This is a genomic window from Massilia sp. 2TAF26, from assembly GCF_052115005.1.
In the GTDB taxonomy this organism is placed as follows: domain Bacteria; phylum Pseudomonadota; class Gammaproteobacteria; order Burkholderiales; family Burkholderiaceae_D; genus Telluria.
Genome location: NZ_JBFRFV010000003.1, coordinates 110,851 through 167,510, shown reverse-complemented (window position 1 = coordinate 167,510; position 56,660 = coordinate 110,851). Strand labels below are relative to the sequence as shown.

52 protein-coding genes (1 of these 52 running past the window's edge) are annotated in these 56,660 nt (G+C 65.9%); 20 read left to right on the top strand and 32 right to left on the bottom strand.

Annotated elements, in window-relative coordinates; translation table 11 throughout:
- Window positions 1-84: 84 nt before the first annotated feature.
- The 5 genes from glyQ (at window position 85) to AB4Z32_RS04395 (ending at window position 5,516) form a co-directional block, all read left to right on the top strand.
- Window positions 85-1,047, top strand: coding sequence for a glycine--tRNA ligase subunit alpha (gene glyQ, locus AB4Z32_RS04415; protein WP_441934700.1), 963 nt, complete (start codon window positions 85-87; stop codon window positions 1,045-1,047).
- A gap of 24 nt (window positions 1,048-1,071) precedes the next feature.
- Entirely contained in the window at window positions 1,072-3,183 is a 2,112-nt protein-coding gene (gene glyS, locus AB4Z32_RS04410; protein ID WP_441934699.1) for a glycine--tRNA ligase subunit beta, read from the top strand.
- A gap of 12 nt (window positions 3,184-3,195) precedes the next feature.
- Window positions 3,196-3,756, top strand: coding sequence for a D-glycero-beta-D-manno-heptose 1,7-bisphosphate 7-phosphatase (gene gmhB / locus AB4Z32_RS04405; protein ID WP_441934698.1), 561 nt, complete (start codon window positions 3,196-3,198; stop codon window positions 3,754-3,756).
- Between the two features lie 54 nt (window positions 3,757-3,810).
- Entirely contained in the window at window positions 3,811-4,542 is a 732-nt protein-coding gene (locus AB4Z32_RS04400) for a lysophospholipid acyltransferase family protein (protein WP_441934697.1), read from the top strand.
- Between the two features lie 65 nt (window positions 4,543-4,607).
- Entirely contained in the window at window positions 4,608-5,516 is a 909-nt protein-coding gene (locus AB4Z32_RS04395; RefSeq protein ID WP_441934696.1) for a M48 family metallopeptidase, read from the top strand.
- Window positions 5,517-5,535: 19 nt separating this feature from the next.
- Here the strand turns inward: AB4Z32_RS04395 and AB4Z32_RS04390 are convergent, their stop codons facing one another.
- The 6 genes from AB4Z32_RS04390 to AB4Z32_RS04365 form a co-directional block, all read right to left on the bottom strand.
- Window positions 5,536-6,021: a YcxB family protein gene (locus AB4Z32_RS04390; RefSeq protein WP_441934695.1), complete on the bottom strand. Its 486-nt coding sequence runs from the start codon at window positions 6,019-6,021 to the stop codon at window positions 5,536-5,538.
- A 118-nt stretch (window positions 6,022-6,139) separates the two neighbouring features.
- A complete protein-coding gene (gene waaA / locus AB4Z32_RS04385) occupies window positions 6,140-7,426 on the bottom strand; it encodes a lipid IV(A) 3-deoxy-D-manno-octulosonic acid transferase (protein WP_441934694.1) in 1,287 nt (428 codons plus the stop codon).
- Window positions 7,423-8,406 (bottom strand): lipopolysaccharide heptosyltransferase I, encoded by a 984-nt coding sequence (gene waaC, locus AB4Z32_RS04380; RefSeq protein WP_441934693.1) that lies wholly within the window; start codon window positions 8,404-8,406, stop codon window positions 7,423-7,425. Before waaC ends, waaA begins: the two co-directional genes overlap by 4 nt.
- A gap of 11 nt (window positions 8,407-8,417) precedes the next feature.
- Entirely contained in the window at window positions 8,418-9,800 is a 1,383-nt protein-coding gene (locus AB4Z32_RS04375; protein WP_441934692.1) for a phosphomannomutase/phosphoglucomutase, read from the bottom strand.
- Window positions 9,801-10,030: 230 nt separating this feature from the next.
- Window positions 10,031-10,360, bottom strand: a complete 330-nt coding sequence (locus AB4Z32_RS04370) for an H-NS histone family protein (RefSeq protein WP_441934840.1) — start codon at window positions 10,358-10,360, stop codon at window positions 10,031-10,033.
- Between the two features lie 86 nt (window positions 10,361-10,446).
- A complete protein-coding gene (locus AB4Z32_RS04365; RefSeq protein ID WP_441934691.1) occupies window positions 10,447-11,541 on the bottom strand; it encodes an MraY family glycosyltransferase in 1,095 nt (364 codons plus the stop codon).
- A 304-nt stretch (window positions 11,542-11,845) separates the two neighbouring features.
- On the opposite strand from AB4Z32_RS04365, the gene AB4Z32_RS04360 reads away from it, so the two are divergent.
- Window positions 11,846-12,697 carry a symmetrical bis(5'-nucleosyl)-tetraphosphatase gene (locus tag AB4Z32_RS04360; protein ID WP_441934839.1) on the top strand — a complete coding sequence of 284 codons (852 nt, stop codon included), beginning with the start codon at window positions 11,846-11,848 and terminating at the stop codon, window positions 12,695-12,697.
- Window positions 12,698-12,746: 49 nt separating this feature from the next.
- On the opposite strand, the gene AB4Z32_RS04355 is transcribed toward AB4Z32_RS04360, so the two are convergent.
- From AB4Z32_RS04355 to AB4Z32_RS04330, 6 genes are read right to left on the bottom strand one after another with little or no spacing between them, the layout of a single operon-like run.
- The gene (locus tag AB4Z32_RS04355) at window positions 12,747-13,493 is read right to left on the bottom strand and encodes a lysophospholipid acyltransferase family protein (RefSeq protein ID WP_441934690.1); all 747 of its coding nucleotides are present in this window, start codon (window positions 13,491-13,493) and stop codon (window positions 12,747-12,749) included.
- Between the two features lie 16 nt (window positions 13,494-13,509).
- Window positions 13,510-14,793, bottom strand: coding sequence for a dihydroorotase (locus AB4Z32_RS04350; RefSeq protein ID WP_441934689.1), 1,284 nt, complete (start codon window positions 14,791-14,793; stop codon window positions 13,510-13,512).
- A gap of 8 nt (window positions 14,794-14,801) precedes the next feature.
- Entirely contained in the window at window positions 14,802-15,767 is a 966-nt protein-coding gene (locus AB4Z32_RS04345) for an aspartate carbamoyltransferase catalytic subunit (protein ID WP_441934688.1), read from the bottom strand.
- Entirely contained in the window at window positions 15,760-16,284 is a 525-nt protein-coding gene (gene pyrR, locus AB4Z32_RS04340; RefSeq protein ID WP_441934687.1) for a bifunctional pyr operon transcriptional regulator/uracil phosphoribosyltransferase PyrR, read from the bottom strand. Before pyrR ends, AB4Z32_RS04345 begins: the two co-directional genes overlap by 8 nt.
- On the bottom strand, window positions 16,268-16,663 hold the full coding sequence (ruvX, locus tag AB4Z32_RS04335; protein ID WP_441934686.1) for a Holliday junction resolvase RuvX: 396 nt from the start codon (window positions 16,661-16,663) through the stop codon (window positions 16,268-16,270). The genes pyrR and ruvX overlap by 17 nt, the downstream gene beginning before the upstream one ends.
- 30 nt (window positions 16,664-16,693) lie before the next feature.
- The gene (locus AB4Z32_RS04330; protein WP_441934838.1) at window positions 16,694-17,308 is read right to left on the bottom strand and encodes a YqgE/AlgH family protein; all 615 of its coding nucleotides are present in this window, start codon (window positions 17,306-17,308) and stop codon (window positions 16,694-16,696) included.
- A gap of 223 nt (window positions 17,309-17,531) precedes the next feature.
- On the opposite strand from AB4Z32_RS04330, the gene AB4Z32_RS04325 reads away from it, so the two are divergent.
- Window positions 17,532-18,962: a cryptochrome/photolyase family protein gene (locus AB4Z32_RS04325; RefSeq protein ID WP_441934685.1), complete on the top strand. Its 1,431-nt coding sequence runs from the start codon at window positions 17,532-17,534 to the stop codon at window positions 18,960-18,962.
- Window positions 18,963-19,005: 43 nt separating this feature from the next.
- On the opposite strand, the gene AB4Z32_RS04320 is transcribed toward AB4Z32_RS04325, so the two are convergent.
- The 6 genes from AB4Z32_RS04320 to AB4Z32_RS04295 all read right to left on the bottom strand — a co-directional run bounded on the left by AB4Z32_RS04320 (window position 19,006) and on the right by AB4Z32_RS04295 (window position 28,371).
- Window positions 19,006-24,369, bottom strand: coding sequence for an Hpt domain-containing protein (locus AB4Z32_RS04320; protein WP_441934684.1), 5,364 nt, complete (start codon window positions 24,367-24,369; stop codon window positions 19,006-19,008).
- A 9-nt stretch (window positions 24,370-24,378) separates the two neighbouring features.
- The gene (locus tag AB4Z32_RS04315) at window positions 24,379-26,709 is read right to left on the bottom strand and encodes a methyl-accepting chemotaxis protein (protein ID WP_441934683.1); all 2,331 of its coding nucleotides are present in this window, start codon (window positions 26,707-26,709) and stop codon (window positions 24,379-24,381) included.
- Window positions 26,710-26,745: 36 nt separating this feature from the next.
- A complete protein-coding gene (locus tag AB4Z32_RS04310; protein WP_441934682.1) occupies window positions 26,746-27,264 on the bottom strand; it encodes a chemotaxis protein CheW in 519 nt (172 codons plus the stop codon).
- A 2-nt stretch (window positions 27,265-27,266) separates the two neighbouring features.
- Window positions 27,267-27,635 carry a response regulator gene (locus AB4Z32_RS04305; RefSeq protein ID WP_441934681.1) on the bottom strand — a complete coding sequence of 123 codons (369 nt, stop codon included), beginning with the start codon at window positions 27,633-27,635 and terminating at the stop codon, window positions 27,267-27,269.
- A 17-nt stretch (window positions 27,636-27,652) separates the two neighbouring features.
- The gene (locus AB4Z32_RS04300; RefSeq protein WP_441934680.1) at window positions 27,653-28,042 is read right to left on the bottom strand and encodes a response regulator; all 390 of its coding nucleotides are present in this window, start codon (window positions 28,040-28,042) and stop codon (window positions 27,653-27,655) included.
- Window positions 28,043-28,218: 176 nt separating this feature from the next.
- Complete coding sequence (locus AB4Z32_RS04295) at window positions 28,219-28,371, bottom strand: rubredoxin (protein ID WP_441934837.1); 153 nt, start codon at window positions 28,369-28,371, stop codon at window positions 28,219-28,221.
- 227 nt (window positions 28,372-28,598) lie between these two features.
- Between AB4Z32_RS04295 and thiD the strand changes: the two genes are divergently transcribed.
- The 5 genes from thiD (at window position 28,599) to AB4Z32_RS04270 (ending at window position 33,236) form a co-directional block, all read left to right on the top strand.
- The gene (gene thiD / locus AB4Z32_RS04290; RefSeq protein WP_441934679.1) at window positions 28,599-29,417 is read left to right on the top strand and encodes a bifunctional hydroxymethylpyrimidine kinase/phosphomethylpyrimidine kinase; all 819 of its coding nucleotides are present in this window, start codon (window positions 28,599-28,601) and stop codon (window positions 29,415-29,417) included.
- On the top strand, window positions 29,410-30,711 hold the full coding sequence (gene hemL / locus AB4Z32_RS04285; protein ID WP_441934678.1) for a glutamate-1-semialdehyde 2,1-aminomutase: 1,302 nt from the start codon (window positions 29,410-29,412) through the stop codon (window positions 30,709-30,711). The genes thiD and hemL overlap by 8 nt, the downstream gene beginning before the upstream one ends.
- Before the next feature lie 107 nt (window positions 30,712-30,818).
- Window positions 30,819-32,102, top strand: coding sequence for an NRAMP family divalent metal transporter (locus AB4Z32_RS04280; protein WP_441934677.1), 1,284 nt, complete (start codon window positions 30,819-30,821; stop codon window positions 32,100-32,102).
- 392 nt (window positions 32,103-32,494) lie between these two features.
- The gene (locus tag AB4Z32_RS04275; protein WP_441934676.1) at window positions 32,495-32,902 is read left to right on the top strand and encodes a hypothetical protein; all 408 of its coding nucleotides are present in this window, start codon (window positions 32,495-32,497) and stop codon (window positions 32,900-32,902) included.
- Window positions 32,903-33,074: 172 nt separating this feature from the next.
- Window positions 33,075-33,236, top strand: a complete 162-nt coding sequence (locus tag AB4Z32_RS04270; RefSeq protein WP_441934675.1) for a hypothetical protein — start codon at window positions 33,075-33,077, stop codon at window positions 33,234-33,236.
- A gap of 241 nt (window positions 33,237-33,477) precedes the next feature.
- Here the strand turns inward: AB4Z32_RS04270 and corA are convergent, their stop codons facing one another.
- The 8 genes from corA to mpl form a co-directional block, all read right to left on the bottom strand.
- Window positions 33,478-34,443, bottom strand: a complete 966-nt coding sequence (corA, locus tag AB4Z32_RS04265; RefSeq protein WP_441934674.1) for a magnesium/cobalt transporter CorA — start codon at window positions 34,441-34,443, stop codon at window positions 33,478-33,480.
- A 315-nt stretch (window positions 34,444-34,758) separates the two neighbouring features.
- Entirely contained in the window at window positions 34,759-35,511 is a 753-nt protein-coding gene (gene mtgA, locus AB4Z32_RS04260; RefSeq protein ID WP_441934836.1) for a monofunctional biosynthetic peptidoglycan transglycosylase, read from the bottom strand.
- The gene (gene aroE, locus AB4Z32_RS04255; protein WP_441934673.1) at window positions 35,511-36,335 is read right to left on the bottom strand and encodes a shikimate dehydrogenase; all 825 of its coding nucleotides are present in this window, start codon (window positions 36,333-36,335) and stop codon (window positions 35,511-35,513) included. Before aroE ends, mtgA begins: the two co-directional genes overlap by 1 nt.
- Before the next feature lie 6 nt (window positions 36,336-36,341).
- Complete coding sequence (locus tag AB4Z32_RS04250; protein ID WP_441934672.1) at window positions 36,342-37,226, bottom strand: TonB C-terminal domain-containing protein; 885 nt, start codon at window positions 37,224-37,226, stop codon at window positions 36,342-36,344.
- A gap of 232 nt (window positions 37,227-37,458) precedes the next feature.
- A complete protein-coding gene (locus AB4Z32_RS04245) occupies window positions 37,459-39,519 on the bottom strand; it encodes a ribonuclease catalytic domain-containing protein (protein ID WP_441934671.1) in 2,061 nt (686 codons plus the stop codon).
- Between the two features lies 1 nt (window position 39,520).
- Window positions 39,521-40,117, bottom strand: a complete 597-nt coding sequence (locus AB4Z32_RS04240; RefSeq protein WP_441934670.1) for a chorismate--pyruvate lyase family protein — start codon at window positions 40,115-40,117, stop codon at window positions 39,521-39,523.
- Window positions 40,114-40,704 (bottom strand): YqiA/YcfP family alpha/beta fold hydrolase, encoded by a 591-nt coding sequence (locus AB4Z32_RS04235; protein ID WP_441934669.1) that lies wholly within the window; start codon window positions 40,702-40,704, stop codon window positions 40,114-40,116. Before AB4Z32_RS04235 ends, AB4Z32_RS04240 begins: the two co-directional genes overlap by 4 nt.
- Window positions 40,701-42,086 (bottom strand): UDP-N-acetylmuramate:L-alanyl-gamma-D-glutamyl-meso-diaminopimelate ligase, encoded by a 1,386-nt coding sequence (mpl, locus tag AB4Z32_RS04230; protein WP_441934668.1) that lies wholly within the window; start codon window positions 42,084-42,086, stop codon window positions 40,701-40,703. The genes AB4Z32_RS04235 and mpl overlap by 4 nt, the downstream gene beginning before the upstream one ends.
- Before the next feature lie 88 nt (window positions 42,087-42,174).
- On the opposite strand from mpl, the gene AB4Z32_RS04225 reads away from it, so the two are divergent.
- From AB4Z32_RS04225 to AB4Z32_RS04190, 8 genes are all read left to right on the top strand, one after another.
- Window positions 42,175-42,807 carry a hypothetical protein gene (locus AB4Z32_RS04225; RefSeq protein WP_441934667.1) on the top strand — a complete coding sequence of 211 codons (633 nt, stop codon included), beginning with the start codon at window positions 42,175-42,177 and terminating at the stop codon, window positions 42,805-42,807.
- Window positions 42,800-43,357, top strand: a complete 558-nt coding sequence (locus AB4Z32_RS04220) for a TlpA family protein disulfide reductase (RefSeq protein WP_441934666.1) — start codon at window positions 42,800-42,802, stop codon at window positions 43,355-43,357. Before AB4Z32_RS04225 ends, AB4Z32_RS04220 begins: the two co-directional genes overlap by 8 nt.
- A 127-nt stretch (window positions 43,358-43,484) precedes the next feature.
- Entirely contained in the window at window positions 43,485-43,922 is a 438-nt protein-coding gene (gene aroQ, locus AB4Z32_RS04215; RefSeq protein WP_441934665.1) for a type II 3-dehydroquinate dehydratase, read from the top strand.
- Window positions 43,923-44,010: 88 nt separating this feature from the next.
- The gene (accB, locus tag AB4Z32_RS04210) at window positions 44,011-44,478 is read left to right on the top strand and encodes an acetyl-CoA carboxylase biotin carboxyl carrier protein (RefSeq protein WP_441934664.1); all 468 of its coding nucleotides are present in this window, start codon (window positions 44,011-44,013) and stop codon (window positions 44,476-44,478) included.
- Window positions 44,479-44,581: 103 nt separating this feature from the next.
- Complete coding sequence (accC, locus tag AB4Z32_RS04205) at window positions 44,582-45,982, top strand: acetyl-CoA carboxylase biotin carboxylase subunit (protein WP_441934663.1); 1,401 nt, start codon at window positions 44,582-44,584, stop codon at window positions 45,980-45,982.
- Entirely contained in the window at window positions 45,979-46,893 is a 915-nt protein-coding gene (prmA, locus tag AB4Z32_RS04200; protein WP_441934662.1) for a 50S ribosomal protein L11 methyltransferase, read from the top strand. The genes accC and prmA overlap by 4 nt, the downstream gene beginning before the upstream one ends.
- Window positions 46,894-46,898: 5 nt before the next feature.
- Window positions 46,899-48,464 (top strand): zinc-ribbon and DUF3426 domain-containing protein, encoded by a 1,566-nt coding sequence (locus tag AB4Z32_RS04195; protein ID WP_441934661.1) that lies wholly within the window; start codon window positions 46,899-46,901, stop codon window positions 48,462-48,464.
- An 18-nt stretch (window positions 48,465-48,482) separates the two neighbouring features.
- On the top strand, window positions 48,483-49,421 hold the full coding sequence (locus AB4Z32_RS04190) for a carbohydrate kinase family protein (protein ID WP_441934660.1): 939 nt from the start codon (window positions 48,483-48,485) through the stop codon (window positions 49,419-49,421).
- A gap of 16 nt (window positions 49,422-49,437) precedes the next feature.
- Here the strand turns inward: AB4Z32_RS04190 and AB4Z32_RS04185 are convergent, their stop codons facing one another.
- From AB4Z32_RS04185 to AB4Z32_RS04160, 6 genes are all read right to left on the bottom strand, one after another.
- On the bottom strand, window positions 49,438-49,962 hold the full coding sequence (locus tag AB4Z32_RS04185) for a YggT family protein (RefSeq protein ID WP_441934659.1): 525 nt from the start codon (window positions 49,960-49,962) through the stop codon (window positions 49,438-49,440).
- Window positions 49,963-50,038: 76 nt separating this feature from the next.
- Entirely contained in the window at window positions 50,039-51,496 is a 1,458-nt protein-coding gene (locus tag AB4Z32_RS04180) for a transcriptional regulator (protein ID WP_441934658.1), read from the bottom strand.
- Window positions 51,497-52,021: 525 nt separating this feature from the next.
- Window positions 52,022-53,668, bottom strand: a complete 1,647-nt coding sequence (locus AB4Z32_RS04175; protein ID WP_441934657.1) for a glycosyltransferase family 4 protein — start codon at window positions 53,666-53,668, stop codon at window positions 52,022-52,024.
- Window positions 53,665-54,930 (bottom strand): glycosyltransferase family 4 protein, encoded by a 1,266-nt coding sequence (locus AB4Z32_RS04170; protein WP_441934656.1) that lies wholly within the window; start codon window positions 54,928-54,930, stop codon window positions 53,665-53,667. Before AB4Z32_RS04170 ends, AB4Z32_RS04175 begins: the two co-directional genes overlap by 4 nt.
- Before the next feature lie 61 nt (window positions 54,931-54,991).
- Window positions 54,992-55,672 carry a polyphenol oxidase family protein gene (locus AB4Z32_RS04165; RefSeq protein WP_441934655.1) on the bottom strand — a complete coding sequence of 227 codons (681 nt, stop codon included), beginning with the start codon at window positions 55,670-55,672 and terminating at the stop codon, window positions 54,992-54,994.
- Window positions 55,673-55,790: 118 nt separating this feature from the next.
- Window positions 55,791-56,660, bottom strand: partial view of a ribonucleotide-diphosphate reductase subunit beta gene (locus AB4Z32_RS04160; RefSeq protein WP_441934654.1) — the 3' portion only. The gene runs 243 nt beyond the window's last position; the window shows 870 of its 1,113 coding nt (coding positions 244-1,113); its start codon lies beyond the right edge, outside the window — the gene reads right to left on this strand; its stop codon occupies window positions 55,791-55,793.

Genomic DNA, 56,660 nt, shown 5'->3' with positions numbered 1-56,660 from the left:
AACCCGCTAAAATTGGCCTTTTAGCAAACTCACCGCGGTCGCGGCCAGCGTGCCCGACGCCGATATTTAGCTCCACGCCCAAAAATGCTTACATTCCAACAAATCATTTTGACCTTGCAAACCTACTGGGACAAGCAAGGTTGCGCCCTGCTCCAGCCGTACGACATGGAAGTCGGCGCGGGCACCTTCCATACCGGCACCTTCCTGCGCGCGATCGGCCCCGAGCCCTGGCGCGCCGCCTACGTGCAGCCTTCGCGCCGCCCGAAGGATGGCCGCTACGGCGAGAACCCGAACCGCCTGCAGCACTATTACCAGTACCAGGTGGTGCTCAAGCCCGCGCCCGAAAACATCCTCGACCTCTACCTCGGCTCGCTGGCCGCGCTGGGCCTGGACCTCAAGAAGAACGACGTCCGCTTCGTCGAGGACGACTGGGAAAGCCCGACCCTGGGCGCCTGGGGCCTGGGCTGGGAAGTCTGGCTGAACGGCATGGAGGTGACCCAGTTCACCTACTTCCAGCAGGTCGGCGGCCTCGATTGCAAGCCGGTGCTGGGCGAGATCACCTACGGCATTGAACGCCTGGCGATGTACCTGCAGGGCGTCGAGAACGTGTACGACCTGGTCTGGACCGAGTGGGAAGAAAACGGGGCGGCCGGCGAACCGGTAACCAAGCGCCTGTCCTACGGCGACGTCTTCCACCAGAACGAAGTCGAACAGTCGACCTACAACTTCGAGCACTCGAATACCGAACTGCTGTTCCAGGCCTTCAATAACCACGAGAGCGAGGCCAAGCGCCTGATCGAACTGGAGCTGACCCTGCCGGCCTACGAGCAGATCATGAAGGCGTCGCACAGTTTCAACCTGCTGGACGCGCGCGGTGCGATTTCCGTCACCGAACGCGCCGCCTACATCGGCCGCGTGCGCACGCTGTCGCGCATGGTCGCCCAGGCCTATCACGACTCGCGCGAGAAGCTCGGTTTCCCGATGCTGGGGGCCGCCGAGGCGCGAACTGGAAAAGATGTGAATGCCGAAGACGTCAAAGTCGGCTAAGCCCAGAACAAAGAATAGAAGACCATGAACCAGACCCTACTCGCTCAGACCTTGCTGATTGAGCTGCAGACCGAAGAGCTGCCGCCGAAGGCCCTCGTCAAACTGGGCGCCGCTTTTGCGAACGGCATCGCCAATGGCCTGAAGGCCCGCGACTTCCTCGACGCCGGAAGCGTCGTCACCGCCTATGCCACCCCGCGCCGCCTGGCCGTGTCGATCACGAACGTGCGCCCGACCTCGCCGGACAAGGCGATCCGCGAAAAAGTGCTGCCGGTTGCGGTGGCCCTGGACAAGGACGGCAAGCCGACCGCGCCGCTGGCCAAGAAGCTGGCCGCGCTGGGCTTCCCCGACCTGAAGATCGAAGACCTGGAACGCGCCCAGGACGGCAAGGCCGAGAGCTTCTTCTACAGCCATACCGCCCCGGGCAGCAAGCTGGCCGACGGCCTGCAGCCGGTGCTGGAGGAAACCGTCGCCAAGCTGCCGATCCCGAAGGTGATGAGCTACCAGCGGCCAAGCGGCGATACCGTGCAGTTCGTGCGCCCGGTCCACTCCCTGCTGGCCCTGCACGGCGAGGCCGTGGTGCCGCTGTCGCTGCTCGGCCTGGCCAGCGGCCGCGCCACCCTCGGCCACCGCTTCCTGTCGGACGGCCAGCCCTTCGACATCGCACACGCCGACCAGTACGCCGCCGTGCTGAAGGACCAGGGCAAGGTGGTCGCCAGCCCGGAAGACCGCAAGGACACCATCCGCACCCAGCTGCTGGCCAAGGCCGGCGGCGACCAGGTGCTGATGCCGGAATCGCTGCTGGACGAAGTGGCGGCCCTGGTCGAATGGCCGGTGGTCTACGAATGCCGCTTCGAGGACGTGTTCCTGTCGGTGCCGCAGGAATGCCTGATCCTGACCATGCAGACCAACCAGAAGTACTTCGCGCTGACGGACAGCGCCGGCAAGCTGCGCTCGCGCTTCCTGATCGTGTCCAATATCGAGACCGATGACCCGAGCGCCATCGTCGGCGGCAACGAGCGCGTGGTACGCCCGCGCCTGTCGGACGCCAAGTTCTTCTTCGAGCAGGACAAGAAGAAGTCGCTGGAATCGCGCCTGCCGCTGCTGGCCAACGTGGTCTACCACAACAAGCTTGGCACCCAGGCCGAACGTACCCAGCGCGTCACCCGCCTGGCCGGCGCCATCGCGCGCCGCCTGGGCTACGACGTGCTACTGTCCGAGCGCGGCGCCCAGCTGGCCAAGGCCGACCTGCTGACCGACATGGTCGGCGAGTTCCCGGAACTGCAGGGCATCATGGGTACCTATTACGCCCGCAACGACGGCGAGAACGAGGAAGTGGCGCTGGCCGCCTCCGAACACTACCAGCCGCGCTTCTCGGGCGACGCCCTGCCGTCGACGAATACCGGCCTGGCCGTGGCGCTGGCGGACAAGCTGGAAACCCTGGTCGGCATCTGGTCGATCGGCCTGCAGCCGACCGGCGAGAAGGATCCCTTCGCGCTGCGCCGCCACGCCCTGGGCGTGATGCGCATGCTGGTGGAGAAGCGCCTGCCGCTGGGTATCTCCGAGCTGCTGAAGGACGCCACCGGCGTGTTCGACTACATGGCGTCCTTCAAGGACCCGAGCGTGGAAGTCGGTGCCTTCATGCTGGACCGCCTGCGCGGCATGCTGCGCGACCGCGGCTTCTCGCCGAACGAGGTGGAAGCGGTGCTGGCCCAGAACCCGGACCGCGTCGACGACGTGGTGCAGCGCCTGGAAGCCGTGCAGGCCTTCGCCGCGCTGCCGGAAAGCGCTTCGCTGGCGGCCGCCAACAAGCGCATCACCAACATCCTAAAGAAGAACGAGGAAGCGCTGGCGCAAGCGGGTTCGGTCGACCCCGCCCTGCTGCAGGACGAGGCCGAGAAGCAGCTGTACGCCAGCGTGCAGCGCGTGCAGCCGGAAGTCGATGCCGCCTTCGCGCGCGGCGACTTCAGCGGCACGCTCAAGACCCTGGCCCAGCTGCGCGACGACGTCGACGCCTTCTTCAACGACGTGATGGTGATGGCCGAAGACGTCAAGCTGCGCAACAACCGCCTGGCCCTGCTGGCGATCCTGCACGGCATGATGAACCGCGTGGCCGACATCTCCAAACTGGCGGCATAGGCAAGACGCACCATGAAGCTGATCATTCTCGACCGGGACGGAGTCATCAACCACGACTCCCCCGAGTTCATCAAGTCGCCGGCCGAGTGGATCCCGATCCCGGGATCGCTCGAGGCGATCGCACGCCTGAACCAGGCCGGCTACCGCGTGGTGGTGGCCTCGAACCAGTCCGGCATCGCGCGCGAACTGTTCGACATCACCGCCTTGAACGCCATCCACCAGAAGATGCACGCGGCGGCGCAGCTGGTCGGCGCCGACATCGACGCCATCTTCTTCTGCCCGCATGCGGCGATCGACAATTGCGACTGCCGCAAGCCGAAGGCCGGCATGTTCGAGGAGATCAGCAAGCGCTTCAAGCTCAGCCTGAAGGGCGTGCCGACCGTCGGCGACTCGCTGCGCGACCTGCAGGCCGGCTTCATCAGCGGCTGCTCTCCCTACCTGGTCCTGACCGGCAAGGGCGAGAAGACCTATGCCACCGGCGGCCTGCCGCCCGGCACCCAGGTCTTCCCGGACCTGGCGGCGATGGTCACCGCCTTCCTCAAGCAACCTGCCTCTAGCCCAGCAGCCGCCTGATCTGCTAAGCTGAGCTGAGCAACAACCATTGCCGATCCATCCGGAGACTGTTCCTTGCGTACTGCCATCCTGTTCCTGCGCTCCCTGTTGTTCACGATTGTCATGATCGTCGCCACCGTGGTCTGGGCCTGCGTCTGCTTCCTCGCCGCGCCCTTCAAGTACAACACGCGCTTCTGGGTGACCTCGCGCTGGAACGTCTTCGTCATCTGGCTCGCCAAGGTCCTGTGCGGCATCCGCTATGAATTCAAGGGCTACGACAACCTGCCGCAAGGCCCGGCGATCCTGCTGTCGAAGCACCAGTCGGCGTGGGAGACCATCTTCCTGCTGCCGAACATGACGCACCCGCTGGTGTTCGTCTTCAAGAAGGAAATCCTGTACATCCCCTTTTTCGGCTGGGCCATGGCGCTGCTGCGCATGATCCCGATCGACCGCAAGCGCGGCAAGCGCGCCTTCGCCGACGTGATCCGGCACGGCAAGCGCCGCCTGGCCGACGGCCAGTGGATCATCATGTTCCCGGAAGGGACCCGCATCCCGGTCGGCCAGAAAGGCCAGTACAAGAGCGGCGGCACGCGCCTGGCGATCGCCACCGGCGCCGTGGTCGTGCCGATCGCGCACAATTCGGGCGAATGCTGGCCCAAGAACTCGTTCATCAAGCGTCCGGGCCTGATCACGGTCTCGATTGGCAAGCCGATATCGCCGGAAAACCACACTCCCGACAGTCTGATGCAAGAGGTCGAAAATTGGATAGAATCGGAAATGCGCGTCATTTCGCCCCACGCCTACTGAGGTACCTGGACGAACTGGGCGAGCAGACCACAGCACCATCCAGAGTACCAACGCTGCAGCCCTCCATGACCTCCCCGAAGATCGACGCGACACAGCTCGAGCTGTTTGCGCAAGAATTTTTTGCGGCGCTCAAACCCGTCGCATCGCCACCGGCGGCGCCCAAGCCGCCGGTCCCGCTGTTCAAGGCGCCGCCCGCGCCGACCCGCACCCTGCCGATTCCGCCGGTTGGTCCGAACGACGGACCGCTGCGCAAGATCCAGCTCGGCTCCCACACCGTCCACTACGTGCTGCGCCGCTCGGCGCGGCGCTCCCACGGCTTCATGATCAGCGACGACGGCCTGCACGTGACCTCGCCGCGGCGTGCACCGATGGACGACGTCGAACGCGCCATCCGCGCCAAGCAGAACTGGATCCTCACCAAGCTGTTCGAACGCAGCGAGCGGCGCAGCATGCGCGGGAAGCAGCCGCCGGTCGAATGGGTCGACGGCGCCTGCCTTCCCTACCTGGGCTTTGATGTCGTGCTGCGCCTGGAGCCGGCCGCACGCAGCCACTGCGTGTTCGATGCGGATTTGCGCGAGCTGCGCCTCGGTGTGACGCCGGGACTGGAAGAATGGCAGATCCGCGAACGGGTCAAGCTGTGGTTCCAGGACGAAGCCAGGAAGCTGTTCCGCGAACGCCTGGACCTGTATGCGCCGCGCGTCGGCGTGAGGTATAGCGCGTTCGCGCTGTCCTCGGCCGGCACGCGCTGGGGCTCGTGCACGGTGGCCGGCAACATCCGCCTGAACTGGAAGCTGATCCACTATCCGCTGGCGCTGCTGGATTACGTGGTGGTGCACGAACTGGCCCACCTGCGCGAGATGAACCACAGCCCGGCATTCTGGGCCGTGGTGGGCGACGTCTTCCCGGATTACGAGGGCGCCAAGGCGGGCCTCAGGAAGCGGTCGATCGAGATGCCGGTGCTGTTCCCGGAGTGAGCCGGGCTGTATGCCCGACTTACACCGACCCGCGCAACTGCAACTCACCCGCCGCGCGCGCCGCGGCGATTCCCTTCATCGCATCGACCTCTTTCGAGCTCAGGCAGCGGAAGGGAATCGGCAGCGTGCCGCGCTTGAGCACCATCATGAAGCCGTTCGTGTAAGTACGGATGCGCGCCACGTCGTCCCAGCCGATCAGCGTCACACCGGTATCGCTGGTGCGCACGATGCCGTGCTGGTCGATGGTGAACTCGTAGGTGCGGCGGCCGCGGCGCAGCAGCACGAAGTGGGTGGCGGCCGCCAGCGTGCTCTTGATGCGCAGGTAGAGGCCCATCGGCCGGCGGATGCGGCGGCGGCGGATCAGGTAGCCGCCGTGTTCCCACATGAAGCGTACATACTCCATCAGCGAGTAGCGGACCCAGAAATGCAGGCTGTAACGCGCTGCGGGTGGATGCACTACCGGAATCGGCGCCGGCGGCATTGCGTCGGCTCCAAGATCCCTCATTTCAGGCGCGTCCATGAGCGCGGCGCCGCCATCCACGTTGCCGCCCGCTCGCGCACGATTAGACCACAACATGTGCATCCCCTTTCGTTTACCAAGCTAAAGAGAATGGTAACAAAAGCTATGCAATAAGTTGTCGCAAGAGTTCAACAGTGCGCGCGGTCGCGCCACGATGGCGTCCAGCGAATGCCAGCGCCTGCTCGCCCATGCGCGCACGGGCGGCGCCGTCGCCCAGCAGGCGGGCGGCTTCGCTCATCAGCGCGCCGGCATCGGGCACACGCAGGGCCGCGCCGGCCCCGACGGCCTCATCCGTGGCCTGCAGGAAGTTGAAGGTGTGTTCGCCGACCAACACCGGTTTGCCGACGGCGCAGGCTTCGATCAGGTTCTGGCCGCCCAGCGGCATCAGGCTGCCGCCGATGAAGGCGCAGTCGCAGGCCGCGTAATAGGCGAACATCTCGCCCATCGAATCGCCCAGCAGCACGTCGGCATCGACGCGCTCGGGCAAGGCCGACCTGCGCGCCAGGCTCAGGCCGCGTTCCTCTACCATGCGCGCGACCTCGTCGAAGCGCTGCGGATGGCGCGGCACCAGCAGGAGCAGCATGCCCGGCGGCTTATTGGCCAGGTCAGCGGCCAGCGCGCGCCAGGCGTCGAGGATGAGCGCCTCCTCGCCTTCGCGGGTCGAGGCGCACAGCAGCACCGGACGCTCGACGAAGCGCGAACGCAGCATGGCGCCGGCCTGCAGCGCGCTTTCCGGCGGCACCACGTCGAACTTGATGCTGCCGGTGACGGCGACCTCGGGCGCGCCCAGCGAGGCGATGCGGGCCGCATCCGCCTCGGTCTGGGCCGCGGCCAGGGTGATGCCGCGCGCCGCTTCCATCATCAGTCCGCCAAACTGCTTCCCGCGCCGCAGCGAGCGCTCCGACAGGCGGGCGTTCACCAGCGCCACCGGCACCTCGTAGCGATCGCAGACGGCAACCAGGTTCGGCCACACTTCCGTCTCCATCAGGATGCAGATCGAGGGCTCGAAATGGCGCAGGAAGCGCCCGACCATGAAGCCGGTATCGTAGGGCAGGAAGGACTGGACCACGCGATCGCCGTGTTTGCCGAACAGCGCCTTGCCGGTGGCGCGCCCGGTCGGCGTCATGTGGGTCAACAGGATGCGGCAGGCCGGCCATTCGCGCAGCAGGGCTTCGACCAGCGGCTCGGCGGCACGGGTTTCGCCGACCGACACCGCATGCACCATAATGGTGCGTTTCAGCTGCCGGTCGGGCCCCGGCTTGGGGCCGTAGAAGCCGAGGCGTTCGCCCAGGTGCTGGCGGTAGCCGGGCTCCCGGCGTCCGCGCCACCACAGGCGGCCCAGCACCAGCGGCAGCGCCAGCCACCACAGCAGGGAATACAGCAGTCTCATCGCGCTTGCTCCAGCAGGCGCCGCGCGGCGGCGATGACCTCGTCGCTGGAGGGCGGCTGGCCGGTATCGCCGAGATTCACGATGCGCGGCGACCAGTTGCCCTCGGTCTTCCAGCGCGGCGAATCGCAGTAGATCTCGACCGTCGGCCGGACGAAAGCGGCGGCGATGTGGGTCAGGCCGGTATCGACGCCGACCGCCAGCGCCGCGTGGCGGGCCAGCTCGACCGCGTCCATCATCGACAGCTTCGGCAGCACGCGCGCATTCGGCAGCGCGGCGGCCAGGCGCTCGGCTTCTTCCTTCTCCTTCGGCGAGCCCCAGGGCAGCAGAATCGTCATGGGCGCCAGCGCCTGGCCCAGCGCGATCCAGTTGGCAGGCGCCCACTTCTTGGCATCGCGCGCGGTGCCATGGAAGAACACGGCGTAATCCGCGGCCGGCATCCAGTCCGGACGCCGGCTTGGGTCGGGCGCGGGCAGGCCGAAGTCGGGCGGGGTGTCGGCCGCATAGCCGAGGCTTGCTGCGGCGATTTCGCGGCCGCGCTGGACCGCATGGGTGCGCAGCGCCACCGGGATGCTGCGGGTATGGAAGATGCGCGAGGCGCCCTCGTAGCCGGAATCCTCGGTGCCGTTCGCCATGCCGATCTTCTGGCCGCCGCGGCCCACGCGCGCGGCCGCCATCACGAGGCCGGTCTTGATCAGGCCTTGGGTATCGAACACGTAGTCGTACTGTTCCGCGCGCAGGTCGCGGAAGAAGGCGCGCACTTCGGCGCGCACGGCCTTGTCCTTCAAGCCCTTTTTCCAGCGCCGCAGCGCGAACGGGATCACCTTGCGCACATGCGGGTTCAGGCGCACCAGGCTGACATAGCCCTCTTCCACCACCCAGTCGATCTGGGCGTCCGGATGGTGGCGCAGGATGTCGGCCACCATCGGCAGGTTGTGCAGGACGTCGCCGAGGGACGACACCCGCACCAGCAGGATCTTCAACTTGGACTCGCTCAGAACGGCAGTTTGGCGTCGGGCTTGGCGGCCAGGATCACGCGCGCGAATTCCTTCTGGATGCGCGCCAGGGCTTCCGGGGTTTCGCCTTCGAAGCGCAGCACCACCACCGGGGTCGTGTTCGAGCCGCGCGCCAGGCCGAAGCCGTCGGCATACTCGACGCGCAGGCCGTCGATGTCGACCACCTGCTGCGCGCCCGGGAATTGCGCCTCCTTGCGCAGCTTCTCGATCAGCGCGAAATTCTCGCCTTCCTGCAGGTGCAGGTGCAGTTCCGGCGTGCTGCTGGCCTTCGGCAGCGCGTTCAGCACGGCGGACGGATCGGCCGAGCGGGTCAGGATCTCGAGCAGGCGCGCGCCGGTATAGAGGCCGTCGTCGAAGCCGAACCAGCGGTCCTTCCAGAAGATGTGGCCGCTCATCTCGCCGCCCAGCGGGGCGCCGGTTTCCTTCAGCTTGGCCTTGACCAGCGAGTGGCCGGTCTTCCACATCAGCGGGCGGCCGCCGTGCTGGGCGATCCAGGGGCCGAGGTGGCGCGTGCACTTGACGTCGTAGAGGATCTCGGCGCCCGGGTTGCGCGACAGGACGTCGGCCGAGAACAGCATCATCTGGCGGTCCGGGAAGATGATCTGGCCATCCTTGGTCACCACGCCGAGGCGGTCGCCGTCGCCGTCGAAGGCCAGGCCGATCTCGGCGTCGCCGTCGCGCACCGCGGCGATCAGGTCTTCCAGGTTTTCCGGATGCGCCGGGTCCGGATGGTGGTTCGGGAAGTGGCCGTCGACCTCGCAGAACAGTTCCGTCACCTCGCAGCCCATCGCGCGATAAAGCTCGCCGACGAAGGCGCCGGCCACGCCGTTGCCGGCATCGACCGCGATCTTGATCGGACGGGCGATCTTGACGTCGCCGGCGATGCGCTGGATGTATTCATCCTTGATATCGTGGGTGGCATAGGCACCCTGGCTTGGTGCCGGCTTGAAATCGCCGCGCTCGATGGACTGGTAGAGGGCCTGGATGGCGTCGCCGTAGATGGCTTCGCCGGCCAGCACCATCTTGAAGCCGTTGTAATCCGGCGGGTTGTGGCTGCCGGTGACCATGATGCCGCTGTGCGCGTCCAGCACATTGGTGGCGAAGTACACCATCGGCGTGGCGACCATGCCGAGGTCGATCACGTCGACGCCCGCTTCGCGCAGGCCCTCGGCCAATGCCGCCGCCAATGCGGGGCCGGACAGGCGGCCGTCGCGGCCGATCACGACCTTGCGCTCTCCCTTGGCCAGCGCTGCCGCGCCGAAGGCCTGCCCGATCTTCCTTGCGATGCCTGCGTCGAGCGTGCTATCGAGCACGCCGCGGATGTCGTATGCCTTGAAGATCGTTTTCGAGAGAGGGACCATTGCCTATACCTTGATGGAAAAAGAGCTTCATTGTAATGGCAAGCACGAGGCTTGGGAACGATGCGTCCCTGGCGTGCGGCGGCAAATCGGAAGTGTAACGCGGGGAGTGTAAAGCGGGAGATGTAATGCGGGAGGTGTAATGCGGGGATACGGCAGAAATGATCGGCAATCGGAATCGATGCCGGAAATCCGCCGCCGCTGATCAGGCGGCGGCGAGCGCGGGATTCGGATCAGACGCGCAGTTTGTCCAGCGATTTACCGCCTTCGACCCATTCCTTCACCCATTTCGGCTGACGGCCACGGCCGGTCCACTGCTGGGATTCATTGTCCGGATTACGATAACGAACGGCGACCGAGCCCGTACCCGATTTGGCGCCGGCCTTGGCGCCGCGGCCACCAGTGGCGATCAGGTCTTTCAGGGGAACGCCAACGCTTTGCGCGATCGCAATGATCTGTTCGCGAGCTTTTTGTACTTCCTGCTGTTCACGCTGTTTCATTTCCTGCTTGATCTGCTCCTGCAGGTTACGCAAATCGCCCAAGGACATATTAGACAGATCCATCATCGTTCCTTTATCAATGTTAAGTTGAAACAGATTTTATCGAAATCTCACCAATTGTCGCAATATACACCATTTGCAATAATCTGTTAGTTCTTTTTGTTCCAAATCAGCCAGCGCGGGGACTTGAATCGAACAATACGCGCGTACAACCAAACGTAACTGATAATGAACAACAAACAGAAGAATATCAGGGCGCCTGTATTCCGCCAGAACACGGTTGCCGGAATAACCGCAGTCAATGAAAACAGCCACAGGTAAGGAGAAGTACGGGCGTTTCTTTTCATGAGTGCGCGCGCTTCCTTGCGACCGACCGTCCATTGAACGATGCGCCGGAAAATCAGGCTATGCAGGTGAATACCGTCTGGCATTGCGGGAGATTTTCCCCGTACAAACATGCGCCTATAGGCAGAAAACAGGGTTTCGAAAGCCGGATAAATCAACAGTAACGCCGCATACCAGGTCGACACCGAGGGATTGCGCATCACCAGCAGCAGGGCCAGTTCGCCCAGCATGAAACCGATGAAGTAGGCGCCGCCGTCACCGAGGAAGATCAGGCCGACCGGATAATTCCAGATGAGGAAACCCGCGGTCGCGCCGGCCACCGTCAGCGCCGCCACCACGATGAACATGTCGCCCACCTGCATGGCGACATACGCCAGCGATACCAGCATGAATATCGTGACCACGCTGGCCAAGCCATTGAAGCCGTCGATGATATTCACCGCATTCGCGATCCCGGCCACCGCCAGCACCGTCAGCGGCAGCACGATCCATGGCGAGAGCAGACTCCAGCTCATGAACGGCATATCCAGCCGCGCGATTTTCGCGTCCAGTACCAGATATCCGAACAGGGCCGCGATCATGGTTAATACCAGTCGCCGCGACGGCCTCACCTTGCCGGTATAGTCTTCGACGATTCCGCCGGCGAAGGCGATCGAGGAGCACACCAGCAGCGCCAGCAGCCAATAACCGAGGGAGGGCTGGCGCCATACCGAAATGCCCGCACTGATGGCAACCGCCAGGAAAATCGGCAGGCCGCCGATCCTCGCCACGTCGTGCAAATGGACCTTCTGGACACCGCTGAAATTGTTGTCGAGCGCAGGTCCATGCAATTTCGAATGCTTGATGACCAGCAGGGTCAGCAGTGCAGAGGAGACAAAGCTCACAAGGAATGAAAACATTTATTATTCTTCAAATGCAATAGCCGACCAGGCAATCCGCATGCAAGCCGCGCACCGGGCCCGAATATTGTGCTGGCTTCCGCTTCCTTACACCTATTCGATGCAGGCTGCGGCAAAACGCCATTGTACTGGATTAAGCGAAGCGTCCCGGAACCGAGCAGTTTACGCGCGCATGTCCTGTTCCGATTGACGGAGATCGGTATTTTCCCCGGCACCGCCAGGCAGCGGTCGACTAGTTACATTTAGAAATGAACTCATGACGGCCCTGCATCAATTCGTCCAAATACATTAGTATGGCTTCATGATGAAAACTTATGTGATTGGCGACCTGCAGGGTTGCGCCCATGAAGCCGGCCTGCTGCTGGAACGTATTGCCGCCGATGCGCACTCGATGGAGGAAGCGCGCGTTCTTTTCGTCGGCGACCTGATCAACCGCGGTCCGGAATCGCTGACTGCGCTGCGGCGCATGAAGACGCTGTCCGAAGCCAGCGGCGGCCGGGTCGAAGCCCTGCTCGGCAACCACGACCTGCACCTGCTGGCGGTGGCGGCCGGAGTCCAGAAGACCAGCCGCTCGGATACCCTGGACGAGATCCTGGCCGCGCCCGACCGCGACGAACTGATCGCCTGGCTGCGCCGGCGCCCACTGGCGATGTTCGTCGATGCGCATTTGCTGGTCCACGCCGGCGTGCCGCCGCAATGGACTGCGGAGCAGACCATGCGGCTGGCGGCCGAGGTCGAGGCGGTGCTGCGCGGCGACGGCTGGACCGACTTCCTGGCGCAAATGTATGGCAACGAACCGGACCGCTGGGACGAGGCGCTGACCGGCATCGACCGCCTGCGCTGCATCGTCAACGCCCTCACCCGCATGCGCCTGTGCGACCCAAGCGGCCGCATGGACTTCCAGCACAAGGAAAGCGACAAGGGACCGGACGGTTCGGACCTGCTGCCCTGGTTCGACGTGCCGGGCCGCCGCACCGCCGACGTCACCGTGGTGTTCGGCCACTGGTCGGCGCTGGGCCTGGTGCTGCGTCCGAATCTGGTGGGCCTGGACAGCGGTTGCGTGTGGGGTGGGAAGCTGACTGCGGTGTGCCTGGATGACCGGACTTTGCTGCAGGTGGATTGTCCCGCGTATCGGGAGCATAGCGGTAAAAAATGAAGCCTTCGCTGGCTCCTGCACGTCACCCCCGCGAAAGGGGAATGACGTTCTATTTCTCGACTACCGCCACCCCAAGCGAACCCGCAATCGCATCATGCGCCGCCCGCGCAAGCTCGCGCCGGTGCGCCCCCTGCGTCTCGATCGGCGCCAGGCAAGCCACCCGCGCCCGCACCGGCTCGCCGCCCAGGATGCGGAAGATACTGTCCACGAACGTGGTCTCACCGGTGTAGTCCACGGCGGGATGCCAGTCACCGCGGGCGTCGAGGTAGGACAGCGCCACCGGCTGCACCGGGACCCGGGCGTCGATCGCCGCTTCGAACAGGTTGGCGTGGAAAGGCAGCAGGCTGCCCTGGCTGGCCGTGGTCCCTTCCGGGAAGAAGGCCACCCTCTGGTGCTGGGCCAGCGCGTCCACCAGTCCCTTGAAGATGTGGCGCAGGTCGCGCCGGTTGCCGCGCGCGATGAACACGGTGCCGGCCTGCGCGACCAGCCAGCCGACCACCGGCCAGGCGCGGATCTCGGCCTTGGCCACGAAGCGGCAGGGGTGCAGGGAATTGATGACGAAGATGTCGAGCCAGGAGATGTGGTTCGACACGATCAGCGCGTGCTGCAGCGGCATGCCCTCTCCGCCCCGCTCGAGCTCCACCCGGCAGATGCCCAGCAGGCGCGCCGACCAGTGCCGTACCAGGCGCTCGCGCAGCGGCGCGCCGGCCCAGGGGAACACCAGCGCGCAGGTAACCAGGCCTTGCAACAGATGGAGTACGATGCGCGCGAGGCGCCACGCGAGCCGGATCTTCACACCGTGGGGGCGCTGCTCAACGCTCCCAGGCAAGGTGGCCGGCGACGACGGTCGCCTTTACCTGGCCGGAGAGCTCGTAGCCGAGGAAAGGCGTGTGCTTGCCCTGGCTGGCCAGCGCCGACGGCGCAACCAGCCAGCGCGCCTGCGGATCGAACAGCACCACGTCGGCGCTGGCGCCGACCGACAGCGTGCCCGCCGACAGGCCGGCCGTGCGCGCCGGATCGGCGGTGATCTTGCGGATCGCCCGGGGCAGCGCATCGGCCTGGCCGTGCTGGTCTTCGGCCCACTTCAGCATCAGCGACAGCAGCAGTTCCAGGCCGGTGGCGCCGGGCGAGGCTTCGGCGAAGGGCAGCAGCTTCTCGTCGTCGTCGACCGGGGTGTGGTCGGAGCAGACGGCATCGATGGTGCCGTCCAGCAGTGCGGCGCGGATCGCCTCGCGGTCGCGCTGGCTGCGCAGCGGCGGGGTCAGGCGCGCGTTCGGGTCGAAGAAGCCGATGTCGGCATCGGTCATGTGCAGGTGGTGCACGCCGACGTCGCAGGTGACCGGCAGGCCTTCCCGCTTGGCCGCGCGGATCAGGTCCAGCGCCGCGGCGGACGAGATGCGGCACAGGTGCACGCGTGCGCCGGTCGCGCGCATCAGTTCGAAGATGGTGTGCAGGGCGATGGTCTCGGACATCACCGGCACGCCGGACAGGCCCATGCGCGAGGCCAGCGGGCCGGCGTGGGCGATGCCGCCGCGGCCGATGTGCGGGTCCTGCGGACGCAGCCAGACCGTGTAGTCGAAGGTCTTGGCGTACTGCAGGGCGCGCAGCAGCACCGTGGTGTCCTCGATCGGCTCCTCGGCCTGGGCAAAGCCGATGCAGCCGGCCTCGGTCAGCTCGGCCATCTCGGTCAGGGCCTTGCCCTTCAGGCCGACGGTCAGCGCGCCGAGCGGATGCACATTGGCCTGGTTCAGGATGCGCGCGCGGTGCTTGAGCATCTCGACCAGGCCTGGCTCGTCGAGCACCGGGTCGGTGTCCGGCGGGCAGACCAGGGTGGTCACGCCGCCCTGCACCGCCGCCTGCATTTCCGATTCCAGCGTCGCCTTGTATTCGTAGCCCGGCTCGCGCAGGCGCGCGGACAGGTCCACCAGGCCGGGCGCCACCACCAGGCCGCCGGCGTCGATGGTGCGCTCGGCGGCAAAGCCTTCCGGCGCGCTGCCCACGGCGGCGATCTTGCCGTCAGCGATGAAAAGGTCCTGTACGGCGTCGATGCCGTTTGCCGGGTCGATCACCCGGCCGTTCTTGATATGTAGTTTCATGCCCGAGTTCATCCGTGAGTACCTGCCAGAATGCTCATCACCGCCATGCGCGTGGCGATGCCGAACGTCACCTGCGGCAGGATCACCGCCTGCGCGCCGTCCGCCACCCTGGAATCGATCTCGACGCCGCGGTTGATGGGGCCCGGGTGCATCACGATCGCGTCCGGCTTGGCCAGCGCCAGGCGTTCCGGGGTCAGGCCGTAGCTCTTGAAGTATTCGCCGGCCGAAGGCAGCAGCGCGCCCGACATGCGTTCATTCTGCAGGCGCAGCATGATGATCACGTCGACGTCCTTCAGGCCTTCTTCGATGTTCGTGAAGACGCGCACGCCCATCTGTTCCAGGCCGCCCGGCAGCAGGGTGTGCGGACCGATGGCGCGCACTTCCGGCACGCCCAGCGTGGTCAGCGCGTGGATGTCCGAACGCGCCACCCGGCTGTGCAGGATGTCGCCGACGATCGCCACCCGCAGGTTGGTGAAGTCCTTTTTATAGTGGCGGATGGTGTACATGTCGAGCAGGCCCTGGGTCGGGTGCGCATGGCGCCCGTCGCCGGCGTTCACCACGTGCACGTGGTTCTGCCTGGTGTCGTTCAGGTGCTTGGCGATCAGGTAGGGCGCGCCGGACTGCGAGTGGCGCACCACGAACATGTCGGCATGCATGGCCGCCAGGTTGTCGATGGTGTCGAGCAGGGACTCGCCCTTGCTGGTCGAGGAAGCCGCGATGTTCAGGTTGATGACGTCGGCCGACAGGCGCTTCGAGGCGATCTCGAAGGTGGTGCGGGTGCGGGTCGAGTTCTCGAAGAACAGGTTGAACACGCTCTTGCCGCGCATGAGAGGCACCTTCTTGACCTCGCGGTCGGAGATGCTCACGAAGCTCGATGCGGTATCGAGGATGTGGTTGATGATGGACTTGGGCAGGCCTTCGATGGTGAGAAGGTGCTGCAGCTCGCCGTTCTTGTTGAGTTGCGGGTTATGCATTGTCGTCTTCGATCGTGAGCGAGAGTTGGCCGGCGGCGTCGCGCGACAGGGACAGCGACTGGCCGGCTTGGAGCGTGGCGTGGGAGCCGACGAAATCGGCGGCGACCGGCAACTCGCGGCCACCACGGTCGGCCAGCGCCGCCAGCATGATGCGCTGCGGGCGGCCGTAGTCGAACAGCACGTTGATCGCGGCGCGCACCGTGCGGCCGGTGTACAGGACGTCGTCGACCAGCACGATGGCCGCGCCGTCGACATTGAAGTCGATGCGGGTCGGCTTCACGTCCGGGTGCAGGCCCTTCTTCGCATAGTCGTCGCGGTAGAACGAGACGTCGATGAAGCCCAGGCGGTTTTGCAGGCCGAGGTCGGCGGCGAGCCGTTCGGCCAGCCAGGCGCCGCCCGAATGGATGCCGACGATGGCGGCATCGGGCAGGCCGGCAAGCCCGGCGCGCAGCTGCTCGAGCAGGGTCCGGTACAGGGCCTCCGCATCGAAGTCCGGAGTTTCAATAGTTGTTGGCATGGTCGTCAAAGTATTGTTGCAAAATGATGGCGGCGGCCTTGGCGTCGATGATCTCGCCGCGCTTGGCGGGGATCACGGCCGACGAGTAGCGTTCGTCGACCAGCTCGACGGGCAGCTTGAAACGGCCGTGCAGCTGGTTGGCGAAGCGGCGCGAACGCTGGGTCATCTCGTGCTCGGCGCCGTCGGGATGGCGCGGCTCGCCGACGACGAGAAGCGCCGGCTTCCATTGCTCGATGAGTTCGCCGATGACCTTGAAACGGGTTGCGTTGTCGATGGCCTTGATGACGGACAAGGGCTGTGCCTGTCCAGTCAGCGTGTTGCCCATCGCGATGCCGATGCGCTTCACGCCGAAGTCGAATCCGAAAACGATCTCTACCATTACAGGGACACGATCCCCTTCCGGATCCCTTTATGCATGGCCGGCTTCCGATGCGAGCATCAGCGGGTCGATGCCCAGCAGCTTGATCGCGGCGACATAGCGCTCCTCGATCGGCAGGTCGAACAGCACGCGGGCGTCGGCGCCCACGGTGAGCCAGCCGTTGCGGGCGATTTCCTCTTCCAGCTGGCCCGGGCTCCAGCCGGCATAGCCGATCGAGACCAGCATGCGCTGCGGCCCGGTGCCGTTGGCGACGGCTTCCAGTACGTCGATCGAGGTGGTGAAGGCGACATCGTCGGTGACGCTGAGCGAGGACGAATAACGGCCGCCCGGCGAATGCAGCACGAAGCCGCGGTCGTCCTGCACCGGGCCGCCGAACATGATGGGTTCGTCGACCACGTTGGGGCGCAGGGTGTCGGTGACCTTGAGGTCGATGCGGTCGAACAGCACGTCCATGGTCATGTCGGTCGGCTTGTTGATGACGACGCCGAGGACACCCTTGTCGTTGTGTTCGCAGATATAGACGACCGTGCCGCCGAAGATCGGGTCATTCATCGACGGCATGGCGATCAGGAAATGATTAGCCAGGTTCAGCTCGGACTGGACCGAAACCGGTTGCATCAGGCGCTCGGGAGCCTCCTGCGGCATTCCGGGCATGATTAGAGGCTTGCCGACCTTACTTTTCTTCATACTCATACTCTCTGTTGGCTCACTCTCTCCGACCGCTGGTGGTCCACACGCTAAGCTTGGGTTTTTCGCTAGTTTACACCCATTTGCTTACGCGGCCATGAAGGCACGTTCGGACGCCCCTCCAGGTCGAAAGAATGGTAGACAGTAAAATTGCCCTTTACCTTGACTCCGCACACAAAAGATGACTCTAAGAAACTCTCTGGTCTGGTTCCGGCGTGACCTGCGGGTCGAGGACCATGCTGCGCTGCACCATGCGCTGAGATCGTCGGATCGTGTGTTCTGTGCCTTCGTGTTCGACACCGACATCCTGGCCGGCCTGCCGCGCGACGACCGCCGCGTGCAGTTCATCCATGCCAGCCTGAGCGAACTCGACGCCCGCCTGCGTGCATGGGGAGCTTACCTGATCGTGCGACAGGGGCGCGCCGCAGACGAGATCGTCCGCCTGGCTGCCGAGCTGGACGTGGAGTCGGTATTCGCCAACCGCGACCACGAACCGCAGGCGCTGGCGCGCGACGGCGAGGTCCAGCAACGCCTGCGCGAAGCCGGCCGCAGCCTGCAGACCTTCAAGGACCAGGTGATCTTCGAGCAGGACGAGGTGCTGACCCAGGCCGGCGGCCCCTTCTCGGTCTTCACGCCGTACAAGAATGCCTGGCTAAAACGGCTGGCCGCCCATCCGGAAGCGGCCGATGCCTGGGAGACCGCGCCCTGGGCCGGCACACTGGCGCCCGCACCCGCAGGACATGCCCTGCCCACTCTGGGCGAGCTCGGCTTCACGCCGCATGCCGATCCCGTCGTCCCGACCGGCATCTCCGGCGCGCAAGCGCTGCTGGACGCCTTCCTGCAACGCATCGACGGCTACCACACCGACCGCGACTTTCCCGCCCTCGACAGCACCTCGCGCCTGTCGGTGCACCTGCGCTTCGGCACGCTGTCGGTCCGCGCCCTGGTGCGCCTGCTGCGGGAACGGAGCGGCATTGGTGCCGGTACCTGGCTGTCGGAGCTGATCTGGCGCGAATTCTACATGGCGATCCTGCAGCGCCATCCGCGCGTGGTGACGCACTCCTTCAAGGCGGCTTTCGACAGCTTGCGCTGGGAAGAAGGTCTTGAAGCCGACGCCGCCTTCGCCGCCTGGTGCGAGGGCCGCACCGGCTATCCGCTGGTGGATGCGGCGATGGCGCAGCTGAACCGCAGCGGCTTCATGCACAACCGCCTGCGCATGGTGACGGCCAGCTTCCTGACCAAGGACCTCGGCATTTCATGGGTACACGGCGAGCGCTATTTCGCGCAGCACCTGAACGACTACGAGCTGGCGTCCAACAACGGCGGCTGGCAGTGGGCGGCATCGACCGGCTGCGATGCCCAGCCCTGGTTCCGCATCTTCAATCCGGTCACGCAGTCGAAGCGCTTCGATCCGGACGGCGCCTTCATCCGCCGCTGGCTGCCCCAGCTGGCCGGACTCGACAGGACGGCGATCCACGCGCCCTGGCTGGCCAGGCCGGCGCTGCTGGAGCGCGCCGGCCTGGTGCTGGGACGGGATTATCCGCATCCCATCGTCGACCACGAACAGGCGCGCGAACGCACGCTGGCGCGCTTCGGCGTGCTGAAGACCTAGGGTGGGCACGCCGTGCCCACGATGAGCAGGCGTCGCGCCAACCCTACGCCAGCAGGCCCTCGATCGCGGCCAGCAGCGCGTCTTCCTGGAAGGGCTTGCCGAAGTAGGCATTCACGCCCAGGCCGAGCGCATAGTTGCGGTGCTTGTCGGCCGTGCGCGAGGTGATCATGATGATCGGGATGCCTTGCGTGGCGTCGTTGCCGCGCACGTTGCGGGTCAGGTCGAAGCCGTCCATGCGCGGCATCTCGATATCGACCAGCATCAGGTCCGGGCGGGTGTCAGGTGCCTGCATCTGTTCGAGCGCCTCGACGCCATCCTTGGCCAGCAGCACGCGGTAGCCTTCGCGCTCCAGCAGGCGCTGGGTCACGCGGCGCACGGTCAGCGAATCGTCGACCACCATGATGGTGGCGCGGTGCGCCGGCAGCGCGGCCGTCTCCGGCTGCGCGTGGGCATGGTCCTGGCCGTGGTCGGGCAGCAGCAGCGGGTTCAGGATCAGCACGATCTCGCCCGAGCCCAGCACGGTGGCGCCGGCGATGCCCGGCATGCGCGCCAGCTGCGGACCGACGTTCTTGATCACCACCTCGCGGTTGCCCAGCACTTCGTCGACCTGCAGCGCCAGGCGGTGGGCGCCGGCGCCCAGCACCAGCACCGGCACGGAACGCTGTGCGGCGGCGCCGCCCGGCTCGTTCAGCAGCTCCGGCAGGTAGCGCAGCGGCACCGCCTCGCCCTGCACCTGGATGGCGCCGGCCGCGCGCGCGGCATGCAGCTCGGCCTCGCGCACCTGCGCTACCATCCCGACCAGGTTGGCCGGCAGCGCATAGGTCCTGGGACCGCTGGCCACCAGCACGACCTGGTTGACGGCCAGGGTCAGCGGCAGGTGGATGGTGAAGGCGGCGCCCTTTCCGGCCTCGCTGTCGACCTCGACCCGGCCGCCCAGGGCGCGCGCTTCGGAGCGCACCACATCCATGCCGACCCCGCGGCCGGCCAGCTCCGTCAGCGTGTCCGCGGTCGAGAAGCCCGGTTCGAAGATCAGGTCCGCCACCTCGAGGTCGGACAGCGCCTCGCCGGCGCCGAGCAGGCCGCTGGATTCGGCCTTGGCGCGGATGCGCGCCAGGTCCAGGCCGGCGCCGTCGTCGGCGAAGCGGATTTGCACCTCGTTGCCCTGCTGGCTGACCTGCACCAGCAGCTCGCCGGTTTCTTCCTTGCCACCGTCGACGCGGCGCGCGCGCGGCTCGATGCCGTGCACGATGGCGTTGCGCAGCAGGTGTTCGAAGGGCGCCGCCATCCTTTCCAGCACGCTGCGGTCGATCTCGACCGCGCCGCCGCGGATATCCAGGTTGACGCGCTTGTCGGTCTCCTTGGCGGTCTGGCGCGCGACCCGGAACAGGCGCTCGGACAGGCTGGCGAAGGGCACCATCCGCACCCGCATCAGGTCGCGCTGCAGCTCGCGCGTCAGGCGCGACTGCGCGCCCAGGTCGTCGACGGCGGCGTCCACCGTGCGGCTCAGGCCTTCATGGAAGGAGGCCACGTCGTTGACGCTCTCGGCCATCATGCGGGTCAGTTCCTGCAGGCGCGTGAAGCGGTCGAATTCGAGCGGATCGAATTCGCGCTCGCCGGCGATCGACAGGCGCGACGCGATCTGCGATTCGGCCTGCATCTCGACCTCGCGCAACTGGCGGCGCAGGCGTCCCAGGTTGTCCGAAAAATCGGCCAGCGCCGACTTCAGCGAGCCGACCTGGGTCTCCAGCTTGGAACGCGTGATCGACACTTCGCCGGCCTGGTTGACCAGGCGGTCAAGGATGTCGGCGCGCACCCGCACCAGCGGCGCGCGCACGTCGTCCTGGCGGCGGTTCTGGGACGGCGCGGCGGCCGGCGCCTGCGGGGCTGCCGTTGCTTCGGCGGACTCCACAGGCTCCGCCGCCGGCTGCTGCAGCTGTTCGAACAACAGCACGGCCTGGTCGTAGTTGGCCAGCAGTTCGTCGAAGGCCGCCGGGCTGGTGGTGCCGGCGTGCAGCATGTTCTCGACCTGGGTTTCCAGCGCATGCGTGTGCTGGCCCAGGCGCATCGCGCCGGCCATGCGGGCGCTGCCCTTCACCGTGTGCAGGGCGCGCAGCAGGCCGTGCGCCACCGCGTTGGCGGCCGGGTCCTGCTGCCACTGGCGCAGGTCCTTGCCGATCTGCGGTAGCAGGTCGGCCGCCTCTTCCATGAAGACCGGCAGCAGGTCGGGGTCGAGCTCGTCGGTGAAGACGGGCTCGGTAGCCAGCACCGGTTCCGGCGCGGCCTCCTCGGCGTCGGCATCGAGCGCGATGGCTTCCGGTTCGGCGGCCGGGAATTCGTCGTCGAGGACGGCGCTGTCGAATGCCGGTTCGGTTTCGGGCTGCGGCTCGGGCTCGGGCGCAGGCGCCACGGCCTGCTCCAGGCTGGGCGCGGCAAACGGGTCGTCGAAATAGCTGTCGAACAGGTCGTCGACGGCGGCCACGACAGGGTCGACCGGCGGCTGCTCGGCCGCCTGCGGCACGGGCGCCGGCATGTCGGACTGCGGCACCGGCAGCGGACCGGCCGGCAGCGGCGGATCGGCCAGGATGCTGTCGTAGGTGGCGGCGAACAGCGCGTCCAGGCGCTGCGCCAGCTCCTCGTCGGCGCCGTCGAACACGCTGTCGGCCTTCCTGCGTCCGAGCTCGTCGCGCATGAGCTCCAGGCGCGCCAGCAGTTCCGGCTGCGGCGGCGCCAGCTCGCCGAGCGAGAACACCTGGCGCATGATGCGCACGCGCTCCACGGTTTCCTCGATCAGCTGGAACTGCTCTTCGCCCAGCGGCGGCGTCGCCACCTGCAGCGCCTCTTCCAGCGCGAAGGCGATCTCTCGCAGCGCATGGAAGCCGACCGTGGCCGAGGTGCCGCCCAGCGTGTGCGCGGCCTTCAGGGCCTGCGCCGACACCGCGCGCAGCGGCTCTTCGCGCCATTCGGCGAAGTCGCGCGCCAGCGTAGCGATCAATTCCTCGGTCTCGCCCAGGTAGATGTTATACAGCGGCAGCGGGATCTCGAGTCCGGCGATGCGCTTGATGTTCTCTTCGGCCAGCGGGAAGGCGAGCACGTTCTGCGGCAGCGCGGCTTCTTCGGCATGGGACGCGCCCGGAGTCGCCTCCACGGCCGGCTCGGCGGCAGGCTGCTCCGGCTGTTCCAGCGCGAAGGTCCCGCCCTCCTGCACCCGCGCCGCGGCCTCGGCCAGCGCTTCGCCGCTGCGCGCCGGCTGTGCACCCGCGGCCAGCTCGGCCACCCAGGCGGACAGCTCGGCATGCGCGTGGTCCAGCAGCCCCAAGAGATCCGGCGTGGCGGCGCGCGATTCGGCCAGCCACAGGTTCATGACTTTTTCGATGGCGGCGGCGGCATGCGCGAACTGCTCCAGGCCCACCATGCGGCCGCTGCCCTTCAGCGTGTGGAAGGAGCGGCGCAGGCGGGTCAGGGTTTCCTGACTGTCCGGACTGGCGTGCGCGGCCGGCAGCGTCCCGGCCACCACGGCCAGCACTTCCTGGGCTTCGCCGATGAAGATGTCCAGCAGCTCGGCCTCGATGGCCGCATCGGCCTGCACGGTGCCGGGGGCCGCCAGCGCGGGCGCGGCGGGAGCCGGCATGCCGGCCGCAGCGGCGGCGGGAACCGGCGCGCCCTGCTTCGCCATCGCATCGAAGGGCTGTTCGCGGAACAGCTGCTCGCCGGCGTCGAAGCGGAAGCGCTGGCGCGCGCCCTCGGGATTCTGGGCCAGCGCGTCGATGAAGAAGCCGAGCGCGCCCACGTTCTGGGCCAGGTTTTCCAGGACCTGCTTGCGGGCCGCGTCATCGATGCCGCCGGCGGCCAGCTCGCGCACGCGTTCGCGTACGTGGCCAATGGTCTGGGTGGCCTGGTCCTGGTCGAGGATGGACAAGGCGCCGGCCAGCTGGTGCAGCAGCGGGTCGGCCTGGTCCAATGCGTCCAAGCGGGCCGGGTCTTCGTAGTATTCGTCGATCAGCTTCTCGACCTGGCGCAGGCCGGTGCGGATCTCGCCCGCCAGCACGGCCACGGTCTGGCCCTGCTGCAGCTCGCGCGCCAGTTCGCCCTGCCAGACCGGCGCTTCGGGCGGGGTTTCGCCCTGTGCCAGCGCCAGCAGGCGCTGGCCGACGGCTTCGGCATGCTGGTCGAAATCCTCGGGCAGCTGGCGCACCTGGTCGAGTCCGTGCTCGACGAACAGCATCGCCGTCGCCATCTCCATGCTGAACTGGTCGCTGCGCCCGCCGCTCATGGCCTGGCGCGCGGCCTGGCCCAGTTCGCGCAGCAGCTGCGCCAGCGGCGGAGCGCCCAACTTCTCGCTGGCGCCGGCCAGTCTGGACAGGGCGGCGTCGAAGCCGGCTTCCTGCCCGGGCGCGCCCTCGCCGGCGATGCGGTCCCAGCCTTCCTTGGTCTGGGCCAGCGCCTCTTTCGCATCCTTCAGCGCTTCGCGGTCGATGCGGCCGTAGCGGCGTTCCAGGTAATCATGCGGCACCTGGCCTTCCAGGCCGTAGGCATCGCGCAGCCGGCGAGCATCCTCGGTGGGCTCGGCCGCCTGGGCGATGAAGAACAGGGCGTCGCGCAGCATCGCTTCCGGCAGGCTGGTGTGGCCTTGCACCAGGCGCCGCAGCTGCAGGTTGATCTGGCCGAGCAGCTGCTTCAGATAGATGTCGGCAGTCAGCTGCCCGCGGGCGGCCAGGTCGGCGACGCTCTGCATCGCCAGCCAGAAGGCATGGGGACGCGCTTCGCGCTGGGCGCCTGCGATCGGCGCCAGGGCCTCGCGCATTTCGCCTGCGGCATCCAGGCTGCCGCTCTTCAGGAAAGGCAGCAGCGCCTTCTCGAAACGCGCGCGGCAGGCCGCCAGGTCGGGCGCCTCGTCACCACCGCCTGGCAACGGCAGGGCCGCGCCCGGATCCAGCGCCAGCATCTCGCCCGGATGCACGCGCTCGGCGCCCAGCAGTTCCTGCAGCGCGCGGTAATAGGGGAACAGGCGCACCGGCTGCTGACGGATCATGCCGGCGCCGGCCAGCAGCTCTTCCAGGTACTCCACCAGCGCCTGGTAGGCCTGCGCCACCACCGCCGCGTGTTCGTCGTTCACCGCCAGCGACCCGTCCTTGAAGCGGTCGAGCGCCTTCTCGGTGGCGCCGGTGATGCGGTCGACGCCCTCGACGTCCACCATCTGCAGCGCGCCGTGGGCCTGGTGCAGGTGGGTCTTGGCGTGCAGCAGCAGGGTCGGCTGGGCTTCCGCGCTGCGTCCCGCCGCATCCTGCAGCGCCTTGGCCGAACGCTCGAGGGCGTCGCGGATCTCGCCGATCACCCAGGACAGGGGATCGGTATCGAACGGGGCCATGGACGTGGACTGGATCGAAGGCAGGGACGAAGAGTGGGTCATGGATTGTTCTTAAGCGGCGGAGACGCGGAAGCGCGACACCGAGTTTTTCAGCTCCTGCGCGAGCATGGCCAGTTCGCGGATCGACTGCGCGGTCTGCTGCGTGCCGTCCTGCGCCTGACCGGTGATCGCCAGGATGTGCTGCATATTGTGCGCCACCCCGTTCGCGGACGTCGCCTGCATGCCGGTCGCGGTCGAAATCCCCTGGATCAGCTCAGCCAGGCGGTTCGACACGCGCGAGATGTCGGCCAGCGCGGCGCCGGCGGCGTCCGACAGGCGCGCGCCCTCGACCACGCCCTGGGTCGACTTCTCCATCGCCGCCACGGCGTCGTGGGTGTCGGTCTGGATGGTGCGCACCAGCGCGCCGATCTGCTTGGCCGCCTCGCCGGAGCGTTCCGCCAGCCGCTGCACCTCTTCGGCCACGACCGAGAAGCCGCGTCCCGCCTCGCCGGCCGACGCCGCCTGGATCGCCGCGTTCAGCGCCAGCACGTTGGTCTGTTCCGTGATGTCCGAGATCAGCTCGGTGATCTCGCCGATCTCCTGCGAGGATTCGCCCAGGCGCTTGATGCGCTTCGAGGTTTCCTGGATCTGCTCGCGGATCTCGCCCATGCCCTTGATCGCGTTCTGCACCGCGGTCGCGCCCTGCTCCGCCGCGGCCACCGACTGGCGCGCCACCTCGGCAGATTCGTTGGCCGACTGCGACACGCCGGTGATCTCGCCCGCCATCCTCAGCATGGTCGACGAAGTGTCCTGGATCTCGCGGGCCTGCTGGCCGGCCGCGACCAGCAGGTCGCTCGAGATCTTCTGCGCCTGGTTCGACGCCTGCGTCACTTTTCCGGCGGTGTCGATGACGCGCACCACCAGGCCGYGCAATTCCTCGACCGTGTAGTTGACCGAGTCGGCAATCGCGCCGGTGATGTCTTCGGACACGGTGGCGTAGACGGTCAGGTCGCCGTCCGCCACTTCCTGCAGTTCGTTCATCAGGCGCAGGATCGCGGCCTGGTTCTGGTCGTTGGTGGCCTTCGCCTCCTCTTCCTTGGCCTGGGCCAGCAGGCGCATCGCTTCCGCTTCCTGGCGGCGGGCGTCGGCACCGCGGGTGCGGTTGCGCGAGTCCTGCAGCATCACGCGCGAGATGCTGCCGGCCATCGCCAGCGTGAAGATGGAGGCCGCCACCAGCAGCCAGAACCAGGGGCCCTTGACCCCTTCGCCGATACGGAAATCGCCCTGCAGCGCGGTCAGCTGGGCGCGCAGGTCTTCGTTGTCGCGGAAGATGGTCTGTTCGGCGGCCTTGGCGGCGGTCAGGTCGGACAGGTTGTTCAGGAACGAAGCCACCACCTTCTGGCAGATCTCGAATTTGGACTGGACTTCCTCCAGTTTCGCGCGCAGGTCGTCCTCGCGCAGCGGCGCCAGTCCGAGCTGCGCGTTCCCGTGCAGCAGGCCGTCGACGGTGGCGCGGAAGGTGGCGGTGTCGCGGCCCATCTGGAACGCGGTTTCCGGGCTGATGCCGCCCGAGGTCAGGAATTCGCTGGCGCTGCGCGACAGGCGCTGGGTCAGCATCATCAGGCGGCCGAGCGCGGCCAGTTCGCGCGGGCTGCCGCCCTTCGCGGTGCGCTGGGTCAGGATCTCTTCGGTCAGCGCCAGCATTTCCGGCGACAGGATGTTGAGCTGCTTGAGGCTCTTGTCGAAGCCGACCAGCTCGGGCTTCATCTTGAGGATGCTGGCGGCGGCGGCATCCGAACCCTTCCACTTGGCGCGCACCTTGTCCAGCTGGTCCAGGGTATCGCCGGACGCGGCCGGAATCTCGTGGCCGTTGTAGTCGCCGCCCTTGGCCAGCAGGACCAGCTGGCGACCCAGGGCCAGCTGGCTGTCCTGCAGCTGGGCGAAGGCGTCCGGGTGGCCCTGCATCGCGTTCGGCGCCGCCTTGCCGACGCGCTGCGAGTGCATCAGCGCTTCGCTGGCGATCTGGGTCTGGCTGGACGCCACTGCGCCGCTGCCGGCGTTGCGCCACAGCGAGAAGATGGTGACCAGGATGCCGATCGCGAAGGCCACCAGCAGGATGCGCAGCTGGCGCGGCAGCGACAGGTGGCCGATCAGCGGCAGGCGCAGGTCCTCGTCGTCGCCCCCGGCGGCGGCGGCGGCGGCGGCGCGCTGCTTGCGGCCGGCCAGGTTGCCGAGCCGTTCCGCGGCCTCGTCGGCCGAACCGGAGGACGGCGCAGGATCGGCGATGCCCGCGGCCGGCATCACGCCGGCGCCGAACTGGGTGTCGGGCGAAGCCAGCACGGTGGCGCCGTCGTCCTTGTCCTTGGGGAGAAAATTCACCGAGAGTTTAGATGCGAATCCCATTCCAGCTCCAGTCCTGAACCTGTTGTCGTTATTTGTTTAAAGGCCAACCTGCAGGAAGCGTTCGTCCTGCGCCAGCGCGGCCAGCGCCAGGGGCGTCCAGGCATTGCCGTCGGCGTCGACGAGGCGGCCGTCCTGCGGGGTCATGTCGGCCGCCTGGCGCAGACCGTGCACGCGCGCCGCCAGGAAGCCGCAGGGCAGGCCGAGGCCAGGGGCGAAGGTGACCAGGCGCGTCGCCGGGCCGATGGCGGCGCCTTCCTGGGCGCCGCGCTGTGGTCCAAGAAAGCGCGCCAGGTCGACCACGCCGACCAGGCTGCCGCGGATGTTGGCCAGCCCCAGGTACCAGGGCTGGGTCAGCGGCACCGTGGTAAGCGCCGGCACCGGCACGATCTCGCCGGCTTCGAGCAGGTCGAGCAGGTAGCGCTCGCCGCCGATCTCGACGCCCAGTTCGTGCGTGCGCTGGCCGCTGCCGGTGCGCGCGACCTGCACGCGCTCTAGCAGCTCTTCCTGGTACTGGCGCAGGCGGGCGCGCCGGGCGGCGGGATCGAGGCCGGCCATGGTCAGGCGCCGAGGGCGGCGATCCTGGCCAGCAGCGCTTGCGCGTCGACCGGCTTGACGAAGTAATCCTTCGCGCCCTGGCGCATGCCCCAGATGCGGTCGGTTTCCTGGTTCTTGCTGCTGCAGATGATGATCGGCACCGAGGCCAGCTCGGGATCGCGCGTGATCGAACGCGTGATCTGGAAGCCGTTCGCGCCCGGCATGACGACGTCCATCAGGATCAGCTCAGGACGGTCGGCGCGGATCTTGGCCAGCGCCTCCTCGCCGTTCTCGGCGGTGGTGACGGTGAAGCCGTTGCGCACCAGGATGTCGGTCAGGTAGTAGCGTTCGGTCGGGGAATCGTCGACGATCAGAATCTTTTGTATGGCCACGATGGGCTCCGGAGTATTCATGCCGCCGTGGCCGTGTGATCACGCACGGCCGCCAGCAGGCTGTCTTTGGAAAACGGTTTGGTGAGGTAGGCGATCGAGCCGACCATCGCGCCGCGCGCGCGGTCGAACAGGCCATCCTTGGAGGACAGCATCACCACCGGGGTCGCATGGAATTTCGCGCTCTTCTTGATCAGGGCGCAGGTCTGGTAGCCGTCCAGGCGCGGCATCAGGATGTCGCAGAACACCAGCGCCGGCTGATGGTCGTTGATCTTGGCCAGCGCATCGAAGCCGTCTTCCGCCAGCACCACCTGATACCCTGCCTGGGTCAGGAAGATCTCGGCGGAGCGGCGGATCGTGTTGCTGTCGTCGATCACCATGATCTTCAGGCCTGTCGCTTGCGTCGTCATATTAGTTTCACTTCAGCATGAACCCGCACGATAGCATAGGGCGCTGGCCTTGTGCGCGAAGTGTTGCTATACGTCAACTAGCTGAAAACCAAGGTGATGATTGTTTGACAAGAAGCTTGGCAAGAAGGCATCGCCGAAGGCGGAAATGCCCCGATTTTGCTGGCTAAAACGACAACTCAGATGGCGGTCATTTCGAAATCGTCCTTGCGCGCGCCGCATTCCGGGCAAGTCCAGTTCATCGGCACGTCGGCCCAGCGCGTGCCGGGCGGGATGCCGTCTTCCGGGCTGCCTGTGGCTTCGTCGTAGACCCACCCACAAATCAGGCACATCCAGGTTTGGTAAGCCTGCGTTTCATTACTCACGTCGAATCCTTCTTTATAAAATTAGGTAAAGCATCAGGGACCTCCAGAACCGTAGCGAGCGGAAGCTGGAGCATCCGAGAAGCGCAGCCGTACTTGGGTACGGCGAGCATCGCAGGACGGTCCAGCGACGCGCAGTAGGTTATGGAGGTTCCCATCTAGTAAAATGGGAAGCTAGGTATCTTAATCTAACGCTTGTGCAAAACCAACCGTCTACACTCATCCTCACCTTCGGGCCGGCCGATCCGGTCGGCGCGATGGGCATCCAGTCCGACGTGGCCGTCTTCGCCATGCACGGCTGCCATGGCCTGTCGGTGGTGACCGGGCTACTGGTGGCCGACTCCGCGCGCGTCGACGACATCCATCCGGTCGAATCCAGCAGCGTGGTCGAACAGGCCCGCATGCTGCTCGAGGACATGCCGATCGCGGCGATCAAGGTCGGCACCATGGCCAGCCTGGAGCAGATCGCGGCGATCGCGGAAATCGTCTCCGACTATGCCCAGGTGCCGCTGATCCTCGATCCCTTCACTTCCGGCCTGCCGGACTGCGGCGTGCGCGACGACGACATCATGACCCTGATCCACCAGCTGCTGGTGCCGCAGGCGCACGTGCTGGTGATGTCCCAGCCCGAGCTGGCGCGCTTCGCCGACTGCTGGCGCGACCCGGGTTCGATCGCCACCGTGGCCGAGGACGCGGCCGAGCTGACCGGCTTCGGCTGCGGCCACGTGCTGGTCACCGGCATCGGCGGCGGCGACGGCGTCCGCGCCGACAACCTGTACGACCCCGACGGCCTGGCCGTCAGCCTGTCCTGGAACCAGCACCTGCCCGGTCCCTTCGTCGGCGCCGGCAATACGCTGTCGGCCGCGCTGGCGGCGCGCATGGCGCAGGGCATGGACGCGATCGAGGCCCTGACCTACGCCCAGGACTACACTTTCGGCACCCTGCAGCATGCCTGCCGCTTCGGCATGGGCAGGCTCATTCCCAACAAGCTGTACAAGAAGAACAACCATGACTGAACATACCGAACACACCTCCAGGAACGACACCCTGTTCGCCCGCGCCCAGCAGACCACGCCGGGCGGCGTGAACTCCCCGGTCCGTGCCTTCCGCTCGGTCGGCGGCACCCCGCGCTTCATCACCCGCGCCGAAGGCCCGTATTTCTGGGACGCGGACGGCAAGCGCTACATCGACTACATCGGCTCCTGGGGCCCGGCGATCGTCGGCCACGCCCATCCGCAAGTGGTCAAGGCGGTGCAGGACGCTTGCGCCCGCGGCCTGTCCTTCGGCGCCCCGACCGAAGGCGAGATCGAGATCGCCGAAGAGATCTGCCGCCTGGTGCCTTCGATCGAGCAGGTGCGCCTGGTCTCCTCCGGCACCGAAGCGACCATGAGCGCGCTGCGCCTGGCGCGCGGCGCCACCGGCCGCGACAAGATCGTCAAGTTCGAAGGCTGCTACCACGGCCACGCCGATTCCCTGCTGGTGAAGGCCGGTTCCGGCCTGCTCACCTTCGGCAACCCAACCTCGGCCGGCGTGCCGGAAGACTTCGTCAAGCACACCCTGGTCCTCGACTACAACAACATCCCGCAGCTGGAAGACGCCTTCGAATCGATGGGCGACACCATCGCCTGCGTGATCGTGGAAGCCGTGGCCGGCAACATGAACCTGATCCGCGCGACGCCGGAATTCCTGCGCCGCATGCGCGAGCTGTGCACCGAGTACGGCGCGATCCTGATCTTCGACGAAGTGATGTCGGGCTTCCGCGTCGGCCTCGGCGGCGCCCAGGCCCTGTACGGCATCACCCCGGACCTGACCGCGCTGGGCAAGGTGATCGGCGGCGGCCTGCCGGTGGCGGCCTTCGGCGGGCGCGCCGAGCTGATGCACAATATGGCGCCGATCGGCCCGGTCTACCAGGCCGGCACCCTGTCCGGCAACCCGGTCGCGGTGGCGGCCGGCATGACCACCCTGAAGCTGGTGCAGGAACCGGGCTTCTACGAGAAGCTGTCCGCGCAGACCACCCGCCTGGTCGACGGCCTGAGCAAGGCGGCGAAGGAAGCCGGCGTGGCCTTCTGCGCCGATGCTGTCGGCGGCATGTTCGGCATGTACTTCTCGCACCACGTCCCGTCGAGCTACGGCCAGATGATGGCCGGCGACAAGGAGCGCTTCAACCGCTTCTTCCACGGCATGCTGGACGAAGGCGTCTACTTCGCGCCCGCGATGTTCGAAGCCGGCTTCGTCTCCGCGGCCCACGACGACGCCGTGATCGACGAGACCATCGAAGCGGCGCGCCGCGTGTTCGCGCGCATCGCTTAGTCGATCGCTTAGTTGATCACTTAAGCCTGACTTATTTTCACGGCGGACGCCCCTTGCGGGTTTCCCGCCGTGCTACACTCCGCGCCGACCCATCCTCGTCGGCCGCCATGAAGTCCAAGCCCAAGCTCTTCCGCCGTCTCACCGACAACGCCACCCTCAAATCCCTCGGCCCCGGCCTCATCACCGGCGCAGCGGACGACGATCCATCCGGCATCGCCACCTATTCCCAGGCCGGCGCGCAATTCGGCTTCAATACCCTGTGGACCCTGGTGCTGACCTATCCCTTCATGGTCGGCATCCAGCTGGTGTCGGCGCGCATCGGCCGCGTCACCGGACGCGGGCTGGCCGCCAACATCCGCCGCGCCTATCCGCCCTGGCTGCTGTACGTGGTGGTGCTGCTCCTGCTGGTGGCGAACGTGATCAACATCGCCGCCGACATCGCCGCCATGGGCGAAGCCCTGCGTCTGGTGACGGGCGTCGGCTCGCAGCACATGTATTCGCTGGGCTTCGGCATCCTGTGCCTGCTTTTACAGGTTTTCCTGCCCTACAGCACCTATGTGCGCTACCTGAAATGGCTGACGCTCGGCCTGCTGGCTTACGTTGCCACCGCCTTCGCCGTGCACATGCCCTGGACCGAGGTGCTGGCGCGGACCGTGTGGCCGCACTTCAGCTTCACCAAGGACTCGGTGGCCCTGGTCGTCGCCGTGTTCGGCACCACGATCAGCCCCTACCTGTTCTTCTGGCAGGCCTCGCAGGAAGTCGAGGAGATCCGCAACGATCGCAACACCCGTGCCCTGCGCACCCGGCCGAAGGATGCCAAGGCCCAGCTCAGGCGCATCCGGGCCGATACCCTGATCGGCATGGGCTTCTCGAACTTGGTCGCCTTCTTCATCATCCTGACCACGGCGGTGACCCTGGGCGCGCACGGCATCACCGATATTCAATCGTCCTCCCAGGCCGCCGAAGCCCTGCGCCCGGTGGCGGGAGAATTCGCCTTCCTGCTGTTCGCGCTGGGGATCATCGGCACCGGCATGCTGGCGGTGCCGGTACTGGCCGGCTCGGCCGCCTATGCCGTCACCGAGAGCTTCCGCTGGCGGAATGGCCTGGACCTGAAGGTGGTCGAGGCGCGCGAGTTCTACGGCATCATCGCGCTGGCGACGCTGGGCGGCGTGCTGCTCGACTTCGCCCCGATCGATCCGATCGCGGCCCTGGTGCTGTCGGCTCAGATCAACGGCGTGATCGCGGTGCCGATCATGACCGTCATGATGATGCTGGCGCATAACCGCAAGATCATGGGCAGCTATACGCTGAGCACCCGCCACACCGTGATCGGCTGGTTCGGCGTGGCCATCATGCTGGTGGCGGTGGTGGCGATGTTCGCTACGATGTGAGTTAGCTGCATTCCTCCATCAGCTGGACCTCGGCCCAGCGGCCGGCATGGACGTCGTCGATGCGGCCGTCCAGGGTCTCGAAGCGGATGGCGTTGGGGCCGGCGTGATGCGTAAGCGTCTGTTCGATCTCGATGTAGGCGCAGTCCGGGCTGACGCCACGATGACGCGGGCGCCGTCGCGGACCGGGCGGCCGCGGCCAGGGTCAGGGTCAGGCATGCCAGTGCGAAACTCGATTTCCTGCTGAGTTGCATTTTCATCCTTTCGGTGAAGGACCGCGCGCCATCCCCCACGTATGGGGCTGCACTTTGGCGCCATCCCTGCCTACGATGCTTGTACTGGGGGATCGGTTCGCGATCCAGATTCCAAAACTATATCGTACGGGAAAAATTATCATGCAAACCTCTGTCACCTCTTCCGCACCGCGCTTTTCGGACGCCGGCGTCATCTGGCTGAAGCTGGCGGTGGTCTACCTCATCATCGGCATTTCGATGGGCATCGCCATGGGCGCCAGCCAGAACTTCACTCTCCGCCCGGTGCACGCCCACATCAACCTGCTGGGCTGGACCACGATGGCGCTGGCAGGCCTGATCTACAGCGTGTTTCCGAAGGCCGGCGAGAGCCGCCTGGCGCGCCTGCACTTCTGGTTGCTGAACCTGGCGCTGCCGGTGATGATGTCGGCGCTGGCCCTGCTGCTGTTCGGCCAGGTCGGCGTGGCGCCCGTGCTGGCGCTGGCGGAGATCGTCGCCGCGCTGGGGATCGTGGCCTTCGCGGTCAATATGTTCATCAACCTGAAGCATTGAGGCCGGCGGCGCGGCCATACTGTCCCGCTGCAGACGGCAGATCGGGACAAATGAAAAACAAAGGGTTCATCGGGATGTTGGCAGTATTGGCGGCGCCGCGCCCCGGCTCTACTTCTTCGACAACTGGAACGGCTGTCCGCAGAAAGGCGCGTCCTGCCAAACCAAGGCCTACGTGGTTCCTGGTGATCGCCTCCTGCTCGGCAAGACGCATGGGGAATGGACCTGCGCCTGGTACCAGGGCAAGTCGCACGAGACCGTCGGTTGGGTGCGCAAGCGCGACCTGGCGATCCAGGCGGCTGCCGAACCGGCGCCGGCCGACTGGACGGGCCGCTGAAAGATCTACAGGGAACGCGGCCAGATCGACATCGACCGCAAGGGCACGGCCTGGTACGTGGACGGGATGGCATTCTGGGGCAGCGGCGCCTCGACCAATTCAGGCCAGCTGGGAGGGGAGCTGCTCATCCAGGGACGCCGACCTGGCACGCATCGGCGACTTCCTCATCGTGCACGACAACCAACGCTGCGGTGGCCTCAACGTTCGCTTCGACGGCGTCTACGCCCGTGTGCGATGAGTCTTATTTCAGCCAGCCGCGGTGGCGGAAATACAGGAAAGGCGCGATCGCGCTGATCAGCATCAGGCTGAGCGACCAGCCATAGCCGAACTTCCAGTCCAGCTCGGGCAGGAACTTGAAGTTCATGCCGTAGATGCTGGCGATCAGGGTCGGCGGCAGGAAGGCCACCGAGGCCACCGAGAAGATCTTGATGATCTTGTTCTGGTTGATGTTGATGAAGCCGACGGTGGCGTCCATCAGGAAGTTGATCTTGTCGAAGAGGAAGGAAGTGTGGCCGTCCAGCGATTCGATGTCGCGCAGGATCTGGCGCGCTTCCTCGAACTGTTCCGAATTGAGGAGCCGGCCGCGCATCAGAAAGCTGACCGCGCGCCGGGTGTCCATCATGTTGCGGCGGATGCGGCCGTTCAAGTCTTCCTCGTGGGCGATCGCATTCAGCGCGGAGGCCGCGTCCTGGTCGGTGAATTCCTTCTGCAGCACGCGCTGGCTGACCTCTTCCAGGCTCTCGTAGATGCCCTCGAGCGCGTCGGCCGAGTACTCGGCGTCGGTCGCGTACAGGTCGAGCAGCACGTCCATGTAATCCTCGATCGAACCGGGACGCGAACGCGCGCGCAGGCGCACCAGGCGGAACACCGGCAGGTCATCGTTGTGCACCGAAAACAGGATCTTCTTGGCCAGGATGAAGGCCACGGTGACGATGCGCGAGGGACCATCCTCTTCCTCGCGCAGGAAGTCGGTGCGCAGATGCAGGTCGCCGTTTTCCGCCTCGTAATAGCGGGCCGAGGCTTCGATGTCGGAAACTTCGTCCTCGCCCGGCAGGATCACGCCATACATGGCCTTGACCACGGCACGCTCTTCGTCGGTGGGATCGGTCAGATCGACCCAGACGGGCGTTACTTTCTCCAGATCGGCGCGCGACGCAATCGCTACCTGATTCAGTCGGCCATTTTGTAGGACAAATACATTGATCATGCGCTGCTTTCTCGGCCGGATTCGGAAACAGCGCAAGTGTACCCGTAAGCCCTGAGCCCGGCCACCCCGTAGGCAACAAATTTGCTTTACGACACCATCAATTCGGGGTCAGAGCACATTCCGCCAAAAATTCGGGGTCAGAGCACATTTTGAGGAAATGACGCCTCGGAACAATTGCAGCAAGAGCACAACGTTTTTGCCCCAATAGCCCCGGATAGGCAGCCAATGCGCGTCCGTGTAGCCAAGCGGCGAAATGTGCTCTGACCCCGAATTAAGCGAATAATGTGCTCTGACCCCAAATTTTTGGGCGGGATTTCAGGGGAGGTCGGCGGCGTTCATTCGGCGCTGGATGACGCCGGTTCGGCGCGACAGGTAGTTGGTCTGGCGGTGGGCGTCGTAGTAGCGGGGGTTCGGCAGCATTACCGCCAGGCGCGCGGCCTGGGTTGGGTCGAGGCGGGCGGCGGAGGTCTTGTAATAGTGGCGGGCGGCGGCTTCGGCGCCGAACACGCCGCGGCCGAATTCGACCACGTTCAGGTAGATTTCGAGGATGCGCTGCTTGCTCATCACCGCCTCCAGCATATAGGCGATGACCAGCTCCTGGCCCTTGCGCAGGTAGTTGCGCGAGCCGGACAGGAAGAGGTTCTTCGCCAGCTGCTGGGTGATTGTGGAACCGCCGCCGATCACCTTGTGGCGCTTGTTGTTGCGCTGCCAGGCTTTTTCCAGCGCTTCCCAGTCGACGCCGTCGTGTTCGGTGAAATTGGCGTCTTCCGAGGCGATCACCGCGCGCTTCAGGTTGTCCGAGATGCGCTCGTACGGCACCCAGACCTGTTCCAGCCTGGCGTTCGGGTTCTTTTCGCGCAGGCTTGATAGCTGCTGGCGCATCATGCTGGTCGACGATGGATTGAACTGGGTCCACCAGAGAATCATCACAAAGAAGTACAGCTGGATCAGCAGCACCAGCAGCAGCGGTCCCAGGACGATCCATTTCAGCCAGCGCCGGCGGCTCTTGCCGCTGGCCGTGCTGGCAGTCTTGCCACCGGCGGCAAGACCCGCCCTGAGCGCTTTCATCATAGCTGTCGCCGCATCTGTTCCAGGATGGTGGAGGTCTGCGGCCGCACGCCACGCCAGATGGCGAAGGCTTCGGCGGCCTGCTCGACCAGCATGCCCAGGCCGTCGCGGGTCGCGGCGCCATGGCTGGCGGCGAATTCCATGAACGGGCTCGGCATTTTCCCGTACATCATATCCAATGCCAGCGTGTCCTGGCAAAACGCCAGCGCCGGCACCGGCGGCATCGCGCTCGACAGGCTGGCGGAGGTGGCGTTGATGACGACGTCGAAGGCGGCGTCGATGTCCTCGAAGCCGCAAGCGGATACCTGGCCCGGATGCGCAGTGTGCGCCGCAAACTGCGCGACCAGGGCGTCGGCGGTGGCGCGGGTGCGGTTGGCGATCACGATCATCGCGGGGCCATGCTGCAGGATCGGCAGCACCACGCCGCGCGCCGCGCCGCCCGCGCCCAGCAGCAGCACGCGCTTGGCCCCAAGGGGCACGCCGGCATTGCGGACGATGTCGGCGACCAGGCCGGGGCCGTCGGTATTGTCGCCGACGATCTCGCCGTTCTCGAAGCGCAGGGTGTTGACGGCGCCGGCCAGGCGCGCGCGCTCTTCCAGCCGGGTGGCGAGGGCCGCCGCTTCCAGCTTGAAGGGCACGGTGACGTTGGCGCCGCGGTAGCCGCGCGCGATCAGCTCCTGCACGGTGTCTTTGAAGCCGTCCAGCGGCGCCAGGCAGCGCTCGTAGACGATGTCCTGGCCGGTTTCAAGCGCGAAGGCGGCGTGGATGTCCGGCGACTTGCTGTGGGCGATCGGATTGCCGATCACGCAGTATTTATCGCTCATATAAGCTCATGCTCCTTTTTCTTCACGCAGTTCGGCCTGCAGCTTGCCTTCCCGGGTGAAGGTGAAGGTCGTGATGACGATCCACAGGTCGTCCTTGTCGCTGGAGCGCATATTGGCCGGGAATTTGCCGAACGGGGCCGCACGCCGCACGATGCCCAGCGCGGCCTGGTCCAGCGCGCGGTTGCCGGACGAACGCTCGATGCGCGGTCCGCCTTCCTTTTCATAGATGCTGCCGTCCTGGAACACCGGGATGTACATCACCAGCTCGCCGTACAGCTTGCGGCCGTTCTGCTGCGGGAAGCTGAGGGTACCGACCTCCTCCACCCGCTTCTGCAGGGCCTTGTAATAAATGGCGTAACCGACCCCGCGGGTGCTCGGGCTGATGAAGGTCTTCTTCGGACGCTTGTTCTGGTCGACGATGCGCTGGGTGATCTCGGCCGTCTGGCGCGCGATGGCGCGGCTGGTCTCGAGCATGTCGGCACCGTTGCGCGACGGATCGGGCTTGTCCTGCTGGGCGATCGGGGGGGCGGCGAACGCGGACGGGTGGGTCTGGGTCAGGAGTTTCTGGCGCTGTTCCAGGTCGGCGATGCGGCGCTGCAGGGTCTTGATGCTGTCGCCATCCTCGATCTTGCGCAGGTCCGGCAGCGGCGACTGGGCGCGGCCGGCATCGGCATTGCCGCCACCGTCGAGGTTGGCCTGGGCCAGCGCCTCGGCCTTGACCGGCGCGCGCTCGTGCCTGGCATTGACGAGGATGACTTCCAGCCCCGGATCGGTCGGCTGCAGCCGGAACGCGTCCGGCGCGGCGAAGCGGATCGCCAGCAGGGAGGCGTGCGCCAGCACCGAGAAGGCAATGGCGATCGTCAGGGGGCGGTTGTGTTGAAGGCTCTTCACGTGCTGCGGGACGGGACGGTTGGGAGTACGGAACTACCCATTCTACCGTGCGCGGGAAGGAGTTTGTTAGTCCCTGCGGCAACAAACAGTCTTGCTAGCAACAGTGGGTTGTTGCTGTTTTAAGTTCGGTTATTCAAGAGTCAACAGGGAGTGTCAATGTACTCACTGTTCATGTGAGCCTTGGATTCCCGCGAAGGCGGAAGAGTGCTCCCGGCACGCTTCCGCCAAGTTCTCAAGCCGCAGGCACGTCCGTCTGCGTCACCGGATCCGTCACGGTAACGGAACCTTCGGCCTCGACAGCTTCAACAGCCGCCGCCTCGCCGGTATCCTCGGCCGTCGACGCCGCCTCTTCCTCCTCCTCGAACTCGAGCGCCGCGGCCGCATCCGGCGCCGGCTCGGCCACCTCGAGCAGGCGGGCTTCCAGCGACAGGTCGACCTCGTCCCAGCGCACGATATCCAGGCGGACCTGGGCGCCGCGGGCCACCTGCGGCATGCCCGGCAGGCGGATCACCAGCGGGATCTCGACCAGGCGCAGCACCTCGTCCTTCAGCACCACTGCCTCGACCTGGCGCGCGTTTTCCTGGCCCAGCCAGCGCAGGCACCAGTAGCGTTCCATGTTCTGCTGGAACTCGTTATAGGCCGCATAGGCGGCGTCGAAGGCCGAGACGATCGAGAACAGGGTGGCGTCGCGCGGCTTGAACGGGGCCACCAGCGGCGCCGTCACGCCGTGGGAGGCGCAGGCCAGGATCTGCCACTGGTTGACCAGGTCCGTATAGCGGCGCAGCGGCGATGTGCTCCAGGCGTACTGGTCGACGCCCAGGCCCTGGTGCGGGGCCGCGTGGGTCACCATGCGCACCTGGATCTTGGCGTTCCAGCCGCCGGCGCCCGGTCCCTGCGAGCGGTAGATGCCCGGCACGCCGGAGTCGTGCAGCAGCTTGCCCCAGGTGCTGTTGGCGAAGATCATCAGCTCGGCCACGATCTTGTCCAGCGGCGCGCCGCGCTTGCGGCGGACGATGGTCACCACGTCGTCCTCGACGTAGAAGTTGAAGTCGACGCGGTTGCCCTGCTCAGGCTTCAGGCCAAAGGCTTCGCGCTTTTTCATGCGGCCGGCTTCGAGCTGCAGCGCCCACTTCCACAGCAGGCCCAGTTCGTCCTTGTGCGGATAGTCGCCGGCGCCGCTTTCCAGCACGTCCTCGGTCACCAGGGCATCGAGTTCGTTGAGGCGCAGGTTGGTCTTGATCGGCACGCGCTCGGCGCGGGTCTCGGTCGACAGCACCGACCAGGTATCCGGATCCAGGGTCGCGTACAGCGACAGCGCCGGGCAATCCCTGCCTTCGGCCAGGGTGTAGGCTTCGACCACTTCGTCCGGCAGCATGGTGATCTTATCGCCAGGCATATACACGGTCGACATGCGCGCGCGCGCGATCTTGTCGAGCACGTCGTCGGGGCGGATCGCCAGGCCCGGCGCGGCGATGTGGATGCCGACCCGCACCGTACCGTCGTCCAGGTGCTCGACCGACAGGGCGTCGTCGATCTCGGTGGTGGTCACGTCGTCGATCGAGAACGCCGCCACCTTGGCCAGCGGCAGCTCAAGCGGCGCGCTTGGCACCGGCACCTGCGGGAAGCCGGCGCCGCGCGGGAAGTGTTCGAACAGGAAGCGCGACATGTGCAGGTCCTTGGCCGACGCGATGCCGCCCGTGCTCAGCATCAGGCGCTGGGCGGTGGTCTGCAGTTCGCTGGCGGCGGTCTCCAATGCCTTGTATTCGATGCCGTTCTTGTCCGGCTTGAACAGCAGCTGCTGCACCAGCGGCTGCATGGCGGCGGGCAGGCGGCCCGCCTTCAGTTCCTCGACATACGAGGCTTGCACGAGGGCCTGCTGCCTCTTCTTTTCGATGCCGGCCAGGGCCGCGCGCAGCGACTGTTCCAGCGCGGCCTTGTAGCGGCCGCGGCCCTTCTTGTAGAAATAGATGGGCGCGTTGTGCAGCGCCAGCACCAGGCCGGCGGCCTCGAAAGGCAGCGGCGCGTGGCCGAAATATTCGGCGCCCAGCTCGGTAAAGCCGAACTCTTCCTGGCCTGCGACTTCCCACAGGAATTCGAGGTCGACGTCGCCGGCGACCGTCTTGGCCTGCTCCAGCAGCGTGGCAGGATCGGGTTTGTCGAACTGCAGCAGCACGTCGCGGGCCTTGACCTTGGTGCGCTTACCGCTCGGCATCTCGACCTGGTAGGCCTCGCCCGCCTGCGACAGCACGGTGCCGACCTTGAAGTCGCCGGATTCTTCGAAAAAGAGGTTCATGTTATTTCGTGTTCAAATTGGTTGCGGCCGCCGCCAGGTTCAGCACCGCGGGCAAAAATACCTCGGTGACCAGCAGCAGGCCTTGACGGCGGCGATAGAGGCAACGCCGTGCATGATAGACGGTATCGGACCCCAGGCTCCGGCCCTCCCTGGCGAGCGCCGCTTGCACGCGCGCCAGCAGGGGATGGCCCGGACGGATCCGGGCAAATTCGAGCTGGCCGCGCCTGACCAGCGGATCGCGGAACAGCGTGGTGCCGAGCGAGCGCTCGCCCAGCGCCGAGAACAGCGGCCAGTCCTGCGCCGTCGCGCTCGTCGGCACCACGGTATGGCCGTAGACCACCGGCTCGCCGTCGCAGCGCAGCAGCACCTCGCGTTCCCACACGCGGCGCGGCCGCGCGAGGCCGATCGCCACGGCTTCGTCCGCCAGGCACAGATTAGTCTCCTGGCGCAGCTTCTGCACGCGGAACTGGCGGCTGTGCGCGATCAGGCGCGCGGTCAGCGAGCCCGGCGTGGTCAGCCAGTCGCGCATGGCGGCGCCGGCGCCCACGCTATCCGGATTCCCCAGCCAGCGGGCCCGGCGCAGCGACGCCGGCCTCACGACGCCGTGCCCGATCTACAGAAGTCCAGCACCTCGTCGACATACTGTTCGAATTCCGACACCGCATGGTCGCTGCCCTCGATCACGTGCTGACGGGCGCCGGCATAATGGGCGACCATGTCGCGGTAGTCCAGCACCTCGTCGCCGGTGGCGGCCAGCAGGAAGTAGCGTTCGGGACGCGTGATCCGCGCCACTTTCAGCTCGGCCAGCTCGTCGATGTACTCGCGCTTGAACTCGAAGGGCTCGTCGGAATGCCAGGCGGTGGTCACGCCGACGTGCTTGTCCAGGTCCTTCAGCGGATCGACCGCCGGATTGATCAGCACCGCGCGGCAGCCGAAGCGCTCGGCCAGCCAGGTCGCGTAAAAGCCGCCCAGCGAGGAGCCGACGATGGCCAGATTGTCCCGATGGCGCTCGACCAGGGTCAGCACCAGCTCCATCGCCGCCCTGGGCGAGGCCGGCAGCTGCGGGCAGATCAGCTTCGATGCGCAGCCGAGCTGCTCCATGCGCTGCTGCACCACCCGCGCCTTGAAGGATTTCGGCGAGGAGCGGAAGCCGTGCAGGTATAACAGATGCGGAAAACCGCTCATTCCGCCAGCGCCTCCAGCAGCTTCTGGTGCACGCCGCCGAAGCCGCCGTTGCTCATCACGAGGATGTGGTCGCCCGGCTGGGCGGCCTGCACGATGGCCTTCACCATATAGTCGAGCTGGTCGAAACTGTGGGCGATGCCGCCCAGCGGTTTCAGGGCATCGGCCAGCGACCAGCCCAGCGCCTGCTGGCTGCCGAAGCCGAACACCAGGTCGGCATCCTTCAGGCTGCCCGGCAGCGCATCCTTCATCGCGCCCAGCTTCATGGTGTTCGAGCGCGGCTCGAGCACGGCCAGGATGCGGCCCGGGGTGCCGGCTTTACTTGTTCCGATCTTCTGGCGCAGGCCGGCAACCGTGGTCGCGATCGCGGTCGGGTGGTGGGCGAAGTCGTCGTACACGGTCACGTCCTTCACCACGCCGCGCACCTCCATGCGCCGCTTGACGCTCTGGAAGCGCGCCAGCGATTCGATCGCCTGGGCCGGGGGCACGCCGACGTGGCGGGCGGCGGCGATCGCGGCCAGCGCATTGTTGCGGTTGTGGTGGCCGGTCAGGTCCCAGTGCACGGTGCCCTGCAGTTCGCCATTGAAGAGAACGTCGAAGCTGGACCCGCCCGGATGCTCGACCAGGCTCCAGTTCGTGCCTTCGGATGCACCGAAGGCTTCCTTTTCGCTCCAGCAGCCGCGCTTGAGCACGCGCGCCAGCGAGGCTTCGTCGCCGTTCACGATCAGGCGGCCGACGCCCGGCACGGTGCGCACCAGGTGGTGGAACTGGGTCTCGATGGCGCCGATGTCCGGGAAGATATCGGCGTGGTCGTATTCGAGATTGTTCAGCACCGCCGTCTTGGCGTGGTAATGCACGAACTTGGAGCGCTTGTCGAAGAAGGCGGTGTCGTACTCGTCGGCTTCGATGACGAAGAAGTCGGATTCCGCTTCGCCCGACAGGCGCGCCGAGATGCCGAAGTTCATCGGCACGCCACCGATCAGGAAGCCCGGCGAATAGCCGGCATCTTCGAGGATCCAGGCCAGCATCGAGGTGGTCGTGGTCTTGCCGTGGGTACCGGCGACGGCCAGCACCCATTTATTACGCAGGATATGTTCACCGATCCACTGCGGGCCCGACATATAAGGAAGGCCGCGGTTCAGGATTTCCTCGATCAGCGGATTGCCACGCGTCATCACATTCCCGATCACGTACAGGTCGGGCTCGAGCGCCACCTGGTCCGGGCTGTAGCCCTGGATCAGCTCGATGCCCTGGGCCTCGAGCTGGGTGCTCATCGGAGGATAGACGTTGGCGTCGCACCCGGTGACGCGGTGGCCGGCCTCTTTTGCCAGGACTGCCAGCCCGCCCATGAAGGTGCCGCAAATGCCGAGGATGTGGATGTGCATGTTTGTTGGCGCTACTGCCGGGAAAATTGCGAATACGCGATTTTACCCGACACGATGCCATTTTCCGTTCAAGAGTATGATCACGGACATGATGCCAACGCCAAATGACGACCTCCAACAGTTACGCGCACGTATTGCGGCCACCGCCGCGCGCATGATTGCGCAGGATGGGGCCGACTATGCCACCGCCAAGGCCAAGGCCGCCCGCCAGGTGCTGGGCGTGGACCGGCCCTCCCCCAACCATTTACCGGACAATATCCAGGTCGAAGACGAAGTGCGCCGTTACCAGGCCCTGTTCCAGGGGCCGGCCCAGGCCGCCCGCCTGCAGCATCTGCGCGGCACCGCCCTCGAGGTGATGGAGCAGCTGGCCGAGTTCCGGCCCTACCTCACCGGCGCCGTGCTGAACGGCACCGCGGGCGAGCACGACGACATCCACCTGCAGCTGTTCGCCGACAGCGCCAAGGAAGTCGAGATCTTCCTGTTGAACCGCAACGTCGACATCGGCATCTCGGAAACGCCGCACTTCAAGGGCGGCCGCCACGAGCCGGTCGAAACCGTCAGCTTTCAATGGAAGAAGGAGACCGTCCACGCCGAGCTGTATGAAATGAACGACTTGCGCGGCGCCCTGAAACCGCGCGCCGACGGCCGCCTGCAACGCGTGGACACGGCCGGCCTGCGCGCCCTGATGATTACCGACGAGACCTTAGAGCAAGATGAATAAGAAGAATCTGGCCGGCTACGCCATCCTGGCGGCCGCCTTTGCCGTGTTCGGCGCCATCGCCGCCGTCAAGCAGGAAACCAAGGGTCCCCTGACCACCGCCTATTCGCCGACCAGCGACGGCCGCCCGCACAGCGCGGTCAGCAATCTGTATGCACAGTCGCTGAACGACCTGTCCGGCAAATCCCAGTCCCTGGGCCAGTGGAAAGGCAAGCCGCTGCTGGTGAATTTCTGGGCATCGTGGTGCGCGCCCTGCGTGCAGGAGATGCCGGAACTGTCCGAGCTGGCGGCCAAGGATGGCGGCAAACGCTTCAATGTCATCGGCATCGGCATCGATTCGCCGGCGAACCTCGCGGAATTCGTCAAGAAGACGAAGGTGTCCTACCCCTTGTATGTAGGCGGCATGAGCGGCACCGATCTGTCCCGCGAACTCGGCAACGTGAATGGCGGCCTGCCGTTCACGGTGCTGATCGGCCCGGACGGCCAGGTGCGCAAGACGTATCTGGGGCGCCTGAAGTTCGATCAACTTCGGGCAGATCTCGCTAAGCTGTAGTCATCCGGCATTTTGGCGGCGCACAAGCGAACGGTCGTTCACTTATATTCAGAGCGCTTTTTATCGCTTGCCAACACACAATGTTGACGGCAAAATGCCTGTCTTTCGGGCAAATAGACGGTTCATCATGGCGAAAAAGCTACTGCTGCTCAACGGCCCCAACCTGAATCTATTGGGGACGCGCGAGCCTGCGGTGTACGGCGCAACGACCTTGGCCGACATCGAGCAGGCCGCCACTGCCCAGGCAGCAGCGGTGGGAGCAAGCATTGCTTGCTTCCAGAGCAACCATGAAGGCGCGTTGATCGACCGTATCCATGCTGCCAGGCAGGAAGGAGTGGATGCGATCGTCATCAACCCGGGCGGGCTGACCCACACTAGCGTTGCCCTGCGCGATGCGCTGGCGGCGGTGGACATCCCGTTCGTGGAGGTCCACCTCTCTAATATTTATAAGCGTGAGGAGTTTCGTCACCACTCGTTTTTGTCTGCGATCGCACAAGGGACGATCTGTGGACTGGGAGCTGATGGATATCGCTTTGCCATCGACTTTGCGCTCAAAGAGCGTTAATCTACGTCAACTTCACGCATTCTGTGCGGATTCGCGCTAACCACCTGACGCGCCGCATTCAACTACAAATAATTCCAAGGGGTTTCACATGGATCTAAGAAAACTCAAGACATTGATCGACCTCGTTGCCGAATCGGACATCGCTGAACTCGAAGTGACCGAAGGCGAAAGCAAGGTTCGCATCGTCAAATCCTCCGCAATCCCGCAGAATCAGGTGGTCATGGTTCCGCCGCAAGGCGTCCAGCAGTACGCCGCACCGGCCGTCGCCGGCGCCCCGGCACCTGCAGCCCCGGCCGCAGCGCCGGCAGCCGCCGAACCGACCGGCCACGTCGTCAAGTCGCCGATGGTCGGCACCTTCTACCGTTCGTCGGCGCCGGGCGCTCCGGCCTTCGTCGAAGTGGGCGCCACCGTCAAGGAAGGCGACACCCTGTGCATCATCGAAGCGATGAAGCTCCTGAACGAAATCGATTCCGACATCTCCGGCACCGTCACCAAGATCCTGGTGGAAAACGGCCAGCCCGTCGAATTCGGCCAGCCGCTGTTCGTGATCGGCTAAGTACCAAACATCAAGGCCCGGACTCTCAGAAAGAGATCCGGGCCCGATTCATTTCTTCCTGTTGCATCCGGCTCCGCCGGCACTCACAGAAACACCGCATACCATGTTTGAAAAAATTCTTATCGCCAATCGTGGTGAAATCGCGCTGCGTATCCAGCGCGCCTGCCGCGAGATGGGCATCAAGACGGTCGTCGTGCACTCGGAGGCCGACAAGGACGCCAAGTACGTGAAACTGGCCGATGAATCCGTCTGCATCGGTCCCGCGCAATCCGCGCAGAGCTACCTGAGCATGCCGGCGATCATCAGCGCGGCCGAAGTCACCGACGCCGAAGCGATCCACCCGGGCTATGGCTTCCTGTCGGAAAATGCCGACTTCGCCGAACGCGTCGAGAAATCGGGTTTCGTCTTCATCGGCCCGCGTCCGGAATCGATCCGCATGATGGGTGACAAGGTGTCGGCCAAGCAGGCGATGATCCGCGCCGGCGTGCCCTGCGTGCCGGGTTCGGAAGGCGCCCTGCCGGACGAGCCGAAGGAAATCATCCAGATCGCGCGCAAGATCGGCTATCCGGTCATCATCAAGGCCGCCGGCGGCGGCGGCGGTCGCGGCATGCGCGTCGTCCACACCGAGGCAGCCCTGCTGTCCGCCGTGCAGATGACCAAGACCGAAGCCGGCACTGCCTTCGGAAATCCCGAAGTCTATATGGAGAAGTACCTGGAAAATCCGCGCCACGTGGAGATCCAGGTCCTGGCCGACGAGCACAAGCAGGCCGTCTGGCTGGGCGAGCGCGACTGCTCGATGCAGCGCCGCCACCAGAAGGTGATCGAGGAAGCGCCGGCACCGGGCATCCCGCGCAAGACCATCGAGAAGATCGGCGAACGCTGCGCCGAAGCCTGCCGCAAGATCGGCTACCGCGGCGCCGGCACCTTCGAATTCCTGTACGAGAACGGCGAGTTCTACTTCATCGAGATGAACACCCGCGTGCAGGTCGAACACCCGGTCACCGAGATGATCACCGGGATCGACATCGTCCAGGAACAGATCCGCATCGCCTGCGGCGAGCGCCTGCGCTTCAAGCAGCGCGACATCATGCTGTCGGGCCATGCGATCGAGTGCCGCATCAACGCCGAAGATCCGTTCAAGTTCACCCCGTCGCCGGGCCGCATCACCAGCTGGCATCCGCCGGGCGGCCCCGGCATCCGCGTCGATTCGCACTCCTACGCCGGCTACTACGTGCCGCCGCACTACGACTCGATGATCGGCAAGGTGATCGCCTACGGCGCGACCCGCGAGCAGGCGATCCGCCGCATGCAGATCGCGTTGTCGGAAATGGTGGTCGAGGGTATCCTGACGAACATCCCGCTGCACCGCGAACTGATGGTCGACGCCCGCTTCATCGAGGGCGGCACCAACATCCACTACCTGGAGCAGAAACTGGCCCACAAGCCGGACCTGCCGAAGGATGGCGCGATCGGTTCCAAATCCGAGACCAAGGGCGAACAATGAGCTGGACTGAAGTCGTCATCGAGATCGCACGCGAACACGCCGAGGGCCTGTCCGACGCCCTGATGGAAGCGGGTGCGCTGTCGGTCTCGGTCGAGGACGCCGACGAAGGCACCGCCCAGGAAAGGCCGCTGTTCGGCGAGCCGGGCATGGTGCCGACCGAGGCAGCCTGGGATCACAGCCGCGTGGTCGCGCTGACGGATGTCGACGCCGACCAGGCCGCGATCGTGGCCGAGGCTTCGGCCGCGATCGGCCTGGGCACCGTCCCGTCGTTCGCCACCCGTCCGGTGGCGGATGCCGACTGGGTGCGCCTGACGCAGTCGCAGTTCGAACCCATCCACATCGGCAAGAACATCTGGGTCGTGCCGAGCTGGCACGAAGCCCCGGACCCAAACGGCCTGATCCTGGAAGTCGATCCGGGCCTGGCCTTCGGCACCGGCAGCCACCCCACCACCCGCCTGTGCATGGAGTGGCTGGAAGCCCATCCGGCGCCGGGCAAGTCGGTGCTGGACTACGGCTGCGGCTCGGGCATCCTGGCGATGGTCGCCAGGAAGCTCGGGGCACAGGACGTGGTCGGGGTCGACATCGACCCGCAGGCGATCGAATCTGCCAGGCTGAACGCCGAACGCAACAACTGCGAGATCGACTTCTACGTGCCGGAAGAATTCGGCGCCTCGAAGTATGGCAACAGCTGTTTCGACATCGTGGTCGCCAACATCCTGTCGAGCCCCCTGAAGCTGATGGCGCCGATGCTGTCCGGCCGCGTCGCGCCGGGCGGTGCGCTGATCCTGTCGGGCGTGCTGGCACGCCAGGCCGAGGAAGTGGCCGCCGCCTACGCACCTTTCATCAAGCTGAGCGTCTGGGCCGAGCTGGACGGCTGGGTCGCTCTGCACGGCACCCACGGCGCTGACTAAGCGGCATGGCGCTCGCCACCCAGTGCCCTCATTGCCACACCACGTTCCGGGTCGCCTCGGACCAGCTCAAGCTCCGCGGCGGCATCGTCCGCTGCGGCGCCTGCCAGAGCATCTTTGACGGCAACGCCCACCTGATCGACCTGGATGCGCTGGCGGCCAGCAAGGCCGGCGGCGCGCCGGCGCCGGCGCCTTCCCCTGCCACCGCTCCCGCCGTGGAACCTGCACCTGAGGGAGCTGCCACGGCTCCCGCCCCGCTGACTACCGCCGACGAGCACAGCGCGCAGCCGCAGGACGATGCCGCCGAGGCCCTGCCCGTCTACACCCTCGATTTTGACCACACCTTCGACCCGCTCGGCATCCTGCCGAAACCGGCGCCCGAGGAGCCGGCGGCTGCGCCCGTGCCTGCGACTGCGCCGCGTGCGCAGGTCTGGCGTAACGGCGGCAGCATGGCGGCCGCTCGGCTTGTGCTTGTGCCTGAGCCCGAGCCCGAGACTGAACCCGCGCCCGAGCCGGGAACGATTCCGGAAGCGGAAGCTGCGCCCGAACCGGCGCCGGGAGCCGAACCGGCGGTGCCGGAAGAACCGGCAGTGCAAGCCGATGTCGCGCCTGAAGCGGCGGAGACGGCTCCCGCTGCCATCGCCGAGCCGGTACCGGCCGAAACGCCCGCCGAAGCTGCGCCGCCGCCGCCGGCTGCTTCCGCCTACGCGCCCCAGGGCCGCATCGAGCCCAGCTTCGATCTGCCGGTGGACGAGGAACTGGTTGCCCGTCCGCTGCCCGGCGACGAGGACGCCGATGCCGACGAAGCGCCCGCAGCGCCGGCCATAACCGCCACCACCAGCACCCCGCCGGACGATATTCCATCCGCCGCACTGCCCATGCGCGCCTCCGCGGCCGGCGTCGACACCTTGATGCCGTCATCCGCCCCGGCGCCCGGACCGGCGATGAAATCGGCGCGCGCCAAGGCCGTCGAGGCCCGCACGCGCCGCTCCAGGCTCACGCCTACCAGGATCGATGCGCCCAAGCTGCGCGTGCCGGCGTCCCTCGAGACCGACGAGCCGGAGTTCGTCAAGCGCAGCCGCAAGCAGGAAGAGTCGGGGCGGACCCGGCGCCTCCTGATGATCGGCGGCGCCGTGGTCCTGGCGCTGCTGCTGGCGGCCCAGCTGGTGCTCGACTTCCGCAACGTGCTGGCGGCGCGCTATCCGGGCGCCAGGCCGCTGCTCGGCAGCGCCTGCGCCGTGCTGGGCTGCCGCGTCGGCCTCCCGAGCCAGGTCGAGAACCTGTCGATCGAGACCGGCGAACTGACCACCCTCGGCGTCGACACCTATTCGCTCAACACGCTGCTGCGCAACCAGGGCAGCCTCGCGCAGGCCTGGCCCAGCATCCAGCTCGAACTGACCGACGCCAACGACAAGCCGCTGCTGCGCCGCGTCTTCGGCCCTGCCGACTATCTGCCGAAGGGCGTGCCGGTGGCCGCCGGCTTCGCCGCGCGTTCGGAACAGCCGGTCCGGCTGAACTTCACGCTCACGGATCTGAAGCCGTCCGGCTACCATATGATCGTTTTTTATCCCTAGTTTGACTCAGGACCCAACATGACCAAGACTGCGCTGATCTGCGGTTCGATTGCCTTCGACAAGATCATGCAATACCAAGGCCGCTTCGGCGAAACCCTGCTGGCCGACCAGCTGCACCGCGTGAACGTATCCTTCCTGGTGCCGACCCTGCGCACCGAGTTCGGCGGCTGCTCCGTCAACATCGCCTACAACCTGAAGATGCTGGGTGGCGATCCGCTGATCATGGGCACCATCGGCCAGGACGGCGGCGACTACCTCGAGCGCATGGAAAAGCAGGGGCTGGCGACCAATGCGATCCGCACCATCGACCACGCCTACACCGCCCAGTGCTTCGTCACCGCCGACCTGGATAACAACCAGATCAACGCCTTCCACCCGGGCGCAATGCAGTTCTCGCACGAGAACAGCCTGGCCGACTACCTGCCGCTGCGCGTCGCGATCGTCTCGCCGGATGGCCGCGACGGCATGATCAAGCATGCCCGCGACTGCGCGGAGCGCGGCGTGCCGCTGATGTTCGATCCGGGCCAGCAGCTGCCGATGTTCAACGGCGAAGAGCTGCTGACCTTCCTCGACCAGGCCAGCTACCTCGCCTGCAACGATTACGAATTCGAGATGGTGATGGACCGTACCGGCCTGACTCTGCAGGACATCGCTTCGCGCCTGGACGCGCTGATCGTCACCCGTGGCGAGCAGGGTTCGGACATCTACGCCGGCGGCGAGCACCACAAGATTCCGGCGGTGCCGGCCAGCAGCGTGGTCGATCCGACCGGCTGCGGCGACGCCTATCGCGCCGGCCTGCTGTACGGTATCGCGAACGATCTGGACTGGCCGACCAGCGGCCGCCTGGCCAGCCTGCTCGGCTCCATCAAGATCGCCCACCAGGGCGGCCAGAACCACAGCTTCACGCCCGAGGACATCGCGGAGAAGTTCGAAGCGGCATTCGGCTACCGCTTCTGATCACTGGGTCAGGACTTCAGAACAGCGCCTGGCCCAGGAGGTACTTGATGATCTGCAGCAGGATCAGCGCAACCAGTACCGACAGGTCCAGGCCACCCACCGGCGGGATCACGCGGCGCAAGGGCCGCAGCAGCGGGTCGTTGAGCGCCCGGATGAAAGGCGCCAGCGGCGCATGCGGATTGATCCAGCTGAACACCACTTCGATGATCAACAGGCCCATGAAGCCGTAGATGATCCAGTTCAGGAAGCGGAACACGGCGTACAGCACGACGGTGTATCCGCTCCACCCCGCCACCAGCATCACTGAACTCGCCACCAGCACGATCAGGAAAGCGCCGATCAGGCTAGCCCAGTCATAGCCGCCGAGACCCGGCAGCAGACGGCGCAGCGGGCGTACCAGCCAATCGGTCAAGGTGAAGATGAATTGGGCGATCGACATGGGCGGCCGCACGCGGATCGCCTGCATCCAGAAGCGCAACAACAAGACTCCACCGACGACGCTGGCCGCGGTATCGACGATCAACTGAAGAATGGGCAGCACAAGGACTCCTTAAAAAAAAACCGCTGTGTGAATTTCTCACACAGCGGTATTTTGCCTGAACCAGGCAAGAAAGGTATTACGGACGGCTGCTGGTCGGGAACGGCCATGCTGCCGGCACCGGCACGGTCTTGGCGGTCGACTGGGCTGCCTGGCCTGCCGATGCGCTGTCCTGCTTGGCTTCGGTTTTCGCTTCGGCCTTGGCTTCCGGCTTGGCTTCCGCTTTCGCTTCCGGCTTGGCTTCCGGCTTGGCTTCGGCCTTCGGCGCGGCGGCTTTCTTTGCGGCCGGCTTGGCTGCCGGCTTGGCGGCGGCCTTCACTGCCGGCTTGGACTCGGCGGTTTTGGCAGCAGCCGGTGCCTTGGTGGCAGCGGTTTTGCTTGCGGCAGGCTTGGCGCCCGTCTTCGCCACTGGCGAAGCCGAGCCCTTGGCAGCGGTGGTCTTGGTTGCAGCAGCTTTGGCCGGAGCTTTGGCAGCGGTCTTGCTTGCAGCAGCTTTAGCCGGGGCTTTGGCAGCGGTCTTGCTTGCAGCAGCCTTGGTCGGGGCTTTGGCAGCGGTTTTGCTTGCAGCAGCTTTGGCAGGAGCTTTAGCGGCGGTCTTGCTTGCAGCAGCTTTGGCAGGAGCTTTAGCGGCGGTCTTGCTTGCAGCAGCTTTGGCCGGAGCTTTGGCGGCGGTCTTGCTTACAGCAGGCTTGGCGCCCGTCTTCGCCACTGGCGAAGCCGAGCCCTTGGCGGCGGTCTTGCTTGCAGCGGCTTTGGCCGGAGCTTTGGCGGCGGTCTTGCTTGCAGCAGCTTTCTTGGCCGGCGCTTTGGCAGCGGTCTTGGTTGCAGCAGCTTTCTTGGCCGGCGCTTTGGCAGCGGTCTTGGTTGCRGCAGCTTTCTTGGCCGGAGCTTTGGCAGCGGTCTTGGTTGCGGCAGCTTTCTTGGCCGGAGCTTTGGCAGCGGTCTTGGTTGCGGCAGCTTTCTTGGCCGGAGCTTTGGCAGCGGTCTTGGTTGCGGCGGCTTTCTTGGCCGGTGCAGCTGCCTTGGCGGCGGTCTTGCTTGCAGCCTTGGCCGGAGCTTTGGCAGCGGTCTTGGTTGCTGCGGCTTTCTTTGCCGGAGCTTTGGCAGCGGTTTTGCTTGCAGCGGCTTTCTTTGCCGGTGCAGCTGCTTTGGTTGCAGCAGCTTTCTTGGCCGGAGCTTTAGCAGCGGTCTTGGTTGCAGCGGCTTTCTTTGCAGCCGGTTTTGCAGCGGCTTTAGCGGCCGGCTTGGCTGCCGGTTTTGCTGCGGCTTTTGCTGCCGGTTTTGCTGCGGCTTTAGCTGCCGGTTTAGCGGCGGCTTTAGCAGCCGGTTTTGCAGCGGCTTTGGCGGCCGGTTTGGCGGCCGGTTTGGCGGCGGCTTTAGCGGCCGGTTTGGCGGCTACCGTCTTTTTAGCGGCGACGGTTTTTTCTGCGGCGGCCTTTGCGGCCGGCTTTGCTGCGGTTTTCTTAGCGGCTGTTGCCATTTTAAGTTCTCCTTCTCTGCGATGAGAAAATACGCTACAAGGTTTGAACCCGTCCAACCCGGTCTGCTTGGTCGGGCGAATTATTCATCGGCGCACACTCGGCGTCTGCGTCAATGAATCCGGCACCAGCTGAACTGCTGCAACTCCTCAAGTCTGCAGCACTTCAGCTATCGTCGTCGCCGACGACCGAAACGACAAAAGTTCGATGGTTCACTGCGCTGTCCACACCGCTGCCCGCGAGAGCGCGAAAAGAAAAAGCCGCCATGCCCGACATTAATCAGGCAATGCGGCTTGTTCTTTTCGCGAAGCTTACGTGCATACTGAATGAATCAGCGTCCCATTTTTTGATCGGTTTGCCACCCGTTAAACACGCTTAAAAAATTGCGTGTTCACGTTTTGACAAATTCAATCACGTAAAGTACACGAAAACCTTGTCAGTGCGCAACCCGCACACAGTATTTTTCATGTCTTTCCGCTTGGGCGAAGTGCTATCGGCAGCTTTCAATCGATCGTCGCGATAACTTTGATCCCATTCATACTTCAGCTCCTTCAAAAACAAGCGCGCACCTGCCGCGCATTCCATTAAGTCTTCATACCAATACGCAGCAAATCCATCTTGCAAAGCCACGCCAATCCGCGCAGCAAAGTCGGCCGATCGCAAGGTCCGAGCGCGTCGAGCAATTCATCGACCTGCGTCGGCCGCGATTCGATCGAACCGAAGATCTGGCCGAATTCTTCGAGCGTCGGCAAGGACGACGCGGCGAAGCGGTTGATTCCCATTTCGCGGTATTCGCGCAACTGCGCAAGCGATGCATCCGGCGCCAGTTCGACGATCGATTCCGGCGTCAACTGCGCGCTCGGATAACTCGCGAACGCCGCGAAGGGATCGAGCCGGTCCGGCACCGATTGCGGCAGCGCCGGCACCAGCGCGGCATCGGCGCGGCGCCGCTCATCGAGCTCGCTCCACAGCGCGCGGTAGCGCCCGAACACCACCTGCCAGTCGAACTCCTCGCGTGCGCGCCGGCGTCCGCTTTCGCCCAGCTGGCGGCGCAGTCCGGCATCCTTGATCAGGCGCTCGTAGGCCTGGGCGAGCTGCGCGCCATCCACCGCCACCACCTGGCTGGTATGACCGCAATACTGGTCGTAACTGTCGACGCCATCGTCGTAACGCTGCGCGAGGTCAAGGCCGGCGCCCGCGCCGGGCATGATGGTCGGGATGCGATAGCCGTCGACGCCGTCGCGCACCGTGTCGCGGTAGCCGTTCCAGTCGCTCACCACGCAAGCCAGGCCGGCCGCCATCGCCTCGAGCGGCGTCAGGCCCAAGCTTTCCTGCATATTGTCCGCCAGCGAAGTGAAAACGTCGGCGGCGGCCCAGGCGGCCTGGCTGTCCGCTGTGCGGCCGTCGAGCACCGTCAGCCGCACCGATGGACACAGCAGCGCGGCGGCCTCGCGGAAAGCCTTCTCGATCGCCTCGCTGGCGAACCATCCGCACAGGATCAGGTGCACCTGGCGCCCGCCCTTGTCGGCGCGCTCGAGTGCGCTGAACATCTGCTGCGGATGCGCCTTCGCATGAAAGGAAAGCCGGCCCGGGAACAGGAAGGCGACGTCCTCGTCTTCGATGCCGAGCCGGCGCCGCGCCGCACCGCGGCCGGCTTCGTCGAATGCGAAGTCGCGGCCGTGCACGCCGAGCGGAATCAGCGGCAGCTGCGGCAGCTCGAAACGCTGCGCTCCCAGGCGCGCACGCAGGTAGTCGGCCTGGCGCTCCAGCACTTCGCGCACGCTGTCGCGCACCACGCGCGAGGTGCAGATCACCGCATCCCAGCTGCGCACCGGCGCCACCAGGAGGTTGGCGATTGCGCTCATCACCGCGTGGCTGGACGTGGTGTGCGTGACGCCGCACAGGCTGTAGCGGCGCTCGCCGATGCCCAGGCGGCGCCAGGCCAGGCGCTCGATGCCGGGCGCCGGATGGTAGAGCGTGCCGAAACGCTCGAGCTGCTGCGGCCTGCCCTGGCTCACCCGCTCGACCGCGCCCTTGAAGCCTTGCTCGCGCAGCGCGCGCTCGCATTCGCCGGCATGGGCTTCGCCGGCGGCAAAACAGCCGACCGCGGACAATTCGCTCTGCGCGACGGCGCGCATCAGTGCGGCGCCGGCCGCCTGACGTCCCATCGGTTTCGGTCCCGCGACGGAATATGCCTCGGGGACGAAATGCAGTGCGAAGCGGTCCTTCATCTGTCTCCCTCTTCAGCGAATTGCCGCAATGGCTTCAGCAGCTCGAGGTAGGCCGGCAAGCCCACCGATTCGAAATCGTAGTTGCGCAATACCGTCTCGCGCCCGCGCAATCCGGCCGCGGCGGTCTCGTCGCGGCGCGCGATCAGTTCGAGCGCGCGGTCGGCCAGCGCGTCGCTGTCGAAGAATCCGGTCAGGTAGCCATTCTCGCCGTCGCAAATCACTTCGCGCACCGGCGCCGTATCCGAACCGAGTACCGGCACGCCCACCGCCATCGCTTCCAGCACCGACCACGAGAGCACGAACGGATAAGTGAGGTAAATGTGCAGGCTCGAGACCTGCAGCACCGTGCGGTAGCTCGCATATGGCAGCTTGCCGAGGAAATGAACGCGTGACCAGTCCACGGAATCCTCCAATTCCGCGCACAGGGCCTCGCGATAGCTGGCGTATCCTTCGGGCGGACGGCGGCCGTAGCTGACGCCGTCGCCGCCGACCACGACCACCCGCAGATCCGGATTGCCGGCCAACAGGCGAGGCAGGCTGCGCATGAAGACGTGGAAGCCGCGGTAGGGCTCGAGGTTGCGGGCGACGTAGGTCAGCACCGGCTGCGCGCGGCTCAGGACCCTGCCGTCCGGCAGCGTCAGGCGCGCATGCGGATCGGGCCTCAGGTACGCGGTGTCGATGCCCTCGTGAATCCGGTGGATCTTGTGGCGCAGCTCGGGCGGGTGCGCGTTCAGCTGCCAGGCGGTCGGGGTGACGCCGTCGTCGGCCGCCAGCAGCGACTGCATCAGCACCGAATTCTTGATGCGGATCCGCAAGCGGTCGTCGAAGCTGGCCGGGTACTCGGGATCGAAGCCGACGTCGAGTCCGTCGGCGGCCCACCAGAATTCGCAGAACACGACCAGGCGCGCACGCGGGAACACGTCCTTGACGAACAGGCCCTCGCCCCAGCCCGGATGGCAGATCACGACGTCGGGAATCCAGCCCTGCTTCTTCAGCTCGACGCAGACGCGGGTGACGGTCTGCCCGCGCCGGACGCAGGCCTCGAAATACTTCAGGTAGTGGTGGGTCTTCTCGCCGGCTCCGTCGGGCTTCGGGTAGCCGATCGTGCGCAGCTTCGGTCCGAGCTTCGCGCGCGCGACGGCTGCCTCTTCGCCGATCGCGGTGAGCTCTACGTCGGGCCGCGTCTGCAGATAGCGGATCAGGCGCCGGAACTGGCCGGGCAGGTTCTGATGGATGAAGAGAACGCGTAGCATGGCAGGCATGATAGCTTTAGTAGCAAGCCTGTGGCGCAATGGATGATGGCATCCCTTGCGCGAATCGCGCTCAAGACGCTGCGATCGCGATCACCGACCACTGCACGTCGACGATCGGGGTGCGCGTTTCGCGGTCGCGGCGGTAGCTGTGATAAACAAAGCGGTCGCCGTCGCCGCGCGCGCACATGGTGCAGTCGAGCCGGGCCGACACGTGTTCGAAGCCGGCCTGCGCGAGCTGCCAGCGCACGATCGCCGGCAGGTCGAGCCGGCGCGGCCGCGGCGCGACGGTCTCCCGCGGCAGCCCGGTACGCTCCTGGAACGCGTCGACCAGGTCCTCCGACACTTCATAACAGCAGGCGTGGGCCGCCGGTCCGATCGCCGCGATCCAGTCGCCGGGATCGCCGCCGCGCTCGCGCACGAGCAGCGAAAAACAGTCGACGATGCCGGCGTGGGCGCCGCGCCAGCCGACATGCAGGGCCGCCACCTCGCGCCCGTCCTGGCGCGCCAGCAGCACCGGCACGCAGTCGGCGGTGGCGATCGCCAGCAGCAGGCCGGGACGGTCGGTCAGCATGCCGTCGGCTTCGCCGCAATCCTCGTTGGGTTCGGTCGCGACGGCGATGCGGGTGCCGTGGCGTTCGTGCTGGATCGGGCGGCGGGGCCAGTAGGCGGGCAGGAGCTGGGCCATATCGTCGTGGCGGGTGCCGAAGCCGTGGACGATGGCGGGATGGTCGAGGTGCGGGCTGGTAAACATCGTGAGGCTGCCATGCAAAGGTGCGGGCAGCATAACAGACAGTCCGCGGACTGTCCGGCGCGGCAAACAAAAAGCCCGCCGGGCGGCGGGCTTGAAGGACGGGACGGCTGCGCCGGGATCAGTCCCAGCTCAGCGCACCACCGGTCTGGTACTCGGTCACGCGGGTCTCGAAGAAGTTGCGTTCCTTCTTCAGGTCGATCATCTCGCTCATCCACGGGAAGGGGTTTTCCTCGTTCGGGAACAGCGCATCCAGGCCGATCTGGACGGCGCGGCGGTTGGCGATGAAGCGCAGGTAGCCCTTGAACATCGGGGCATTCAGGCCCAGCACGCCGCGCGGCATGGTGTCTTCGGCGTAGCGGTACTCGAGCTCGACGGCCTTCAGGAACAGCTGCTTGATCTCTTCCTTGAACTCGGCGGTCCACAGCTGCGGGTTTTCCATCTTGATCGTGTTGATCAGGTCGATGCCGAAGTTGCAGTGCATCGACTCGTCGCGCAGGATGTACTGGTACTGCTCGGCGGCGCCGGTCATTTTATTTTGACGGCCGAGCGCCAGGATCTGGGTGAAGCCGACGTAGAAGAACAGGCCTTCCATCAGGCAGGCGAACACGATGATCGATTTCAGGAGCTTCTGGTCGTTTTCCAGGGTGCCGGTCTGGAACTGCGGGTCGTTGATGACCTCGATGAACGGAATCAGGAACTGGTCCTTGTCGCGGATCGACGGGATTTCGTTGTAGGCGTTGAAGATTTCCTTCTCGTCCAGGCCCAGCGACTCGACGATGTACTGGTAGGCGTGGGTATGGATCGCCTCTTCGAAGGCCTGGCGCAGCAGGTACTGGCGGCATTCCGGGGCCGTGATGTGGCGGTAGGTGCCCAGCACGATGTTGTTGGCGGCCAGCGAGTCGGCGGTCACGAAGAAGCCCAGGTTGCGCTTGACGATGCGGCGCTCGTCTTCGGTCAGCCCGTTGGGATTCTTCCACAGCTCGATGTC

Excerpts from the sequence above, each read along its gene's own strand:
- AB4Z32_RS04370 (WP_441934840.1), bottom strand. The coding sequence starts at position 10,360 with ATGGATCTGTCTAATATGTCCTTGGGCGATTTGCGTAACCTGCAGGAG.
- AB4Z32_RS04220 (WP_441934666.1), top strand. The coding sequence starts at position 42,800 with ATGAATAAGAAGAATCTGGCCGGCTACGCCATCCTGGCGGCCGCCTTT.
- glyQ (WP_441934700.1), top strand. The coding sequence starts at position 85 with ATGCTTACATTCCAACAAATCATTTTGACCTTGCAAACCTACTGGGAC.
- AB4Z32_RS04320 (WP_441934684.1), bottom strand. The coding sequence starts at position 24,369 with ATGACCCACTCTTCGTCCCTGCCTTCGATCCAGTCCACGTCCATGGCC.
- AB4Z32_RS04365 (WP_441934691.1), bottom strand. The coding sequence starts at position 11,541 with ATGTTTTCATTCCTTGTGAGCTTTGTCTCCTCTGCACTGCTGACCCTG.
- AB4Z32_RS04390 (WP_441934695.1), bottom strand. The coding sequence starts at position 6,021 with ATGAGGGATCTTGGAGCCGACGCAATGCCGCCGGCGCCGATTCCGGTA.
- AB4Z32_RS04395 (WP_441934696.1), top strand. The coding sequence starts at position 4,608 with ATGACCTCCCCGAAGATCGACGCGACACAGCTCGAGCTGTTTGCGCAA.
- AB4Z32_RS04245 (WP_441934671.1), bottom strand. The coding sequence starts at position 39,519 with ATGAACCTCTTTTTCGAAGAATCCGGCGACTTCAAGGTCGGCACCGTG.
- glyS (WP_441934699.1), top strand. The coding sequence starts at position 1,072 with ATGAACCAGACCCTACTCGCTCAGACCTTGCTGATTGAGCTGCAGACC.
- AB4Z32_RS04310 (WP_441934682.1), bottom strand. The coding sequence starts at position 27,264 with ATGGCCGGCCTCGATCCCGCCGCCCGGCGCGCCCGCCTGCGCCAGTAC.
- prmA (WP_441934662.1), top strand. The coding sequence starts at position 45,979 with ATGAGCTGGACTGAAGTCGTCATCGAGATCGCACGCGAACACGCCGAG.
- mpl (WP_441934668.1), bottom strand. The coding sequence starts at position 42,086 with ATGCACATCCACATCCTCGGCATTTGCGGCACCTTCATGGGCGGGCTG.
- AB4Z32_RS04325 (WP_441934685.1), top strand. The coding sequence starts at position 17,532 with ATGACTCTAAGAAACTCTCTGGTCTGGTTCCGGCGTGACCTGCGGGTC.
- AB4Z32_RS04235 (WP_441934669.1), bottom strand. The coding sequence starts at position 40,704 with ATGAGCGGTTTTCCGCATCTGTTATACCTGCACGGCTTCCGCTCCTCG.
- ruvX (WP_441934686.1), bottom strand. The coding sequence starts at position 16,663 with ATGGTAGAGATCGTTTTCGGATTCGACTTCGGCGTGAAGCGCATCGGC.
- AB4Z32_RS04275 (WP_441934676.1), top strand. The coding sequence starts at position 32,495 with ATGCAAACCTCTGTCACCTCTTCCGCACCGCGCTTTTCGGACGCCGGC.
- AB4Z32_RS04360 (WP_441934839.1), top strand. The coding sequence starts at position 11,846 with ATGAAAACTTATGTGATTGGCGACCTGCAGGGTTGCGCCCATGAAGCC.
- AB4Z32_RS04195 (WP_441934661.1), top strand. The coding sequence starts at position 46,899 with ATGGCGCTCGCCACCCAGTGCCCTCATTGCCACACCACGTTCCGGGTC.
- AB4Z32_RS04350 (WP_441934689.1), bottom strand. The coding sequence starts at position 14,793 with ATGAAACTACATATCAAGAACGGCCGGGTGATCGACCCGGCAAACGGC.
- aroE (WP_441934673.1), bottom strand. The coding sequence starts at position 36,335 with ATGAGCGATAAATACTGCGTGATCGGCAATCCGATCGCCCACAGCAAG.
- AB4Z32_RS04295 (WP_441934837.1), bottom strand. The coding sequence starts at position 28,371 with ATGTGCCTGATTTGTGGGTGGGTCTACGACGAAGCCACAGGCAGCCCG.
- AB4Z32_RS04300 (WP_441934680.1), bottom strand. The coding sequence starts at position 28,042 with ATGACGACGCAAGCGACAGGCCTGAAGATCATGGTGATCGACGACAGC.
- AB4Z32_RS04345 (WP_441934688.1), bottom strand. The coding sequence starts at position 15,767 with ATGCATAACCCGCAACTCAACAAGAACGGCGAGCTGCAGCACCTTCTC.
- AB4Z32_RS04165 (WP_441934655.1), bottom strand. The coding sequence starts at position 55,672 with ATGTTTACCAGCCCGCACCTCGACCATCCCGCCATCGTCCACGGCTTC.
- AB4Z32_RS04190 (WP_441934660.1), top strand. The coding sequence starts at position 48,483 with ATGACCAAGACTGCGCTGATCTGCGGTTCGATTGCCTTCGACAAGATC.
- gmhB (WP_441934698.1), top strand. The coding sequence starts at position 3,196 with ATGAAGCTGATCATTCTCGACCGGGACGGAGTCATCAACCACGACTCC.
- AB4Z32_RS04225 (WP_441934667.1), top strand. The coding sequence starts at position 42,175 with ATGATGCCAACGCCAAATGACGACCTCCAACAGTTACGCGCACGTATT.
- corA (WP_441934674.1), bottom strand. The coding sequence starts at position 34,443 with ATGATCAATGTATTTGTCCTACAAAATGGCCGACTGAATCAGGTAGCG.
- hemL (WP_441934678.1), top strand. The coding sequence starts at position 29,410 with ATGACTGAACATACCGAACACACCTCCAGGAACGACACCCTGTTCGCC.
- AB4Z32_RS04170 (WP_441934656.1), bottom strand. The coding sequence starts at position 54,930 with ATGCCTGCCATGCTACGCGTTCTCTTCATCCATCAGAACCTGCCCGGC.
- pyrR (WP_441934687.1), bottom strand. The coding sequence starts at position 16,284 with ATGCCAACAACTATTGAAACTCCGGACTTCGATGCGGAGGCCCTGTAC.
- aroQ (WP_441934665.1), top strand. The coding sequence starts at position 43,485 with ATGGCGAAAAAGCTACTGCTGCTCAACGGCCCCAACCTGAATCTATTG.
- mtgA (WP_441934836.1), bottom strand. The coding sequence starts at position 35,511 with ATGAAAGCGCTCAGGGCGGGTCTTGCCGCCGGTGGCAAGACTGCCAGC.
- AB4Z32_RS04175 (WP_441934657.1), bottom strand. The coding sequence starts at position 53,668 with ATGAAGGACCGCTTCGCACTGCATTTCGTCCCCGAGGCATATTCCGTC.
- AB4Z32_RS04375 (WP_441934692.1), bottom strand. The coding sequence starts at position 9,800 with ATGGTCCCTCTCTCGAAAACGATCTTCAAGGCATACGACATCCGCGGC.
- AB4Z32_RS04330 (WP_441934838.1), bottom strand. The coding sequence starts at position 17,308 with ATGCCGCAGGAGGCTCCCGAGCGCCTGATGCAACCGGTTTCGGTCCAG.
- waaA (WP_441934694.1), bottom strand. The coding sequence starts at position 7,426 with ATGAGACTGCTGTATTCCCTGCTGTGGTGGCTGGCGCTGCCGCTGGTG.
- AB4Z32_RS04280 (WP_441934677.1), top strand. The coding sequence starts at position 30,819 with ATGAAGTCCAAGCCCAAGCTCTTCCGCCGTCTCACCGACAACGCCACC.
- accB (WP_441934664.1), top strand. The coding sequence starts at position 44,011 with ATGGATCTAAGAAAACTCAAGACATTGATCGACCTCGTTGCCGAATCG.
- accC (WP_441934663.1), top strand. The coding sequence starts at position 44,582 with ATGTTTGAAAAAATTCTTATCGCCAATCGTGGTGAAATCGCGCTGCGT.